This window comes from Streptococcus parasanguinis (genome assembly GCF_009717775.1).
Lineage (GTDB): Bacteria > Bacillota > Bacilli > Lactobacillales > Streptococcaceae > Streptococcus > Streptococcus parasanguinis_AG.
This window is the reverse complement of record NZ_WMZF01000003.1, coordinates 55,964-113,118: the sequence shown is the minus strand read 5'-3', so window position 1 is coordinate 113,118 and position 57,155 is coordinate 55,964. Positions and strand designations below refer to the sequence as shown.

General features: G+C 43.7%; 58 protein-coding genes and 1 pseudogene (2 of these 59 running past the window's edge). 51 read left to right on the top strand and 8 right to left on the bottom strand.

The features are described from left to right. A protein-coding gene (purH, locus tag GMC92_RS06625; protein ID WP_155200038.1) for a bifunctional phosphoribosylaminoimidazolecarboxamide formyltransferase/IMP cyclohydrolase crosses the window boundary here: on the top strand, positions 1 to 1,529 show its 3' portion. 19 nt of this gene lie to the left of the window's left edge; only the last 1,529 of its 1,548 coding nucleotides appear in the window; its start codon lies off the left edge, out of view; the stop codon is at positions 1,527 to 1,529. 182 nt (positions 1,530 to 1,711) lie between these two features. On the opposite strand, the gene GMC92_RS06620 is transcribed toward purH, so the two are convergent. After that, positions 1,712 to 2,254 carry a TetR/AcrR family transcriptional regulator gene (locus GMC92_RS06620; protein ID WP_024055466.1) on the bottom strand — a complete coding sequence of 181 codons (543 nt, stop codon included), beginning with the start codon at positions 2,252 to 2,254 and terminating at the stop codon, positions 1,712 to 1,714. Between the two features lie 167 nt (positions 2,255 to 2,421). On the opposite strand from GMC92_RS06620, the gene GMC92_RS06615 reads away from it, so the two are divergent. Further along, the gene (locus GMC92_RS06615) at positions 2,422 to 2,931 is read left to right on the top strand and encodes an HXXEE domain-containing protein (RefSeq protein WP_155200037.1); all 510 of its coding nucleotides are present in this window, start codon (positions 2,422 to 2,424) and stop codon (positions 2,929 to 2,931) included. A 59-nt stretch (positions 2,932 to 2,990) separates the two neighbouring features. Then, a pseudogene (locus tag GMC92_RS10930) lies at positions 2,991 to 3,065 on the top strand (IMP cyclohydrolase); the annotation flags it as partial. Between the two features lie 54 nt (positions 3,066 to 3,119). Here GMC92_RS10930 and GMC92_RS06610 read toward each other — a convergent pair. Further along, a complete protein-coding gene (locus tag GMC92_RS06610) occupies positions 3,120 to 4,139 on the bottom strand; it encodes a GBS Bsp-like repeat-containing protein (protein WP_155200036.1) in 1,020 nt (339 codons plus the stop codon). A 182-nt stretch (positions 4,140 to 4,321) separates the two neighbouring features. On the opposite strand from GMC92_RS06610, the gene purD reads away from it, so the two are divergent. The 6 genes from purD (at position 4,322) to purB (ending at position 9,878) form a co-directional block, all read left to right on the top strand. Then, positions 4,322 to 5,584: a phosphoribosylamine--glycine ligase gene (gene purD, locus GMC92_RS06605; RefSeq protein ID WP_155200035.1), complete on the top strand. Its 1,263-nt coding sequence runs from the start codon at positions 4,322 to 4,324 to the stop codon at positions 5,582 to 5,584. A gap of 183 nt (positions 5,585 to 5,767) precedes the next feature. Beyond that, the gene (purE, locus tag GMC92_RS06600) at positions 5,768 to 6,259 is read left to right on the top strand and encodes a 5-(carboxyamino)imidazole ribonucleotide mutase (RefSeq protein WP_013904394.1); all 492 of its coding nucleotides are present in this window, start codon (positions 5,768 to 5,770) and stop codon (positions 6,257 to 6,259) included. After that, positions 6,246 to 7,337: a 5-(carboxyamino)imidazole ribonucleotide synthase gene (gene purK / locus GMC92_RS06595; RefSeq protein ID WP_155200034.1), complete on the top strand. Its 1,092-nt coding sequence runs from the start codon at positions 6,246 to 6,248 to the stop codon at positions 7,335 to 7,337. Before purE ends, purK begins: the two co-directional genes overlap by 14 nt. Further along, positions 7,338 to 8,288 (top strand): ketopantoate reductase family protein, encoded by a 951-nt coding sequence (locus GMC92_RS06590; protein WP_129824724.1) that lies wholly within the window; start codon positions 7,338 to 7,340, stop codon positions 8,286 to 8,288. Between the two features lie 8 nt (positions 8,289 to 8,296). Further along, positions 8,297 to 8,524 (top strand): hypothetical protein, encoded by a 228-nt coding sequence (locus GMC92_RS06585; protein ID WP_049483973.1) that lies wholly within the window; start codon positions 8,297 to 8,299, stop codon positions 8,522 to 8,524. Positions 8,525 to 8,579: 55 nt separating this feature from the next. Beyond that, entirely contained in the window at positions 8,580 to 9,878 is a 1,299-nt protein-coding gene (gene purB, locus GMC92_RS06580; protein WP_003009314.1) for an adenylosuccinate lyase, read from the top strand. A gap of 338 nt (positions 9,879 to 10,216) precedes the next feature. Here the strand turns inward: purB and GMC92_RS06570 are convergent, their stop codons facing one another. Continuing rightward, on the bottom strand, positions 10,217 to 10,933 hold the full coding sequence (locus GMC92_RS06570; RefSeq protein WP_031572835.1) for a GntR family transcriptional regulator: 717 nt from the start codon (positions 10,931 to 10,933) through the stop codon (positions 10,217 to 10,219). 132 nt (positions 10,934 to 11,065) lie between these two features. Between GMC92_RS06570 and GMC92_RS06565 the strand changes: the two genes are divergently transcribed. The 7 genes from GMC92_RS06565 to GMC92_RS06535 all read left to right on the top strand — a co-directional run bounded on the left by GMC92_RS06565 (position 11,066) and on the right by GMC92_RS06535 (position 17,862). Further along, positions 11,066 to 12,853 carry a glycoside hydrolase family 35 protein gene (locus GMC92_RS06565; protein WP_155200033.1) on the top strand — a complete coding sequence of 596 codons (1,788 nt, stop codon included), beginning with the start codon at positions 11,066 to 11,068 and terminating at the stop codon, positions 12,851 to 12,853. Then, the gene (locus tag GMC92_RS06560) at positions 12,850 to 13,326 is read left to right on the top strand and encodes a PTS sugar transporter subunit IIB (RefSeq protein ID WP_003009322.1); all 477 of its coding nucleotides are present in this window, start codon (positions 12,850 to 12,852) and stop codon (positions 13,324 to 13,326) included. Before GMC92_RS06565 ends, GMC92_RS06560 begins: the two co-directional genes overlap by 4 nt. Before the next feature lie 26 nt (positions 13,327 to 13,352). After that, positions 13,353 to 14,267 carry a PTS mannose/fructose/sorbose/N-acetylgalactosamine transporter subunit IIC gene (locus tag GMC92_RS06555; RefSeq protein ID WP_155200032.1) on the top strand — a complete coding sequence of 305 codons (915 nt, stop codon included), beginning with the start codon at positions 13,353 to 13,355 and terminating at the stop codon, positions 14,265 to 14,267. After that, entirely contained in the window at positions 14,254 to 15,072 is an 819-nt protein-coding gene (locus GMC92_RS06550; protein ID WP_045760097.1) for a PTS system mannose/fructose/sorbose family transporter subunit IID, read from the top strand. Before GMC92_RS06555 ends, GMC92_RS06550 begins: the two co-directional genes overlap by 14 nt. An 11-nt stretch (positions 15,073 to 15,083) precedes the next feature. Next, a complete protein-coding gene (locus GMC92_RS06545) occupies positions 15,084 to 15,488 on the top strand; it encodes a PTS sugar transporter subunit IIA (protein ID WP_049515293.1) in 405 nt (134 codons plus the stop codon). An 82-nt stretch (positions 15,489 to 15,570) separates the two neighbouring features. Beyond that, positions 15,571 to 16,740: an SIS domain-containing protein gene (locus tag GMC92_RS06540; RefSeq protein WP_155200031.1), complete on the top strand. Its 1,170-nt coding sequence runs from the start codon at positions 15,571 to 15,573 to the stop codon at positions 16,738 to 16,740. An 81-nt stretch (positions 16,741 to 16,821) separates the two neighbouring features. Beyond that, entirely contained in the window at positions 16,822 to 17,862 is a 1,041-nt protein-coding gene (locus GMC92_RS06535; protein ID WP_338324044.1) for an aldose epimerase family protein, read from the top strand. A gap of 658 nt (positions 17,863 to 18,520) precedes the next feature. Here the strand turns inward: GMC92_RS06535 and GMC92_RS06525 are convergent. The 3 genes from GMC92_RS06525 to GMC92_RS06515 all read right to left on the bottom strand — a co-directional run bounded on the left by GMC92_RS06525 (position 18,521) and on the right by GMC92_RS06515 (position 21,686). Further along, entirely contained in the window at positions 18,521 to 19,828 is a 1,308-nt protein-coding gene (locus GMC92_RS06525) for a hypothetical protein (RefSeq protein ID WP_155200029.1), read from the bottom strand. 391 nt (positions 19,829 to 20,219) lie between these two features. Further along, positions 20,220 to 20,948 (bottom strand): hypothetical protein, encoded by a 729-nt coding sequence (locus tag GMC92_RS06520; protein ID WP_155200028.1) that lies wholly within the window; start codon positions 20,946 to 20,948, stop codon positions 20,220 to 20,222. A gap of 15 nt (positions 20,949 to 20,963) precedes the next feature. Then, complete coding sequence (locus GMC92_RS06515; RefSeq protein WP_241672892.1) at positions 20,964 to 21,686, bottom strand: hypothetical protein; 723 nt, start codon at positions 21,684 to 21,686, stop codon at positions 20,964 to 20,966. Between the two features lie 227 nt (positions 21,687 to 21,913). Here GMC92_RS06515 and ruvB point away from each other — a divergent pair, with 227 nt between their 5' ends. From ruvB to GMC92_RS06415, 20 genes are all read left to right on the top strand, one after another. After that, positions 21,914 to 22,912: a Holliday junction branch migration DNA helicase RuvB gene (gene ruvB / locus GMC92_RS06510; protein WP_021154208.1), complete on the top strand. Its 999-nt coding sequence runs from the start codon at positions 21,914 to 21,916 to the stop codon at positions 22,910 to 22,912. A 6-nt stretch (positions 22,913 to 22,918) separates the two neighbouring features. Next, positions 22,919 to 23,485, top strand: a complete 567-nt coding sequence (locus tag GMC92_RS06505; RefSeq protein WP_155200026.1) for a nucleotidyltransferase family protein — start codon at positions 22,919 to 22,921, stop codon at positions 23,483 to 23,485. Positions 23,486 to 23,658: 173 nt separating this feature from the next. After that, on the top strand, positions 23,659 to 24,084 hold the full coding sequence (locus GMC92_RS06500) for a low molecular weight protein-tyrosine-phosphatase (RefSeq protein WP_155200025.1): 426 nt from the start codon (positions 23,659 to 23,661) through the stop codon (positions 24,082 to 24,084). A 28-nt stretch (positions 24,085 to 24,112) separates the two neighbouring features. Beyond that, on the top strand, positions 24,113 to 24,517 hold the full coding sequence (locus GMC92_RS06495) for an MORN repeat-containing protein (protein WP_070586627.1): 405 nt from the start codon (positions 24,113 to 24,115) through the stop codon (positions 24,515 to 24,517). Then, a complete protein-coding gene (locus GMC92_RS06490) occupies positions 24,507 to 26,309 on the top strand; it encodes an acyltransferase family protein (protein ID WP_155200024.1) in 1,803 nt (600 codons plus the stop codon). The genes GMC92_RS06495 and GMC92_RS06490 overlap by 11 nt, the downstream gene beginning before the upstream one ends. Positions 26,310 to 26,711: 402 nt before the next feature. After that, the gene (adhE, locus tag GMC92_RS06485) at positions 26,712 to 29,363 is read left to right on the top strand and encodes a bifunctional acetaldehyde-CoA/alcohol dehydrogenase (RefSeq protein WP_070666661.1); all 2,652 of its coding nucleotides are present in this window, start codon (positions 26,712 to 26,714) and stop codon (positions 29,361 to 29,363) included. A gap of 132 nt (positions 29,364 to 29,495) precedes the next feature. Beyond that, positions 29,496 to 30,113: a hypothetical protein gene (locus GMC92_RS06480; RefSeq protein WP_155200023.1), complete on the top strand. Its 618-nt coding sequence runs from the start codon at positions 29,496 to 29,498 to the stop codon at positions 30,111 to 30,113. A gap of 220 nt (positions 30,114 to 30,333) precedes the next feature. Beyond that, positions 30,334 to 30,891: a hypothetical protein gene (locus GMC92_RS06475; protein WP_155173128.1), complete on the top strand. Its 558-nt coding sequence runs from the start codon at positions 30,334 to 30,336 to the stop codon at positions 30,889 to 30,891. 13 nt (positions 30,892 to 30,904) lie between these two features. Beyond that, a complete protein-coding gene (locus tag GMC92_RS06470) occupies positions 30,905 to 31,210 on the top strand; it encodes a hypothetical protein (RefSeq protein ID WP_155200022.1) in 306 nt (101 codons plus the stop codon). After that, complete coding sequence (locus tag GMC92_RS06465; protein ID WP_003009394.1) at positions 31,210 to 31,533, top strand: hypothetical protein; 324 nt, start codon at positions 31,210 to 31,212, stop codon at positions 31,531 to 31,533. Before GMC92_RS06470 ends, GMC92_RS06465 begins: the two co-directional genes overlap by 1 nt. A gap of 163 nt (positions 31,534 to 31,696) precedes the next feature. Beyond that, positions 31,697 to 32,749: a zinc-dependent alcohol dehydrogenase family protein gene (locus GMC92_RS06460; protein ID WP_155200021.1), complete on the top strand. Its 1,053-nt coding sequence runs from the start codon at positions 31,697 to 31,699 to the stop codon at positions 32,747 to 32,749. Between the two features lie 157 nt (positions 32,750 to 32,906). Beyond that, complete coding sequence (locus tag GMC92_RS06455) at positions 32,907 to 33,293, top strand: ABC transporter permease (protein ID WP_155200020.1); 387 nt, start codon at positions 32,907 to 32,909, stop codon at positions 33,291 to 33,293. A gap of 170 nt (positions 33,294 to 33,463) precedes the next feature. Further along, positions 33,464 to 34,162: an N-acetylmannosamine-6-phosphate 2-epimerase gene (locus tag GMC92_RS06450; RefSeq protein ID WP_155200019.1), complete on the top strand. Its 699-nt coding sequence runs from the start codon at positions 33,464 to 33,466 to the stop codon at positions 34,160 to 34,162. A 139-nt stretch (positions 34,163 to 34,301) separates the two neighbouring features. Continuing rightward, on the top strand, positions 34,302 to 35,618 hold the full coding sequence (locus tag GMC92_RS06445) for an extracellular solute-binding protein (protein WP_003015411.1): 1,317 nt from the start codon (positions 34,302 to 34,304) through the stop codon (positions 35,616 to 35,618). A gap of 182 nt (positions 35,619 to 35,800) precedes the next feature. Next, on the top strand, positions 35,801 to 36,688 hold the full coding sequence (locus tag GMC92_RS06440) for a carbohydrate ABC transporter permease (RefSeq protein WP_003009412.1): 888 nt from the start codon (positions 35,801 to 35,803) through the stop codon (positions 36,686 to 36,688). Positions 36,689 to 36,703: 15 nt separating this feature from the next. Continuing rightward, positions 36,704 to 37,543, top strand: a complete 840-nt coding sequence (locus GMC92_RS06435; protein ID WP_003002334.1) for a carbohydrate ABC transporter permease — start codon at positions 36,704 to 36,706, stop codon at positions 37,541 to 37,543. Positions 37,544 to 37,617: 74 nt separating this feature from the next. Further along, positions 37,618 to 38,070 carry a NanQ anomerase/TabA/YiaL family protein gene (locus tag GMC92_RS06430; protein WP_003009416.1) on the top strand — a complete coding sequence of 151 codons (453 nt, stop codon included), beginning with the start codon at positions 37,618 to 37,620 and terminating at the stop codon, positions 38,068 to 38,070. Between the two features lie 21 nt (positions 38,071 to 38,091). After that, positions 38,092 to 38,739, top strand: a complete 648-nt coding sequence (locus GMC92_RS06425; RefSeq protein ID WP_155200018.1) for a DUF624 domain-containing protein — start codon at positions 38,092 to 38,094, stop codon at positions 38,737 to 38,739. A 31-nt stretch (positions 38,740 to 38,770) separates the two neighbouring features. Further along, a complete protein-coding gene (locus GMC92_RS06420; RefSeq protein WP_037608222.1) occupies positions 38,771 to 39,688 on the top strand; it encodes a dihydrodipicolinate synthase family protein in 918 nt (305 codons plus the stop codon). A gap of 15 nt (positions 39,689 to 39,703) precedes the next feature. Next, complete coding sequence (locus GMC92_RS06415) at positions 39,704 to 40,591, top strand: ROK family protein (protein WP_155200017.1); 888 nt, start codon at positions 39,704 to 39,706, stop codon at positions 40,589 to 40,591. Between the two features lie 97 nt (positions 40,592 to 40,688). On the opposite strand, the gene GMC92_RS06410 is transcribed toward GMC92_RS06415, so the two are convergent. Next, positions 40,689 to 41,528 carry a MurR/RpiR family transcriptional regulator gene (locus tag GMC92_RS06410; protein ID WP_338324043.1) on the bottom strand — a complete coding sequence of 280 codons (840 nt, stop codon included), beginning with the start codon at positions 41,526 to 41,528 and terminating at the stop codon, positions 40,689 to 40,691. A 294-nt stretch (positions 41,529 to 41,822) separates the two neighbouring features. Here GMC92_RS06410 and GMC92_RS06405 point away from each other — a divergent pair, with 294 nt between their 5' ends. The 11 genes from GMC92_RS06405 to GMC92_RS06355 all read left to right on the top strand — a co-directional run bounded on the left by GMC92_RS06405 (position 41,823) and on the right by GMC92_RS06355 (position 52,877). Continuing rightward, entirely contained in the window at positions 41,823 to 42,146 is a 324-nt protein-coding gene (locus GMC92_RS06405; protein ID WP_003009429.1) for a hypothetical protein, read from the top strand. Continuing rightward, a complete protein-coding gene (locus tag GMC92_RS06400) occupies positions 42,136 to 44,097 on the top strand; it encodes a V-type ATP synthase subunit I (protein WP_155200016.1) in 1,962 nt (653 codons plus the stop codon). Before GMC92_RS06405 ends, GMC92_RS06400 begins: the two co-directional genes overlap by 11 nt. Positions 44,098 to 44,127: 30 nt before the next feature. Then, on the top strand, positions 44,128 to 44,607 hold the full coding sequence (locus tag GMC92_RS06395) for a V-type ATP synthase subunit K (RefSeq protein WP_003009435.1): 480 nt from the start codon (positions 44,128 to 44,130) through the stop codon (positions 44,605 to 44,607). A gap of 70 nt (positions 44,608 to 44,677) precedes the next feature. Further along, positions 44,678 to 45,268 (top strand): V-type ATP synthase subunit E family protein, encoded by a 591-nt coding sequence (locus tag GMC92_RS06390; protein WP_155200015.1) that lies wholly within the window; start codon positions 44,678 to 44,680, stop codon positions 45,266 to 45,268. A 9-nt stretch (positions 45,269 to 45,277) separates the two neighbouring features. Continuing rightward, positions 45,278 to 46,297: a V-type ATPase subunit gene (locus tag GMC92_RS06385; protein WP_155200014.1), complete on the top strand. Its 1,020-nt coding sequence runs from the start codon at positions 45,278 to 45,280 to the stop codon at positions 46,295 to 46,297. Next, a complete protein-coding gene (locus GMC92_RS06380; RefSeq protein ID WP_003009443.1) occupies positions 46,278 to 46,598 on the top strand; it encodes a V-type ATP synthase subunit F in 321 nt (106 codons plus the stop codon). The genes GMC92_RS06385 and GMC92_RS06380 overlap by 20 nt, the downstream gene beginning before the upstream one ends. Then, positions 46,595 to 47,299, top strand: coding sequence for a GNAT family N-acetyltransferase (locus tag GMC92_RS06375; RefSeq protein ID WP_155200013.1), 705 nt, complete (start codon positions 46,595 to 46,597; stop codon positions 47,297 to 47,299). Before GMC92_RS06380 ends, GMC92_RS06375 begins: the two co-directional genes overlap by 4 nt. A 33-nt stretch (positions 47,300 to 47,332) precedes the next feature. Next, on the top strand, positions 47,333 to 49,123 hold the full coding sequence (locus GMC92_RS06370; RefSeq protein ID WP_155200012.1) for a V-type ATP synthase subunit A: 1,791 nt from the start codon (positions 47,333 to 47,335) through the stop codon (positions 49,121 to 49,123). Next, on the top strand, positions 49,110 to 50,495 hold the full coding sequence (locus GMC92_RS06365) for a V-type ATP synthase subunit B (RefSeq protein WP_003002370.1): 1,386 nt from the start codon (positions 49,110 to 49,112) through the stop codon (positions 50,493 to 50,495). Before GMC92_RS06370 ends, GMC92_RS06365 begins: the two co-directional genes overlap by 14 nt. 3 nt (positions 50,496 to 50,498) lie before the next feature. Then, complete coding sequence (locus GMC92_RS06360; RefSeq protein WP_045760123.1) at positions 50,499 to 51,122, top strand: V-type ATP synthase subunit D; 624 nt, start codon at positions 50,499 to 50,501, stop codon at positions 51,120 to 51,122. Between the two features lie 621 nt (positions 51,123 to 51,743). Then, positions 51,744 to 52,877, top strand: coding sequence for a LysM peptidoglycan-binding domain-containing protein (locus GMC92_RS06355; protein WP_118096294.1), 1,134 nt, complete (start codon positions 51,744 to 51,746; stop codon positions 52,875 to 52,877). 85 nt (positions 52,878 to 52,962) lie between these two features. Here the strand turns inward: GMC92_RS06355 and GMC92_RS06350 are convergent, their stop codons facing one another. Further along, positions 52,963 to 54,132, bottom strand: a complete 1,170-nt coding sequence (locus GMC92_RS06350) for a CynX/NimT family MFS transporter (protein WP_118096293.1) — start codon at positions 54,130 to 54,132, stop codon at positions 52,963 to 52,965. Between the two features lie 908 nt (positions 54,133 to 55,040). Here GMC92_RS06350 and GMC92_RS06345 point away from each other — a divergent pair. From GMC92_RS06345 to GMC92_RS06325, 4 genes are all read left to right on the top strand, one after another. After that, positions 55,041 to 55,322, top strand: a complete 282-nt coding sequence (locus tag GMC92_RS06345) for an autorepressor SdpR family transcription factor (protein ID WP_003009465.1) — start codon at positions 55,041 to 55,043, stop codon at positions 55,320 to 55,322. Further along, complete coding sequence (locus GMC92_RS06340; RefSeq protein WP_061455895.1) at positions 55,309 to 55,944, top strand: SdpI family protein; 636 nt, start codon at positions 55,309 to 55,311, stop codon at positions 55,942 to 55,944. The genes GMC92_RS06345 and GMC92_RS06340 overlap by 14 nt, the downstream gene beginning before the upstream one ends. An 880-nt stretch (positions 55,945 to 56,824) precedes the next feature. Beyond that, positions 56,825 to 57,028 (top strand): hypothetical protein, encoded by a 204-nt coding sequence (locus GMC92_RS06330; RefSeq protein WP_003010127.1) that lies wholly within the window; start codon positions 56,825 to 56,827, stop codon positions 57,026 to 57,028. Next, positions 57,021 to 57,155, top strand: the start of a protein-coding gene (locus tag GMC92_RS06325) for an ABC transporter ATP-binding protein (protein WP_003010129.1). It continues 852 nt past the right edge of the window; only the first 135 of its 987 coding nucleotides appear in the window; it begins with the start codon at positions 57,021 to 57,023; the stop codon falls past the right edge of the window. The genes GMC92_RS06330 and GMC92_RS06325 overlap by 8 nt, the downstream gene beginning before the upstream one ends.

Here is a 57,155-nt window from a genome sequence, read left to right as displayed (position 1 = left end):
TTTCAGTCTCAGATAAAGCGGGCATTGTTGAATTTGCCCAAGAACTAAAAAAACTTGGTTGGGATATCATCTCGACAGGTGGGACCAAGGTTGCCCTTGACAATGCTGGGGTGGATACCATTGCTATCGATGATGTGACTGGTTTTCCAGAAATGATGGACGGTCGTGTGAAGACCCTCCACCCAAATATCCATGGGGGTCTCCTCGCTCGTCGTGACCTCGATAGCCACCTAGAGGCTGCTAAGGATAATCAGATCGAACTGATCGACCTTGTTGTGGTCAATCTTTACCCATTCAAGGAAACCATCCTCAAATCAGACGTGACTTACGCTGACGCGGTGGAAAACATCGATATCGGTGGGCCATCTATGCTTCGTTCAGCAGCAAAAAACCACGCTAGCGTAACAGTTGTGGTAGACCCTGCTGACTATGCTGTTGTGCTTGACGAATTGGCAGCCAAAGGCGAAACAAGTTACGAAACTCGCCAACGCTTGGCAGCTAAGGTTTTCCGCCACACAGCTTCATACGACGCTTTGATTGCAGAGTACTTCACAGCTCAAGTGGGTGAAAGTAAACCTGAAAAACTCACTTTGACGTATGACCTTAAGCAACCAATGCGTTACGGTGAAAATCCTCAACAAGATGCAGACTTCTACCAAAAAGCTTTGCCAACGGATTATTCCATCGCTTCAGCGAAACAGCTCAACGGGAAAGAATTGTCCTTCAACAATATCCGTGACGCGGATGCCGCTATCCGTATCATCCGTGATTTCAAAGACCGTCCAACCGTTGTGGCTCTTAAACACATGAACCCATGTGGGATTGGTCAAGCTGACGACATCGAAACTGCTTGGGACTACGCTTATGAGTCTGACCCAGTATCCATCTTTGGTGGGATCGTCGTTCTCAACCGTGAGGTGGACGCTGCGACAGCTCAAAAAATGCATGGTGTTTTCCTTGAAATCATCATTGCACCAAGCTATACAGACGAAGCGCTTGAAATCTTGACAACTAAGAAGAAAAACTTGCGGATTCTTGAATTGCCTTTTGATGCTCAAGATGCTAGCGAAGTGGAAGCAGAATACACTGGTGTTGTTGGTGGTCTCCTCGTTCAAAACCAAGACGTCGTCAAAGAAAGCCCAGCTGACTGGCAAGTGGTGACGAAACGCCAACCAACTGAAACAGAAGCGACAGCTCTTGAGTTTGCTTGGAAAGCTATCAAGTACGTCAAATCAAATGGGATCATCGTGACTAATGACCACATGACACTTGGTGTTGGCCCAGGTCAAACTAACCGTGTGGCTTCCGTCCGTATCGCCATTGACCAAGCTAAAGACCGTCTTGACGGCGCTGTTCTTGCTTCAGATGCCTTCTTCCCATTTGCGGATAACGTGGAAGAAATTGCTAAAGCAGGTATCAAGGCCATCATCCAACCGGGTGGCTCCGTCCGTGACCAAGAGTCAATCGAAGCGGCTGATAAATATGGCTTGACCATGATATTTACAGGGGTAAGACATTTTAGACATTAATGGGTATTTAAAAATTAGCTCATTATCAATTATGATGACTGATTTATCGCTAACAAAAAGAGAAGACGTAAGTTGTCTTCTCTTTTTGTATGTCTAAAACAATAAGCATTTTAGTGTTAGAAATTATTAAAATGATTTGTTAGAGCTGTTCATGACTAATCTCGAAAAACTCAGTTTCTCACTTAGCTATTTTTTATACGTTTTATGGTGTTTAAGGTTGTTGTGACTAGCTCGTTAATAGGCATGGCTTTATAATCTCCTTTTAACCATTCATCAAAAATATTGTAGAGACCGCCGGTAATGAATCTAATATCATAGTTGATTTGTCTTTGATCACTATTTGTGATGTGCCAAGGTGCCATGACAGTGGTATAAGTAGCAGGAAGCTTATCGTAAGACCTTTGCAAGATAAGCACGAGTAAGTTTGCGTCTTGCAAAATTTTTAATGGCTCAGTGTACTGGCTCCAATACTGAAAGAAAAGGTTCACTAAATCTTCAAAATTAGTCAGTTTTGCTGTTTGAAGTTCGATAATATAGTATTGGATTAAGCGGTCTAAATAGTTCGTAAGAACTTCCTCTTTTGAATGGTAATAACGATAAAATGTTCGTCTGGCAATCTGAGCATGCTCGCTGAGTTCAGCAATGCTGATATTTTGGAGAGACTTCTTAGTTGCTAATAAATCGAACAAGGCTTCCTCCAGCCATTGTCGCGTTTGATATTCCATGGTATTTTTCCTTTCCTGTCACACTTTTGGTCAAACTGTGCCAATTTCTCTTAACCCCTTGTTTTTGTAACACTTTATCTTTATACTAAAAGTGTTGCGCGTGATATATGATTATCATTTATTCTTAACATTGTACAATTGTTAGTTGTTATTAAGGAGGTAAAGATATGAACATTCTTTTTAATGTTTGGATGCTGCCTATTTTATTTATTTTACATGATTTTGAAGAAATAATTTTTATGCCCTTGTGGAAAACACGACATCATCAAAAGTTAGAAACTTTTAAGAAGCCGTTCTTTGGTTCCGTTACGCAAGGTTCCGCTTTTACAGTAGGTGTGTTCGAAGAATTTATCATCCTGGTGTTTATTTCTGGATTCTGCCAAATAACTCACAACAGTTTACTCTATTTATCTTTTGTAATAGCTTATACAGCTCATTTTATAATCCATTATATCATGTGCCTGCAATTTAGGGGCTATGTTCCTGGAGTCGTCACGGGAACCCTAGAATTGCCAATGGTTCTAATGATTGTTTCCCACTATTGGCCTTCTGACAGTTCTTTGTTATCAGTCGTTGTCTATCTTTTATTGGCCATGGTAATAGCTTTTACAAATCTTAAAATCATGCATCTCATCATGCCAAAAATTCAAACACATCTAGAAAAATACGCGAAATGAAAAACGATTAAATGAGAGCTACTTTTTAACCTTTCTGATATAACTGGTTAATGAGCAGCCAAGAGTCAATCGAAGCTGCGAATAAATACGGCTTGACCATGATCTTTACAGGGGTTCGTCACTTCCGTCATTAATCAAAAACGGCACGCATCAATGGATGGGTGCCTTTTCTGCTGGTCATGAAGACCTTAATCGGGATAGATATAGGTGACTGTTCCCCAGACGGGATTGGTCGGGTCGAACCAACCGCGGAAGTTGTCGATATAGCGATGGCCGTTGTAATTGGCCTCTTGGATCTGAATTTTTTGGTCGTGTTCGACATCTGTTACAAGAGCGACGTGGCCATATCCTCCATTGTCCCAACAGGCGATGGCACCGACCTCTGGGCTGTTTCCAGTCCGGAATCCCGCAGCGCGTGCACTAACTGCCCACATGCCACCGTTTCCCCACCAGTTGTGGGCCCAAGGGGCTAATTCTTTGGCTCCCCAGGTACATTCACCGATCGGATAGGTGTTTCCCGGGTGTGTCGCGAGTGGCGTGAGCTTTGGTTTTGCCTTTTCTACTTGAAAGGTAGTGGGGAATAGCCCTTTTAATTGTCCCTGACTTTTCTGATAGACGTGTAGGTGAAATAGCCCGCTTCCCTTGTGTTTTTGAGCTTGAAAGCGCAGTTGGAAGTGTCCGGGTGCGACCTTCTTTGCTGGATACCAGACCAGATCATCCTGCCCATTTTCTTCAGACCAGATCGGGAAAACAATCTCCTCTACATCCTCGAATAACTTCAGGTCTATCTCGAATTCTTGTGAGGAGATGGGTGTGATCGTGATCTTGGGCTGGGAGGAAGCCAGGTCTTTTTGCTGGACGCTGGTCGTGAGAGGGTAGAGGCCGGTTAGTTGCTCATTTGCCTCCACCCCATAGACATGGACATGATAAAGTCCAGCTTGATCAGAATGGTTGGTCAATGGCACTTGTAGGTTAAATCCTTTGTCACTGCGTTCCACAGGATACCAAATCAGGTCATCTTGGCCATTTTGGTCAGACCAGACGGGAACTTGAATCTTTTGGTACCTATCTGGGACGTTTCCAAGATGAATTACCAGCTGCCCTTTTTCGGCATAGATAGCATTGGTCGCTTGATCTGCATGAGCAATAGAGGCTTGCATCCCCCATGTCGCACAAGTCAGTACGAGAAATTTTTTGATCGTTTGCATAATACTCCTTTTCGTCAATTAGTAGGTCTCACCTATACTATTCGGAAAAAAATGAGAAATAGGAGAAAATAGCAAAAAATGTTTGGATTCTACTGAAAATAGGAGACTTTTGCTGAAATCATTAGAATAAAACGAACGATTATGATATAATTTAATAAAATAATTCGCAAAAGAGGTTCAAGATGAAACTTTTGGTTGTTGGATCTGGCGGTCGTGAGCATGCGATTGCCAAGAAATTGTTGGAGTCTACAAACGTTGAGCAGGTTTTTGTGGCTCCTGGTAATGACGGGATGCGATTAGATGGTCTGGATTTGATCAATATTGGAATTTCCGAACATTCTAAGCTGATTGATTTCGCAAAAGTCAACGATATTGCTTGGACCTTTATTGGTCCAGATGATGCCCTTGCAGCTGGAATCGTGAATGATTTCAATGTAGCTGGTCTAAAGGCTTTTGGTCCGACCAAGGCTGCGGCTGAGCTGGAGTGGTCTAAGGATTTCGCTAAGGAAATCATGGTCAAATACGACGTTCCGACAGCAGCTTATGGCACCTTTTCAGATTTCGAGGAAGCCAAGGCCTACATCGAAGAAAAAGGCGCTCCAATAGTGGTCAAGGCAGACGGTTTGGCCCTTGGGAAAGGTGTCGTCATTGCGGAGACAGTGGAGCAAGCCGTCGAAGCTGCTCACGATATGCTTTTGGACAATAAATTCGGTGACTCAGGTGCGCGTGTGGTCATCGAGGAATTCCTTGACGGGGAAGAGTTCTCTCTCTTTGCCTTTGTCAATGGGGACAAGTTCTATATCATGCCAACGGCTCAGGACCACAAACGTGCCTACGATGGTGACAAGGGCCCTAACACTGGCGGAATGGGTGCCTATGCTCCGGTTCCTCACTTGCCACAGAGCGTGGTTGACACAGCGGTTGACACCATTGTCAAGCCGGTTCTTGAAGGTATGATTAAAGAAGGCCGTCCGTACCTTGGTATCCTTTACGCGGGACTTATCTTGACAGCTGACGGCCCTAAAGTCATCGAGTTTAACTCACGTTTTGGTGATCCTGAAACGCAAATCATCTTGCCTCGTTTGACATCTGACTTTGCGCAAAATATTACTGATATTTTGGATGGCAAAGAGCCAGCCATCACTTGGACGGACAAGGGTGTGACACTGGGCGTGGTTGTCGCATCAAACGGCTACCCGCTCGCTTATGAGAAAGGTGTCAAGCTTCCTACCAAGACAGAAGGCGACATCATCACTTACTATGCTGGAGCTAAATTTGCTGAAAATGGCCAAGACCTCCTCTCAAACGGCGGACGTGTCTACATGCTCGTCACAACAGCAGACACCGTCAAAGACGGCCAAAATATTATTTACAACGAACTCAACAAACAAAACACAGAAGGCCTGTTCTATCGAAATGACATTGGTAGTAAGGCGAATAAATAAATTTTAAAAGCGATGAAGTCGCTAAACCCGATAATGGTCACCGTGGTGAAAAGACCAGAACAGCATCTGTTCTGGTCGGGGGAAACTTTGAGACCTTAGGCTCAAAGTTTAGGAATGAAACCGAAGGTTTGCTTCCGTCCCCACCACCTAAGACAATTATCAAAAAAAGAAAAAGGAAAAATTATGACTAAACCAGTAATTTCCATTATCATGGGCTCAAAATCCGACTGGGCAACCATGCAAAAAGCAGCTGAAGTCCTCGACAACTTCGGTGTCGCTTACGAAAAGAAAGTTGTTTCCGCCCATCGGACGCCCGACCTCATGTTCAAACATGCCGAAGAAGCACGTAGCCGTGGCATCAAGGTCATCATCGCGGGTGCAGGTGGCGCAGCTCACTTGCCAGGGATGGTTGCTGCTAAAACAACTCTTCCAGTTATCGGCGTACCCGTCAAATCACGTGCTCTTAGCGGTGTAGATTCGCTCTATTCCATCGTTCAGATGCCAGGTGGGGTACCTGTCGCAACCATGGCAATCGGTGAAGCTGGTGCGACCAACGCGGCCCTCTTTGCCCTCCGTCTCCTTTCAGTAGAGGATCAGGCTATTGCGACAGCGTTAGCAGATTTCGCAGAAGAACAAGGAAAAATCGCAGAGGAGTCTACAAATGAGCTCAACTAAAACCATTGGCATCATCGGTGGTGGCCAGCTCGGTCAGATGATGGCGATATCAGCTATCTACATGGGGCACAAGGTTATCGCCTTGGATCCAGCAGCTGATTGCCCGGCCTCCCGTGTGGCGGAAATCATCGTGGCTCCTTACGACGACGTGGATGCCCTTCGTCAGTTGGCAGATCGCTGTGATGTTCTCACTTATGAATTTGAAAATGTGGATGCTGATGGTTTGGATGCCGTTATCAAAGATGGACAACTCCCACAAGGGACCGACCTGCTTCGCATTTCCCAAAACCGCATTTTTGAGAAGGACTTTCTTTCCAAGAAGGCACAAGTCACTGTGGCTCCTTACAAGGTCGTGACCTCAAGCAAAGACTTGTCAGATATCGACCTCTCGAAAAACTATGTTCTCAAGACGGCGACCGGTGGTTACGATGGCCATGGTCAGAAGGTCATTCGTTCAGAAGAAGATTTGGAAGAAGCCTATGCGCTAGCTGACTCGGCAGACTGTGTCTTGGAAGAATTTGTCAACTTTGATCTTGAAATTTCAGTCATTGTGTCTGGTAATGGCAAGGACGTGACAGTTTTCCCAGTTCAGGAAAATATCCACCGCAACAACATTCTTTCAAAAACCATTGTGCCTGCTCGCATTTCAGAAAGTCTAGCTGAAAAAGCCAAAGCCATGGCAGTGCGAATCGCAGAACAACTGAACCTTTCTGGAACTCTTTGCGTGGAAATGTTTGCGACAGCTGATGACATCATTGTCAACGAAATTGCGCCTCGCCCACACAATTCAGGACACTACTCAATCGAAGCCTGCGATTTCTCTCAGTTTGACACCCATATTTTGGGTGTTCTAGGAGCACCGCTTCCAGCAATCCACCTTCATGCCCCTGCTGTCATGCTCAATGTTCTCGGCCAACACGTCGAAGCTGCTGAAACATATGTGACAGAAAATCCAAGCGCCCACCTCCACATGTATGGTAAACTAGAAGCAAAGCACAATCGCAAGATGGGACATGTGACTTTGTTTAGTGATGTGCCAGACGAGGTTGAAGAGTTTGGGAAAGGGATTGATTTTTAAGTGAAAATAGCGATTTTAGGACTTGGAGTCATCGGGACCACTTATGCCTATGCCTTTCAAAAAGCAGGCCATCAAGTGGAACACGTACTGAGAGATAGTAAGAAAAGCACTGCTCCGAAGGAGTTGTCGGTTGATCTACTAGATGGTCGCTATCATTCCAAAGGTGAAAACAAACACGACACCTATGAGGTTCATGTGGCGGAAGCTGATTCGGAATATGATTTTATTTTTCTCAGTGTGCGTCATGGGTTTGTCAAAGAAGCTGTGGAAACCTTACGAAAAAATCATATCAAAGGCACTCTTGTTTTCTTCTGTAATTTCTGGGATACTCGAAAAGAGGTCCAAGAGTGGGCAGGAGATTACGACTATATTCTGGCCTTTCCGACAGCGGGCGGTCACATGCAAGAGGATCATTTGGATGGTGTCTTGTTTGACCATTTAATGTTAGAAGGTGAACACAAAGCACACATTTCTAACTATGCTGATCTGACAACTTTGCTGACTTCTGCAGATTTGAAGTGGGAAGTGCCTCATGATATGGTTGAGTGGATTTGGATTCACATGGCGATTAATGCGGGTGTCACTTCGACGGCTGCGCGTTCGGGAAATCTGGAAAACCCAGAAGAACTGGCTTTGAACTTGATGAATAGTTCTTCGGAATTGTCATTGGCTATCAAGGCCATTCGAGAAGCCTTGAAAGTCGTAGAAGCGCGTGGCGTGAATTTGAAGCTTTATAAGGCAGAACTCTTACCCTACAAAATTCCGGCTTGGATAGCAGGCAAAGCCATGAAAGTCATGTTTGCGAAAAATGAGCTGACTCGAAAAATTATGACTTTGCACAATGATAAACAGGACATCTTCTATTGTTGTCAAAGTGTTTATCATACTGGTCAAGAGTTAGGTGTCAAGATGCCTATTCTGGAAGCAAATATGAAGGGCATTTCGCTTTAGGAGGTTTTATGATTCAACTCATTGTCAATGCTTTTGTTGAAAAAGAGAAAACTGGAGCAGTCGTCGAAGTCTTATATGCTAGTAGCGATCACGAAAAAGTGAAAGCTAAGTATGAAGAGCTGACTTCTCAATACCCTGAAAACTATTTAGCCATCTATGATCTGCCTCTAGATACGGATTTGAATACACTCGATCACTATCCGTCAGTGTGGATCGGGAAAGAAGAATTTGAATAAAATGACTATTGGTTGCTAACTGATGTGAAACATCAAAAGAAAGGAAAATAAAAACATGATCGAACGATACTCTCGCCCAGAAATGGCGAACATTTGGACTGAAGAAAATAAATACCGTGCTTGGCTTGAGGTGGAAATCTTGGCTGACGAGGCATGGGCTGAATTGGGAGAAATCCCTAAGGAAGATGTGGCTTTGATTCGTGAAAAAGCAGACTTTGACATCGACCGTATTCTTGAAATCGAGCAACAGACTCGTCACGATGTGGTTGCCTTCACACGTGCGGTTTCTGAAACGCTTGGTGAAGAACGTAAGTGGGTTCACTATGGGTTGACATCTACTGACGTGGTCGATACGGCCTATGGTTACCTCTACAAACAAGCCAACGACATCATCCGCAAGGATCTTGAAAACTTCCTCAACATCATCGCTGACAAAGCGAAAGAACACAAGTTCACTATCATGATGGGTCGTACCCACGGTGTGCACGCTGAGCCTACAACTTTTGGTCTGAAATTGGCGACTTGGTACAGCGAAATGAAGCGCAACATCGAGCGTTTCGAGCATGCGGCTGCTGGTGTGGAAGCTGGTAAGATTTCTGGTGCGGTTGGTAACTTTGCCAACATTCCACCATTCGTTGAAAAATACGTCTGCGACAAATTGGGTATCCGTGCTCAAGAAATCTCTACACAGGTCCTTCCTCGTGACCTTCACGCTGAGTACTTTGCAGTTCTTGCTAGCATCGCAACTTCTATCGAGCGGATGGCGACTGAAATCCGTGGTCTTCAAAAATCTGAACAACGTGAAGTGGAAGAATTCTTTGCCAAAGGTCAAAAAGGATCTTCAGCAATGCCTCACAAGCGCAACCCGATCGGTTCTGAAAACATGACAGGTCTTGCGCGTGTGATCCGTGGCCACATGGTCACAGCTTATGAAAATGTGTCACTCTGGCATGAGCGTGATATCTCTCACTCATCAGCTGAGCGGATCATCGCACCAGACACAACCATCTTGATTGACTACATGCTCAACCGTTTCGGAAACATCGTTAAGAACTTGACTGTCTTCCCAGAAAACATGATCCGCAACATGAACTCTACATTTGGTTTGATCTTCAGCCAACGTGCCATGTTGACTTTGATTGAAAAAGGCATGACACGTGAGCAAGCTTACGACCTTGTTCAACCGAAGACTGCCCAATCATGGGATAACCAAGTCGACTTCAAACCACTTCTCGAAGCAGATCCAGAAGTGACTTCACGCCTCACTCAAGAAGAGATCGACGAAATCTTCAACCCAACTTACTACACCAAACGGGTGGATGAAATCTTCGAACGCATCGGTTTGGGTGACTAATCGCAACGAAAAAGGGAATTTGAAAAATAGACGAAAGAGGCTGGGACAAAAGTCCTAGCCTCTCAATTATTTTTGGATTGTCGAGCAAGACGCAGTGGTTGAGCGGGCTCTACTACGCTGATTTCATCAGCTTTTACAGCCCTACTCAACTGTGCGGAGGTTGGACGACGAAATCGAATTCTAACGAATTACCGATTTCTGTCCCACTCTCTTTTTAAACTTTTTATAGCTAAACTATCACTAATTATATATATTTTTAAAGTGGTCTTTAGAAATCGTTTTCAACATGCTATACTGGAGCTATAAAAAAGACCGAGATGTCTCAGTCTTTTTGGTTCTTAGTGATCGCGGTCACAGGAGATGAACTTGATCTTGTAGTAGTCACCGCGTTTATAGGTTTCCGTGTATTCAAGGATTTGGCCAGTCGCTTCTAGCTTGGTCGTCTTCACTTGTTTGACTGTTGGGAAATTTTCATCGATCTTCAATACTTTAGCAACCTTGCTTGGTGTAGGAAAGACGATTTCGTTGACTTCTTCGAAGTGCTCGTCATTCATATGAATGTGGTAGTCTTCTTTGAAGCGATCATAGATAGAGCTGTAGTATTCCAAATTTGGATAGTTTGGATTGATATATTGTTCAGGAATATAGGTTTGGTGGAAGATATAAGTATCATCCCCTGTCTGGCGAGTCCGTTCGATCTTATAGTAGAATTGCGTTGGGTTGAGGCCTAGTTTGTCTAGGATGCTTAAGGTATTTCCACGTTTAATAGAGAGAACTTTGACTTTGGCCTTTTGGATTGGGAAGGTCTCAACATCTGAAAATTCAACCAGTTTGTGTTTTCGAGCACGAGAAACAAAGGTTCCTTTTCCTTGCTGACGGACAATGTAGCCATCAGCAGCGAGGTCGTTCAAAGCACGGACAACGGTGATAGAGCTGACATCATAAATTTTAATGAGTTCAGCTTCAGTATAAAATTTATCTCCATTTTCAAATTTTCCGGAGATAATTTGCTGCTTCAATTCATCTTTGATGTGTTGGTACTTTGGAATTGCCATAGTGCTACCTCTCTTTAGATTTCTCTTATTTAACCCTATTTTAACATATTTTTTATAAAAGTGTTGACATTTTTTAAATAATTTATTATATTAATAAATGAAAAGGGTTACATATAAGAAAGGGGGGCGTTTATGGGAGTTTTTGAGATTCGCGATGCTTTCTATTTAAAAGATCAACCCTTCAAGATTTTATCCGGAGCGATCCATTATTTCCGAATTGACCCAGCAGACTGGTATCATTCCTTGTATAATCTAAAGGCATTGGGGTTCAACACGGTTGAGACCTATGTTCCTTGGAATGCGCATGAACCCCGCAAAGGGCAGTTTGACTTTAGTGGCCGATTGGATCTAGAGCGTTTCATTCAAACAGCCCAGTCCCTAGGACTTTACATGATTGTAAGGCCGTCGCCCTTTATCTGTGCAGAGTGGGAATTTGGTGGATTGCCAGCCTGGCTCTTAGAAGAAGACCTGCGAATCCGCTCATCAGACCCAGCCTTTATCGAAGCGGTGGATCGTTATTATGATCGCTTGCTTGGGTTGTTGACACCCTACCAAGTGGATCGGGGTGGTCCAATCCTTATGATGCAGGTGGAAAATGAGTACGGCTCTTATGGAGAAGATAAGGATTATCTTCGTGCCATTCGGGATTTGATGAAGGGAAAAGGCGTGACCTGTCCTCTCTTTACATCAGATGGTCCATGGCGAGCAACGCTAAGAGCAGGAACCTTGATCGAAGAAGACCTCTTCGTGACAGGAAACTTCGGTTCCAAAGCAGCCTATAACTTTGGTCAGATGAAAGAATTCTTTGACGAATACGGCAAGAAATGGCCCTTGATGTGTATGGAATTCTGGGATGGCTGGTTTACCCGCTGGAAGGAACCCGTGATTCAAAGGGACCCAGAGGAGTTGGCAGAAGCTGTCCATGAGGTCTTGGAGCTCGGCTCCATCAATCTCTATATGTTTCATGGCGGAACCAATTTCGGCTTCATGAATGGTTGCTCAGCTCGGGGAACGCTCGATTTGCCACAGGTGACATCCTATGACTATGGGGCTTTGCTCAATGAGCAGGGCAATCCGACAGAGAAGTATTATGCTATTCAAAAAATGATGGCGACCTATTATCCGGAATACCCACAGCAGGAACCGCTCATCAAAGAGTGTTTGCCAGAGCAAACCTTGCAATTGGTAGCCAAGACTAGTCTTTTTGGGAATCTGGACAATCTGGCTCAGGTCAAAACCAGTCTCTATCCGGAAAAGATGGAAGGGTTGGGGCAAACCACAGGTTATCTCCTATATGAGACAGACCTTGAGTTGGATGCGGAAGAAGAAAAATTGCGCATCATTGATGGTCGGGATCGGGTACAGATTTACCTGGATGATCAACATGTAGCAACACAATACCAAACAGAGATCGGTGAAGATCTTTTTATCAAAGGAAAAAAGAAAGCGGTTACGAATTTAAAAATCTTGCTTGAGAATATGGGACGTGTCAACTACGGGCACAAGCTCTTAGCTGATAGCCAGCACAAGGGCATTCGCACAGGTGTCTGTGTGGATTTGCATTTCCACCTTCATTGGAAGCAGTACCCACTGGATTTACAAGATCTCAGTCAGCTCGATTTTTCAAAGGAATGGCAGGCAGGTGCTCCAGCCTTTTACCGATATGATTTTCAGCTGGATCACACCCTTGACACTTATCTGGATATGACAGGATTTGGGAAAGGGGTCGTCTTTGTCAACGGCCACAACCTTGGCCGCTTCTGGGAGGTCGGACCGACCACTTCACTTTACGTGCCTCATGGTTTCCTCAAAGAAGGAGCCAATAGCCTGATCGTCTTTGAGACAGAAGGGCGTTACCAAGAGACACTTGAACTTGTTCAACAACCTACATTCAAAGAAGTAAAGGGGGAAAATTTATGACTATTGTAGGATGCCGTATCGATGGACGTTTGATCCACGGGCAGGTAGCCAATCTTTGGACTACCAAACTAAATGTTTCACGTATCATGGTGATCGATGATGAAGTCGCTCAAAATGATATCGAAAAAAGTGGCTTGAAACTAGCGACACCACCTGGTGTTAAGCTCAGTATCTTGCCAGTCGCAAAGGCTGCGGAAAATATCTTGGCTGGAAAATATGATAGTCAACGACTCTTTATCGTAGCTCGCAAACCTGATCGTTTCCTTCGTTTGATCGAAGCAGGCGTTCAGCTTGAAACGCTGAATGTCGGCAATATGTCTCAATCTGATGAGACACGTGCGATTACCCGCTCGATCAATGTGGTGGACGCGGATGTGGAAGACTTCAACAAGATCCACGAAAAAGGTGTAAAGATTACGTCTCAGATGGTGCCAAACGACACTGCAGAAGACTTTATGAAGTTATTAAAGTAAAAGAAAATTTTTAGGAGGAAATTGTCATGATACAATGGTGGCAAATTTTACTACTTACTTTGTACTCAGCTTATCAAATCTGTGATGAGTTGACGATTGTTTCATCAGCAGGATCACCAGTCTTTGCTGGTTTCATTACAGGACTTGTCATGGGGGATTTAAAGACAGGTCTCTTTATCGGAGCTTCTCTTCAATTGACAGTGCTCGGTGTAGGTACTTTCGGTGGAGCTTCTCGTATTGACGCAACATCTGGTGCCGTTCTTGCGACTGCCTTCTCAGTAGCAAAAGGGATTGATCCAGAGATTGCTATTGCTACAATCGCTGTGCCGGTAGCAACTTTGTTGACCTACTTTGATATTCTTGGTCGTATGACTACAACTTACTTCGCTCACCGTGTAGATGCTGCAATCGACCGCTTTGACTACAAAGGTATCGAACGCAACTACCTTCTTGGAGCGATTCCTTGGGCTCTTTCTCGTGCCCTTCCGGTCTTCTTTGCTCTTGCTTTTGGTGGAGCTTTCGTAGAAACTGTTGTTACAGGTCTTGCTAATGTACAATGGTTGGCAAACGGTCTGAAACTTGCAGGTCAAATGCTTCCAGGTCTTGGATTTGCGATCTTGCTTCGTTACCTTCCTGTTCGTCGTAACCTTCACTACTTAGCACTTGGATTTGGCTTAACAGCAATGTTGACAGTGCTTTATAGCAATGTTCAAAGCCTTGGTGCTGCAGTGTCTAGCATTGTTGGTTCTGAAGTGTTCGCTAAACTTCCAAAAGAACAAGCTATTACTTTTGTTAACAACTTCAAGAGTGTATCTATGATTGGGGTTGCCATCATCGGTATCTTCCTTGCAGTACAACACTTCAAAAACAGTCAACGTACAGTCGTAGCTGCTCCAGTAACTGAATCAGAAAGCGGGGAAATTGAAGATGACGAATTCTAATTACAAACTAACAAAAGAAGATTTTAAACAAATCAACAAACGTAGCCTCTTCACCTTCCAATTGGGTTGGAACTACGAACGGATGCAGGCTTCTGGTTACCTTTATATGCTTTTACCTCAGTTGCGTAAAATGTACGGTGATGGCACTCCAGAATTGAAAGAAATGATGAAATTGCATACGCAATTCTTCAACACTTCACCATTCTTCCACACCATTATCACTGGTTTTGACCTTGCTTTGGAAGAAAAAGATGGTGTCAAATCAAAAGATGCAGTGAACGGGATCAAGACAGGTCTCATGGGACCATTCGCTCCTCTTGGAGACTCAATCTTTGGATCATTGGTACCAGCTATTATGGGTTCAATCGCAGCAACTTTGGCTGTTGCAGGAAACCCAGCCGGTATCTTCTTGTGGATCGCTGTGGCAGTTGCTTATGACATTTTCCGTTGGAAACAATTGGAATTTGCCTATAAAGAAGGGGTTAACCTCATCAACAACATGCAAAGTACCTTGACAGCTTTGATCGATGCAGCTGCCGTTCTGGGTATCTTCATGGTTGGTGCCTTGATTGCCAGCATGATTGGTGTTGAAGTTTCTTGGACTCCACACATTGGGGACAAAGCGATTGAAATTCAAGATATGCTCAACCTTATCTTCCCACGTTTGGTACCAGCTATCATCACAGGTGTAATCTACTGGTTGCTTGGACGTAAGGGTATGAACTCTACAAAAGCTATCTTGCTCATCATCCTTGCAGCAATCGCATTCTCAGCATTTGGCCACTTCTTCTTTGGAATGGCATAATGGAGTAAGGTATGGCAAAACAGTTAGTATTGGTCAGCCATGGTCACTTTTGTGAAGAGCTTAAAGCCAGCACAGAGATGATTATGGGACCACAAGAATCCATCCATACAGTTGCACTCTTACCAGAAGAAGGGCCAGAAGACTTTACTGCTAAATTTGAAGCAACAGTTCAAGGTCTAGAAGACTATATTGTATTTGCCGATCTCTTAGGAGGGACTCCTTGCAACACTGTGAGCCGCTTGATCCTTGAAGGACGTGCGATTGACTTATACGCAGGGATGAATCTTCCGATGGTTATCGAATTCATCAATAGCAGTCTGACTGGTAGCGAAGGGGACTACCCTGAACGTGCAAAAGAAAGTATTGTCAAGGTCAATGACCTCTTGTCAAACCTTGATGATGATGAAGATGAGTAGGTTGGTAGGGAGTCTGGGAGTATCATCTCAGGCTCCTTTCCCATTTATCAATGTTAGATTGTAGAAAGGAACAACAGTTTCTATGTTAGACTATACAAAAGAAGACTTGCAGGAGCTAGGAGCAGAGATCACAACACGTGAGATCTACCAACAACCAAGTGTTTGGAAAGAAACGGCTCGCTTGTACCAAGAAAGAAAAGCGGAAATAAAAGCTTTCTTAGAAAAAATTGGCCAAGAGCATGACTATATCAAGGTTATCTTGACAGGGGCTGGGACCTCTGCCTATGTGGGAGATACCTTGGTTCCTTACTTGCAGGAAGTGCACGATGAACGCCACTGGAATTTCCAATCCATTGCGACGACCGATATCGTGGCGCATCCACAAACCTATCTCAAAAAAGAAGTGCCGACGGTCTTAGTTTCCTTTGCACGAAGTGGCAACTCGCCTGAAAGTGTTGCGACAGTTGAGTTAGCTCAAGACTTAGTCGATGAACTCTATCAGATCACCATTACTTGTGCAGAAGAAGGGAAACTGGCCCAGCAGGCCCACGGAGATGAGCGCAACCTTTTGCTTCTCCAACCTAAAGAAACCAATGATGCTGGCTTTGCTATGACTTCGAGCTTTACCTCTATGCTCCTGACAGCTCTCTTGGTCTTTGATCCAAGTGAGGAAAAAACCAAAGAAAAACGGGTAGAAGAATTGATTCATCTGTCAGAGCAGATCTTGGAGAAAGATCATGAGGTCAAGGAAGTGGTCGATCTAGACTTCGAGCGCGTGATCTATCTAGGAGCGGGACCTTTCTTTGGGCTAGCCCATGAAGCCCAGCTCAAGATTTTGGAATTGACTGCAGGTAAAATCGCGACCATGTATGAGAGTCCTGTCGGCTTCCGTCATGGACCGAAATCCCTCATCAATGAGCAGACTCTGGTCTTGGTCTTTGGCTCCATTGATCCTTATACGCGCCAATACGATTTGGATTTGGTTGGAGAAGTGGCTGGGGATCAGATTGCCCGTCAGGTCGTTCTCTTGTCCGATCAAGCTGCAGGCATTGAGCATGTACGAGAAGTGTTGGTGGAAGCATCAGCAGACTCTCTAGATATCTACCGTGCCTTCCCATACATTATCTACGGTCAGTTGATTTCTCTCTTGACTTCGCTCAAGGTTCAAAATCGCCCAGACACACCTTCACCGACTGGTACCGTCAATCGGGTTGTACAAGGGGTGATCATTCATCCATTTGATAAAGAATAGCCACTAATTTTCTAAAAAAAGTGGAGTGTTTCTTCTTGTGAAACTGATACAATGGAGAAAAACAGTGAGAGGAGAAGATTTGTGAAACAGTATCAAGAAAGCGTGTTTGGGGAATGGCAGAATCAGGAAGTTCGGGCTTATCGCTTCGAAAATGACAAGGGCTACCAATTGTCTGTCATGACCTATGGTGCGACGATTTTAGAATATGTGACACCTGATAAAGAAGATCAGTTTGCTAATATTATCCTAGGATTTGATCGCTTTGAGGACTATGTGGGCAATAGCCCTAAATACGGTGCCAGTATTGGCCCAGTCGCTGGCCGGATTGCGGGGGCCAGTTTTGAACTCAATGGAGAGACCTATCACTTGGAAGTTAATAACGGTGCCAACTGCAACCACAGTGGGTCGACTGGTTGGGACAGCGCCTTGTTTAGCGTGGAGTCGGTAACGGACCAAGAAATCACTCTCTATACAGAACGGGCGGATGGGACCGGCGGTTTCCCTGGAAATCTCAAGATCTGGGTAACCTATGGTTTGACGGAAGATGGTGAACTCGAGATTGCTTATCGGGTAGAAACGGATCAAGATACCTTGGTCAACCCGACCAACCACAGCTATTTCAACCTATCTGGGAACTTCACCCAGCCGATCAATGACCATGTCTTTCAGATCAACCATCAAGGGCTTTACCCTATCCATCCAGACGGTGTTCCTCTTCAGACCGTGGATAGAGAAAGTCCGGTTGTCCAGCATCTCTACCAAGCTATGCTCTTGGAGGATCTTTTTAAGGACTCTGATCCGCAAATCCGTCTGGTAGAAGGATTAGACCATCCATTTGCTCTTCCAGAAGGGCATGAAAATGCCGGCTTTCTTTACCATCAGCCATCTGGACGTTTTTTGACCTTCAGGTCAGAAGCCCCAGCCTTGGTGGTATATTCAGCCAATTTCGTAGACGAAACTGTTCATCTGCAAGGCCAACCAATGGTTCAGCACAATGGCTTGGCTCTAGAATTCCAAACAGTGCCAGATGCCATTCACAGTGACCAGGCTGAAAAGGTCATCTTGAGAGCAGGTCAAGTCTTCACCAGCAAGACTAGCTACCATGCCATCGCTAAGAAATAAGGAGGAAAGGGGTGACCCAAACAAGGATGTGAAAATCTTGCTTGGGACATCCTCTTTTTCTAGAAAAAAATTTTTTAGAAAAACTATAAGGAAATTTTAAGCTTCCTATCGTATACTAATAGCATCATCAAAGACCTCCTAACTTTGAATGATAAAACTCCTAAAACTTTTTCATAATAATCTCCCTATAAGAGCCACCAAAACCGGTGGCTTTTTTCTGGGTGAGACAGAACAATTTTTTAAAATTGTTCGTTGTCTCACCCCCGCACAGTTGATTAGGTAATTTTTGGAGCTATAAGAGCGAACAAAGATACCAATCAACCACTGCGTTATGTAATTATTACTAAACCTATTTCATCTAACCAAGCCTGATAGGGACGTAGACGAGCTTAGGTACATTGATGCAGTTCGAACGCAAGTGAGAACTACGATCTTTAAAAAATTAATGAGGTGAACTCAGAGAGTTCAACCGAATTTAGAGATATTGATGCAGTTTGAGCGGAGCGAAAACTACGTTCCATAATAAAGATTAAGGTGGGGGACTATGTTTCTTCCTAACTGAACCAAAGGTACCGAAGTATTTTAATAGAGCGTAAGCTCTTTATTTTTTTGCACAGAAAAAAGCTCCTTGAGAAAATCTCAAGGAGCAGTGGAATGACTACTTGCCCGTTGCATCAGACACTTTTTTGAATTTTGCTGAAATAATCGTATTTAGATTATTCCGTCCATCGCGTTGCTCAATCGTCAACGTTAAAATATCTCCATCAATAGAGTATTTATACGTAGTTTCTTTAGCGACAGGTCCAATGGACATGGTTGCAAGTTGCACAATATTGATAGCTTCTGGGAAGATAATCGTTTGGTTTGCTGTATCTAATTTACCGTTCTTCAAGACAGAATGAATTTTAGCATTACCTTTATCAAATTCATAAGTTGTATTGGGCAAGTCCTTAGCGCCATCCTGTAGATTGACTGATAATTTGGTAAATTGATCTTTAATATATTCGTCTTTCGTTTGAGTCACTTTAGATGCATCTTTTTGTTTTAAGTAATCGTAGAACCTTCCAAAACCATCTGCTAGAGATACAGTATAGTCGAATTCAACAGATGTACCTGTAATGTTCAACGTTGGTTTTAAATCTTTCCATGCCTCAGGATAGATCAGCTTGATAGCCGAATCATCATTGTCAAAATCTTTAAAGGCTAAGCTACGTTCAAGAGCTGGTCGGAAGTCGATGGCTTGCCATTTTCCTTCAATTGGAACGGGGTCTTTTTGAGTAGTGCTTCCTTTACGTTTGAAGTGTAGTTCATAGTGAACTGGAAGATTATTTTTCTTCGCTTTTCCGTCAATCGTGACATAAAGCATGTCGTCTTTTAATTTGTAGTGATATGTGTTTGGCGAAACGCGATTTTCACCGAATGAGAAGAAGAATGAGTTTGCTACGGAAAGTCCTTCATCAAAGGTCATTGTTTTGGCACCTTGATCAATAGAACCCGTTGCTTCGTAGCTAAACACGCCAGTATCTTTATTCATGCTGACTTTGTATTTCTTAAAGTCGCTTGCAAATCCTTCATGAGAGTCATACATGATTTTTTTGAATTCTTCTTCAGTCTTGCCTCTAGCTTCTGTTGTGACAGTGGAGAAAGCTTTAATAAAGTTATCAATGTTATAGTCGTATTTAATGGTTGCCGTGTTGTTTTCAATCTTCATGTCCATTTTGAAGTCTTTAACAGATTCAAGCAAGTGTGCAAAGTGGATTCCATGGAGGGTATAGGCTCCGATGGATTCCGTTAAAGCATCGAGAGTATCGACTAATTCCCATTCGCCATCAATCGTTTCGATTTTTGGTGTTTCTGTTTTAGCGGCATTTTTAGAGCCGCTTTGTTCTTGAGAACAAGAAGCTAGTAGGAAGACTGAGAACAGAGCAACGAATGCTAAAAATAATTTTTTATAACGTCTAATCATCGCTAGACCTCCTTAAAATAGATGATTGTATTACGCTTATATTATACGTTCAACACAATTGTTTTGCAAGGGCTTTCAAACAAATCGCAATTTTGTTTTGTAACTTGACCGATTATTCAACATAAGAAACGGGAAAATTGTATGTAGCAGAGTACCCAATAGATGAGATTCTCAAGGCTTCCTAAATTATTTTTTTGCACAGAAAAGAGGCTGGGACAAAAGTCCTAGCCTCTCAATTATTTTTGGATTGTCGAGCAAGACGCAGTGGTTGAGTGGACTCTACTACGCTGATTTCATCAGCTTTTACAGCCCTACTCAACTGTGCGGAGGTGGGACGATGAAATCGAATTCTGACGAATTACCGATTTCTGTCCCACTCTCAGTGAGTTATTTAATTAGTTTTAGGATCTGAAACTTTCTTGAATTTCATCGGATAAACAAGATGTGCTCCTGTTTCATCGTACGTTTTCTCAGCATACATTGTAAGGATATCACCATTCAATTCGTAGTGATAAGTAATTGGTACGTCTGTAGAATTAATATAAAGAGGTAGAACTCCAAAGATGTTTGGAACTTCAGGGAATACGATCGTTTTTGCTTTCTCGTTTAAAACCCCATCATTTAACGTTGCAGTTAACACTTTTGTATTGTTATCAAACGTTCCAGTTTGATGTTTAAAACTTCCAAATTTCTTTTCTCTTACGCCTAGAAGGATGGCAGTAGCTTCTTCTTTTGTAGGATATTCATCTTTATTCTGTTCAGCATAAAAATCAATATACTTATTCATATCGGCACTATAAGAATAAGTTACATCTGTTCCTGTGATTTTTAGAGTCGGAACGATATCTTGGAAGGCTTCAGTAACCTTTAATCGACTATTAGCATCATCATAATAAATTAAGAAAGTACGTTCCACTGTATCTCTAAAATCTACAGCTTTCCAGTCTCCTTCGAGTGAGACTGGGGTAGGTACTACTGTGGTAGTTTCTGCAACTGTTGTAGTCTCAGCGGTTGTTTGTTGTTTCTGTTGCTGTTGTTTCTGTTGTTGCCCACATCCTGATACAAATAGAAGAGCAAGAAGGGAAAACATCCATAGGGAACTTTTTTTCATATTGTTCATGATTGATCACTCCTTCTAATGATTGTCTCCTACGTAATTGAAACGAAGACGTATTACTCTAAAATGACTTTGTTCATCTTGACCTTCAGCATAAAGTGTTAGTTGGTTACCTTCAACGGTGTAAGTATAAGTAATTGGTACAAGTGAGTTATACGTGGTTCCCATAACAATTCTACTTAAAAATGTAGGTGTTTCAGGGAACGTAATAGTATGTTTCTGCGTATCGATTTCTCCAGTTAGAGAATAATCATAGGCATCATTAGGTTCGTCAAGAGTAATCTTTGTATGTTTCAAATTTGGAATATAATTCTTAAATTCAGCAGTTTTATTTTTTAAATACGATTCATAATTCGCTTTGTTCTCTCCTGTTGCAAATGCTTGATCCTCATACAGTTCTCTGTAATCAAAATGGTACTTCAATTCAACGGTTTTATCTTTAATGGTCATCGTCATCTTAACCTTATCGAAGTCATCAAGCATTAGAACAGCGGCAAGTTTTTTGATATTAGAAGCTAGGAATACTTTTTGAATGGTCATTTGTTGGTCAGTCCATTTCCAAGTTCCTTGTTGATCCTTTGTAAGATCTTGTGGTGCTTTTATTGTTTGAGGAGATTTATTTGTTTGAGAAGACTTATTTGTTTTAGAAGACTGCGATGGAGAAGACTGACATCCCGCAATAAGGAGCACTGCAAAGAATGCTAAGAAACCGAAAAGGATCTTCTTTGTTTTAGTAAACATAAATTTACCTCCTAAACGTTGTTGCTTTAATTTTATCATTAAAGGAAATAATTATAAAGTGAAATGGTGAGCGATAGATGAAGAAGGGACCGTATAATAAAAAGAAAGGTTGACGATGAGGGCAACTGTTCAACTTTTTCTAACGAACGACGGCGAGAACCAGGATCTTTAAAAAACACATTCTATTTATGGTACCGAAGGTATCATTTTTTGCTATAATAGACTGTATGAGTAGAATTTTAGACAATGAAATCATGGGCGATGAAGAGGCCGTTGAACGGACGCTGCGCCCGCAATATTTACATGAATATATTGGTCAAGATAAGGTCAAGGACCAGCTGAAAATCTTTATTGAGGCGGCTAAGCTTCGGGATGAAGCGCTGGATCATGTCCTTCTTTTTGGCCCTCCGGGGCTTGGGAAAACCACCATGGCCTTTGTCATTGCCAATGAACTGGGCGTCAATCTCAAGCAGACTTCTGGTCCTGTCATTGAAAAGGCAGGTGACTTGGTAGCTATCCTCAATGATCTAGAGCCGGGGGATGTCCTCTTTATCGATGAGATCCACCGTCTGCCTATGTCAGTCGAAGAAGTGCTTTACAGCGCCATGGAAGATTTTTACATCGACATTATGATTGGCGCTGGGGAGAGCAGCCGGAGTGTCCATCTGGACCTTCCTCCTTTCACTTTGATTGGGGCGACGACTCGAGCTGGTATGCTGTCCAATCCCTTGCGCGCTCGCTTTGGGATTACCGGACACATGGAATACTATGAGCAAGATGATTTGACAGAGATTGTCGAGCGGACCGCCGAAATCTTTGAGATGGAGATTACCCACGAAGCTGCCGAAGAGCTTTCTCTTCGTAGTCGTGGGACTCCTCGGATTGCCAACCGCTTGCTCAAACGGGTGCGCGATTTTGCTCAGATAATGGGCGATGGCTTAATTGACGACACCATTACAGACAAGGCCCTCTCTATGCTGGATGTGGACCATGAAGGACTGGACTATGTCGATCAAAAGATCCTGCGCACCATGATTGAAATGTACGGTGGTGGCCCGGTCGGGCTTGGGACTCTATCGGTCAATATTGCCGAAGAGCGAGAGACCGTTGAGGACATGTATGAGCCTTACTTGATTCAAAAAGGCTTTATCATGCGGACCCGAACAGGGCGCGTGGCGACTCGCAAGGCTTATGAACACCTGGGTTATCCCTACAATGGAGACTAGAAGAAGATGCTGACGGAAGAAGCAATAGTGGAACAAATCCAAGCGGATCCGGAGATGATGACTGTTTTGGCTATCATTCGGGATCTCAACTTGGCAGATGCCTGGTTAGCAGCGGGAGCGGTGCGAAATTTCATCTGGAACCAGCTCTCTGGAAGACCAGGGTTTGATGCGACGACCGATATGGATCTAGTTTTTTATGACCCTACGATCAGTTATGAGGAGACTCTGCAGATCGAGCAAGAATTAAAGAAGACCTATCCCCAGTACGCTTGGGAAGTGAAAAATCAAGTCTATATGCACCAGCATAGTCCGGGGACGGCTCCTTATCTCAGTGCCTGTGATGCGATTTCTAAATACCCCGAGCAGTGTACGGCTCTTGCGGTTCGCTTAAGGAAAGATGGTCAGCTAGAGCTCTTTCTCCCTTATGGGACAAAGGATATCGAAGACTTCATCGTTCAGCCGACTCCGCATTTTTTAGCCAGCCCCGAGCGTTTAGCGGTTTATACAGAGCGGATGAAAAAGAAAAATTGGCAGAGTAAATGGCCTCCATTAGAGGTTCGTTTTCCAAAATAGAGAAACAGATCAGATTTGAAAAAGGAATCTGATTTTTCTTTAAAATGATGGAGTCCCTTTGTCATCTTTCTGTCACATTTTTGTTATAATAGTAATAGTATGCTGGTTTTCCATAGTGGAAAGCCAAGAGCTCAGCTAGGTTGGGCAGTCCGAACAAGGAGTTAGGTGGAATCATGAAAAAAATCGTCTTTGTCTGCTTAGGAAATATTTGTCGGAGCCCCATGGCGGAGTTTGTCATGAAGGACTTGACGGATCAGTATGAGATTGAAAGTCGGGCAACCTCTAGCTGGGAACATGGCAATCCCATCCATCGGGGAACCCAGAAAATCTTTCAACAACACCAGGTCCCGTATGATCCAGCTAAGACTTCCTTACAGATCAAGGAAGAGGATTTTTACAACTTTGATTTGATCCTAGGGATGGACGAAAACAATGTAGCAGATCTGAAGCGAATAGCTCCTGCAGGGACAGAGCACAAGATTCATCTTTTTGCTGCTGAAAGTGTGCCAGATCCGTGGTATACCGGTGATTTTGAGGAGACCTATTCCAGAGTCCTGAGCGGCTGTAAGGCTTGGTTAGGTCAGTTAGCAACTTCTTAAGAGTTTGATATGTGAGAGAATACAGAATATGAAAGAATTTTATGAGACTTATAAGGTCTATCTGACGCGAAAAAATTTAGAAATAGCAGCATTAGTCGTGATTATTCTATCTGCTTTGCTGGTTTTCCTTTCAGCCATTCCAGGTCAGGGTGTCTTGACCTTGGATAAGGGGGCGATCCGTTACGACGGAAGTTTGGTCCGTGGCAAGATGAATGGCAAAGGAACCGTCACCTTTAAAAATGGGGATACCTATACAGGTAACCTCGTCAACGGCTCTTTTAGTGGCTATGGAAAGTTTAAGTCCAAGGATGGTTGGACCTATGAAGGGCAGTTTGTTAACGGCCAGCCGGAGGGCAAAGGCACCTTAACCACAGAAGCCAACGTCGTATACAAAGGAACATTCAAGCAGGGGATTTATCAAAATGCGCATTAAATGGTTTTCACTAGTCCGTGTTACAGGACTCTTATTGGTATTGCTTTACCATTTCTTCCAAAAAGCCTTTCCTGGAGGCTTCATTGGGGTAGATATTTTCTTCACCTTCTCAGGATTTTTGATTACAGCGCTCTTGATCGATGAATTTGCGCGCAAGCAAGGAATCGACTACCTGGCATTCTTGAAACGGCGCTTTTACCGGATCGTACCACCCCTTGTCTTTATGGTCTTGGTCGTGATGCCCTTTACCTTTTTGGTCCAACGGGACTACGTGGCTGGTATTGGGACTCAGATTGCGGCGGTCTTCGGTTTTGTGACCAATTTCTTTGAGATGGCAACGGGTGGTAGTTACGAAAGTAACTTCATTCCCCATCTCTTCCTTCATACCTGGAGTTTGGCCCTAGAAGTGCATTACTATGTGCTCTGGGCACTTTTGGCATGGTTCTTGGCTAAGCGTGCTAAGACGGTTGGGAAATACCGAGGTATGCTCTTCCTGGCGTCCAGCGGACTCTTTCTCTTCACCTTCTTGTCCATGTTCATCCGCGCCTTTCTGACAGCTAATTTCTCCACCATCTATTTTTCTAGCTTCACTCACATCTTCCCCTTCTTTGCGGGATCATGCCTAGCAACGGTGACAGGGATTGCCAATGTCAGCCCGAACTTTACAAAGCTGGTGCAGTCTTGGAGCATGAAAAAGACCTTATCGGTCTTGGGTGGAAGCTTTGCCTTCTTGTTTGTGCTCAGTCTTTTCTTGCCATTTGATAGCTTGTGGACCTATCTATTTGGCTTTTTAGCAGCGACAATCGCAGCCTGTGCCATGATTCTGTCGGCCCGCATTTTCCATGAGAAGACGCCAAATAAAAAAGAGCCGGCAATCCTTAATTTTCTTGCGGATACCAGTTATGGCGTTTATCTTTTCCACTGGCCTTTCTTTATCATCTTCTCTCAACATTTGGGAAATATGATGGCAGCCCTTGTGACGACGATCGTTTCCTTGATTCTAACGGCTCTGTCCTTCTATATTTTGGAGCCAACCATTGCAGGCAAGGAGCCTCGTGTCTTTGGTATGAAGATGGATCTTAGCTTTTTGACCAAGCCGATCTTTTACCTCATGATTCCATTAGCTCTCTTGATGATCGGGATCTCTGCCTTTGCACCAACAGTCGGAGCTTTTGATGAGAGTTTGGTGGTGAGTGGTCTAAATCAAGCAGATAGCAAAATGCAGGTCACACGGACGCAGGTGGACAATGCGACGGCAACAGACTATAACGTCTCAAATGGTGTGACCATGATCGGTGATTCCGTTAACTTGCGAGCGCAGGACTACCTGACTAAAGCGATCCCGGGTATCCAGATCGATGCAGTGGTGAGCCGTCAGTTGGAAAATGGAATGAAGGTCTTTGAAACCGATATCTCCAACAAAGTTCTCCTAAAAAATGTGGTCATTGCCCTAGGAACCAATACGGTAAGCAACTACAAAGAATTGCTGGATCAGTATGTTGAGAAACTTCCAAAAGGCCGTCGCTTGATCCTTGTGACACCATATGATGGTCGCTATGCCAACGATCAGTCCAGTGAATCGGTTCAAACGCGTCTTTATGAGTTGGAACTAGCCAAGAAATACGACTTTATCACGATTGCGGACTGGTACCAAGTGGCAATTGAAAATCCAAACATTTGGGTGGGAACAGACTCTGTTCACTTCAATATGGAAACCAATGGTGGGGAACTCTATGCTCAAACAGTCAAAGAAGCCCTTGATAAGGCCGAAAAAGGTCCGGTCAAGAAGTAAAAATGCTTCTCTGAAACTGAAACAAAACAAATCCTAACAAAATAAAACAAAAAGCAACTTTTTACTTGTAAAAAGCTGCTTATTTTAGTAAGATTAAGAAAACGCTTACAAAAATCAATTGAAAACATCTCTTTGTGAAGAAAAAATTTTTTTAATTATTTTTTCACAATTTTGCTAGATAATTGCTTTCACAGCAATAAGATTGATAAAAATTTCACAAACTTCAAAAAAATCTTTGTGAAAGTTGCTTGGAAGTGTTTACAAAAATCTCAAAATAGAGTACAATTATATTGTGAAATAATTAACAAATCGAAATTTCTTACACTATTCTTGAAAATTTCCGAAAACATGAAAAAGTTCTAGAAAAGGATAAGGGTTTCAAACATTGGAGGAAAGCATCAAATGGCTGATAAAAAAACTCTCTCACCTGAAGAAAAGAAACTCGCTGCTGAAAAACACGTAGACGAGTTGGTGCAAAAAGCGCTAGTGGCGCTTGAAGAGATGCGCAAATTGAACCAGGAGCAAGTGGACTACATTGTGGCGAAAGCATCTGTAGCGGCTCTTGACGCTCACGGTGAGCTCGCTCTTCATGCTTATGAAGAAACTGGTCGTGGAGTCTTTGAAGACAAGGCGACGAAGAACTTGTTCGCTTGTGAACACGTAGTAAATAACATGCGTCACACCAAGACAGTTGGGGTCATTTCAGAAGATGACGTCACTGGTTTGACCCTTATTGCTGAGCCAGTCGGTGTTGTCTGCGGGATCACACCTACAACCAACCCTACTTCAACAGCAATCTTTAAAGCATTGATTTCCTTGAAGACACGAAACCCTATCGTATTTGCCTTCCACCCATCTGCTCAAGAATCATCTGCTCATGCGGCACAAATCGTCCGCGATGCAGCGATTAAAGCAGGAGCTCCTGAAAACTGTGTGCAATGGATCACGCAACCTTCTATGGAAGCAACCAGTGCCCTTATGAACCATGAAGGAGTTGCTACGATCCTTGCGACCGGTGGTAACGCCATGGTGAAAGCTGCTTATTCTTGTGGAAAACCAGCTCTTGGGGTTGGTGCCGGAAACGTGCCTGCTTACGTTGAAAAATCAGCCAACATCCGCCAAGCAGCACACGATATCGTCATGTCTAAATCATTTGACAACGGTATGGTCTGTGCGTCTGAACAAGCGGTCATCATCGATAAAGAAATCTACGATGAGTTTGTTGAAGAATTCAAATCTTACCACACTTACTTTGTTAACAAAAAAGAAAAAGCCCTTCTTGAAGAGTTCTGCTTCGGCGTAAAAGCCAACAGCAAGAACTGCGCGGGTGCGAAATTGAATGCGGACATCGTTGGGAAACCAGCAGCATGGATCGCTGAACAAGCTGGCTTCACTGTACCAGAAGGAACCAATATCCTTGCGGCAGAATGTAAAGAAGTTGGTGAAAAAGAACCGTTGACTCGTGAAAAATTGTCACCAGTCATCGCTGTTTTGAAATCTGAAAGCCGTGAAGACGGAATTAACAAAGCTCGCCAAATGGTTGAATTCAACGGTCTTGGTCACTCAGCAGCCATCCATACTGCTGATGAAGAATTGACCAAAGAATTTGGTAAAGCGGTCAAAGCTATTCGTGTGATCTGCAACTCTCCTTCGACTTTCGGTGGTATCGGGGATGTTTACAATGCCTTCTTGCCATCATTGACACTTGGATGTGGTTCTTACGGACGCAACTCTGTTGGGGACAACGTTAGTGCCATCAACCTCTTGAATATCAAAAAAGTCGGACGCCGGAGAAATAACATGCAATGGATGAAACTTCCTTCAAAAACATACTTTGAACGTGATTCAATTGAATACCTACAAAAATGTCGTGACGTTGAACGTGTCATGATCGTTACAGACCACGCTATGGTAGAGCTTGGTTTCCTTGATCGTATCATCGAACAGCTTGACCTTCGTCGCAATAAGGTAGTTTACCAAATCTTTGCAGACGTAGAACCAGATCCAGATATCACAACTGTTGAACGTGGTACAGAGATCATGCGTGCCTTCAAACCAGATACGATCATTGCTCTTGGTGGTGGATCACCAATGGATGCGGCCAAAGTTATGTGGCTCTTCTACGAACAACCAGAAGTGGACTTCCGTGACTTGGTTCAAAAATTCATGGATATCCGTAAACGTGCCTTCAAGTTCCCATTGCTTGGTAAGAAGACCAAATTTATTGCGATCCCAACAACATCTGGTACAGGATCTGAAGTAACTCCATTTGCCGTTATCTCTGATAAAGCCAACAACCGTAAATACCCAATCGCAGACTACTCATTGACTCCGACAGTTGCCATCGTAGACCCTGCCTTGGTATTGACAGTTCCTGGATCTGTTGCAGCAGACACTGGTATGGACGTCTTGACGCACGCGACAGAAGCATACGTATCACAAATGGCTAGCGACTTCACAGATGGTCTTGCTCTTCAAGCTATTAAACTTGTCTTTGAAAACTTGGAAAGCTCAGTCAAGAATGCGGACTTCCATTCACGCGAAAAGATGCACAATGCGTCAACCATCGCAGGTATGGCCTTCGCCAATGCCTTCCTCGGTATTTCTCACTCCATGGCCCACAAGATCGGTGCGCAATTCCACACCATCCACGGACGGACCAATGCCATCTTGCTTCCATACGTTATCCGCTACAACGGTACACGCCCTGCTAAGACAGCTACATGGCCTAAGTACAACTACTACCGTGCAGATGAAAAATACCAAGATATCGCTCGTATGCTAGGACTTCCATGCTCTACTCCAGAAGAAGCCGTTGAAGCTTACGCAAAAGCTGTATACGAACTCGGTGAACGCTGTGGTATCGAAATGAACTTCAAAGCACAAGGAATCGATGAAAAAGAATGGAAGAAACATTCTCGTGAATTGGCCTTCCTTGCATACGAAGATCAATGTTCACCAGCTAACCCACGTCTTCCAATGGTAGACCATATGCAAGAAATCATCGAAGATGCTTACTATGGTTACAAGGAACGTCCAGGACGTCGTAAATAAGACGCCAAAGAACAACTGATGTTTATCAGCTATCCCTCGCTCGTAAGAGTGGGGGATTTTTTGCTTTGAGTTAGCAATTCCCTTGATTTTATGATAGGGTATAAGAAAAGAACTAGAACAAAGAAGGTAAAGATGAGAAAAAAGATTATAGGAATCCTTTTAGTGGTCGTCGTCATTCTGGGTGTAGGAATGGTCTGGCTGAAGACACCCCATCGAACAGCCCAAGGCTTGACCCATGAAGAAGAGAGCATTTTTAAACATTCTTTCCATCTATTGGAAGAACAAACGGCATTGTACGTAAAGGAAAATTTCACAGGTATAAGTAAAATTGAATTTTCTCCGATTATCTTTGACGGAGGTTTGAAGTTTGGGGATCCTTTACAAGTGAATGTGGTTCCAGTTGTCTATGACCAGCATGGAAACAAAGCTTATCTAGGGCGGGATGTTGGGAAGAAGCCTTTTTTGAGCTATGGATTGCACAGCGGAGTTGAGTTCGACTTTGGTCCCAACAATCAAGAGATTATTTATTTGGAAAATTCCAAAGCAGGCGGACCGATTGATGTTTCTGGTAAGGCAACTCTACCGAAGGAGGCTAAGATTTCTAATGGAAATGATATAGATGATAATATACAGGCCTTGGTTGAAGACGGACAATTAAGAAATATAGAGAAAGGCAGGAAAGGCAGCCCAGAAGCAAAGGTTGTTTATAACTTAGAGATCCAAAAAGGGGATTATAGTAAATGGCGCTGAAAAGAAGCTGCGCATTCCCCTTTGTTAAGGTGTAGAGGACTCAAACTCGTTTTTTTCATAAAAAATTAGACTTTTTTTCAGAAATTGTGTTATTTTTATAGCATTCCGAGCTATTTTATGTTACCCTATAGTGTGTGAATCTGCCTGTAGCTGAAGGGTTATGATCCTTTTTCAGTTATAGGAAATGAAAAAACAAATCCAAGAAAGGAGGCCATCTCAAATGGAGTTAGAAGGTGACGTGCAAGGAAGACAAGATCAGGCACAGAAAATTATTGAAATGCCCCAACGAGATCGGGAAGCTTCCACTTCAGAAAATCAGCCATCATCTGCTTCGGTGGTCTCCATGTATGGGCAGGAAAGACCAAGCATTTCTAGCCTCCATCAGCAACTAGCGAGCGCGTCTGGGACCCAGACCATTCAATTGCGGGAGGAATTGGTGCTGGCGGTAGCACAGAATGCTTCAGCGCAGGCAACTACCTTTGAGGCAGAAGTCAAGGATAAGTTGGAAGAGGCTAAGGAGACGGTTTCCCATAAGGTCGCTGAGGTGTCACAAATGGCCCACAGCATGGCCCAATTTTTAACAGATGCAGAAGTGGAGCAACTATTAGGAGAGTTCTCCATGGATACTTGTTGGGACCAAACGGTAGAGGCGGAGAACCTCGCCCAAGCAAAGGCCTATTCCACTCGCTTGTCAGATTTGGCAGGTCAGCTGGAGGCTGCATCAGCTCAATTGGTGGACTTGGACAAGGGACAAGCGACGGCCTTTGATTTTTCATAAGTAGGAGAAAAAGATGTTAGAGATCCTGGGAGAGGACAGAGAACGAATTGAGGAGCTCCATCGAGAGATTAAAAAGGAGCAAGAGCGGATTGCGATCAGAAGTTTGATTGCAACGCAAAAAGCCTTGATGATGTTGGAAGGGATGAGTTTGCAGGTAACCTTGGGCGGCCAATCCGAAAAGATGCGCTCTTTTGCTACAACGACCCTAGTTAGTGATTTGAAAGACGGATTTACAGGAGGAGCAGCGGACGCGGTAGAAACAACACTGAAATCAGTGAAGAAGCCGATTTTATTGAGTCCGATTAAAGGAGGTATGTGATGTACCATTCAGGAAATAGTGAATTAGAACAACTAGAAGATCGACATTACCGCTTCAATCAAAAGCTTAGTGAGTTGGAGTGGGATTATGCGGATATGCGTATGGATGTCCGCCAACATACAGAAAATTTAGTGGACTGGTTGAGTGCCCTTCATTTTCAAGCGCCAAGTGCGGAGGCCCAAAGTGGCTTGGAGCGTTTATTTGCCTTGCAAGAAGAGTTTGAGGCAGAACTCAAGCGCTATGAAGAGCGTTTAGAAGAAGAACGTGAGCGCGAGCAGCAAGAGTACTATAAGCAGCGTCAACAATTAGAACAAGGTGATTGAAACATTCCTCTGGTAGAGATAAGGGGAATGTTTTTGTTTGCTCAAAAAACTTTTAAAAATGTGCTCATAAATTCTTGCAAGCGCTTACTTAGTATGTTATAATATTCACAAAGAAACGAAAATAAAATGGTTTTATCAAACCAACAAAGAAAAGGAGTCGCTTATGAAAGCTGCAACTTATGTATCTGCAGGCAATCTGCAACTGCTTGATCAACCAAAACCAGTGATCAAAAATCCAACGGATGCCATTGTGCGTGTCTTGAAGACAACCATCTGTGGGACAGACCTTCACATCCTAGGAGGAGATGTGCCAGCTTGTAAAGAAGGCACGATTTTAGGTCACGAAGGAATCGGGATCGTAGAAGAAGTCGGCGATGCGGTTACTAACTTCAAGGTGGGCGACAAGGTCATTATCTCTTGTGTCACAGCTTGTAATACCTGCTACTACTGTAAACGTAGTCTGCCTTCTCACTGTGAAGATGGTGGTTGGATTTTGGGTCACTTAATCAATGGGACCCAAGCAGAATATGTGCATATTCCACATGCGGATGGCAGTCTTTATCATGCGCCTGAAACTGTGGATGACGAAGCCTTGGTCATGCTCTCAGACATTCTCCCAACATCTTATGAAATCGGGGTGCTTCCATCTCATGTGAAACCAGGGGACAATGTCTGTATCGTTGGAGCTGGTCCGATTGGCCTTGCGGCTCTTTTGACCGTTCAATTCTTCTCACCAGCTACGATTATCATGGTGGACTTATCTGAATCTCGTCTTGAAGCAGCTAAGAAATTTGGGGCAACTCACACCATCTGCTCAAGTGATATCGCTGAAATTAAGGCCTTTATCAATGATGTGACGGATGGTCGTGGTGTCGATATTTCAATGGAATGTGTGGGTTATCCTGCTACCTTTGATGTCTGCCAAAACGTCATCTCTGTCGGCGGTCACATCGCCAATGTCGGTGTCCATGGAAAACCAGTTAGCTTCAATTTGGACGATTTGTGGATCAAGAACATTACCCTCAACACCGGTCTTGTCAATGCTAATACCACTGAAATGTTGCTGAATGTCTTAAAATCTGGCAAGATCGATGCAACTAAGCTCATTACCCACCACTTCAAACTTTCAGAAGTCGAAAAGGCCTATGATGTCTTTAAACATGCGGGTGAAAACCATGCACTCAAGGTCATTATCGAAAATGATATCAGTGAATGAAGTGGCAACTAATATTTGTTCATAGTTTTTTTAGATGGACCAGAGAAATTCTGGTCCTATTTTCAACCCCAAAAGCCAATGATTCCTTGCAAAATAAATTTGATGTCTTATAATATAAGTGCAGAAAATGATTACATAAAGAGAAAGGTGTGATCTTATGAAAGGCTTTCATTATCATCATGAATTCTGGATGGACTTCCATTTCTGGATCTTGGTCTTGCTTTTAGCAGCTGTAGCTTTGATGATGCGGGCTCCGCTTTCGGTAGTTAGCCTGGCTTATCTTGCTTTTGTTGGGATTTTGATTCTGTTGCAGGTCTTTCAACCGCCTGTATCGACACGGCAGTACCCAGAAGGTAGCTACCACTTCAATTGGACCTTCTATCGCGATACTAGACTGTATATCGATCTCTTTTTATTAGCAGGTCTCTTGGCAGGCCCGATTGCTTCATCGGATATGGTCTATTGGATCTTGCTTGGAGCCGTCGTCGGCTCTATTGGCTTTGTATTTGTCGTAAAGGAAAAAGCGACTCAAAAGATGGCTTAGGGAATCACCATGTCCTAGATCTCTGAAACTAGTTTCAGAGATCTTTTTATTTTCCCCTAAAATGTGAAACTATAATCCAATTGCACGATTAATATTGTAAGCGCTTTAAAAATAGATTATAATCAATTTACAAGTACTCGAGTTGCCTTATTATCAAAGGAGAAGGAGTTATGTCAAAGATTACAAAAGATGGACTGATTGAACAAATCAAAGACGGCATCATTGTTTCTTGTCAAGCTCTCCCTCATGAACCGCTCTATACAGAAGCAGGAGGAGTCATTCCTCTCTTGGTCAAAGCGGCTGAACAGGGTGGAGCTGTCGGAATCCGAGCCAATAGTGTCCGGGATATCAAGGAAATCAAGGAAGTGACCAAGTTACCAATTATTGGGATTATCAAACGTGATTACCCACCTGAAGAACCCTTTATCACGGCTACTATGAAAGAAGTCGATGAGCTGGCAGCTTTGGATATCGCAGTCATTGCTCTTGATTGTACCAAACGTCCCCGTCATGATGGTCTTTCGATTAGTGACTTTATCCATCAAGTCAAAGAGAAATATCCAGACCAACTCTTGATGGCTGATACCTCTACTCTGGAAGAAGGATTGACAGCTGTCGAAGCGGGAGTGGACTTTGTCGGAACGACCCTTTCGGGCTATACGGACTACAGCCCAAAGGTTGATGGCCCAGATTTTGAACTGATCCATAGTCTCTGCCAAGCAGGAGTAGATGTCATCGCAGAAGGCAAGATCCACTACCCTGATCAGGCCAAGAAAATCCATGATCTCGGTGTTCGTGGTATCGTCGTAGGTGGTGCCATTACCCGACCAAAAGAGATTACAGAGCGCTTCGTCGCAGCCTTAAAATGAGAAAACAAAACAGTAGATTGAAGGAGGAGGAGACCGAATAGAGAGTAGTCGAATCTGAAACATGAACAAGAATAGGCGTCCTCATTGAGGATAACCCCTTGTAAGAGTAATCTTACCGCAAATCGTGAGGAGAAATCACATGAAAATGAAAAAAGTATTGTGCTCGTTGGTAGCTGGTGCAGCTCTTCTAGCACTCGCAGCTTGTGGCTCTGGCGGAGGATCAAAATCAGAATCTTCTGGAGGAAATTCTGGTAAAACAGAAATTACCTGGTGGGCATTCCCAGTCTTTACTCAAGAAAAAGCAGATGATGGTGTCGGAACCTACGAAAAATCAATTATTGCAGCTTTTGAAAAAGCGAATCCAGATATCCACGTGAATTTGGAAACGATTGACTTCAAGTCAGGTCCTGAAAAGATCACAACGGCTATTGAAGCAGGAACTGCTCCGGATGTACTCTTTGATGCACCTGGACGGATCATTCAGTATGGTAAAAATGGAAAATTGGCTGATTTGAACGATCTCTTTACCGAAGATTTTGTCAAAGATGTCAATAATGAAAATATCATCCAAGCCAGCAAGGCAGGTGATACAGCTTACATGTATCCAATTAGTTCAGCACCATTCTACATGGCGATGAATAAGAAGATGCTCAAAGATGCAGGCGTGTTGGATCTTGTCAAAGAAGGCTGGACAACAGACGACTTTGAAAAAGTCTTGAAAGCCTTGAAAGACAAAGGTTATACACCAGGATCACTCTTCAGTAATGGTCAAGGTGGAGACCAAGGAACTCGTGCCTTCATTGCCAACCTTTATGGCGGTTCTGTTACTGATGAAAAAGTAACCAAGTATACAACAGATGATCCAAAATTTGTCAAAGGTTTGGAAAAAGCTTCTAAATGGATCGATGATGGCTTGATGATGAATGGTTCTCAATTCGATGGAGGAGCAGACATCCAAAACTTTGCGAATGGTCAAACTTCTTACACCATCTTGTGGGCGCCTTCACAAAACGGTATCCAAGCTAAATTGTTGGATGCAAGTAAGGTCGAAGTAGTAGAAGTGCCATTCCCATCTGACTCAGGCAAGCCAAAATTGGAATACCTTGTCAATGGATTTGCAGTCTTCAATAATAAAGATGAAAAGAAAATTGCTGCTGCTAAGAAATTTGTACAGTTCATCGCAGACGACAAAGAATGGGGTCCAAAAGATGTTGTGCGTACAGGAGCCTTCCCAGTTCGTAGTTCATTTGGTAAGTTGTACGATGACAAACGGATGGAAACCATCAGCACTTGGACAAAATACTACTCACCATACTACAACACAATCGACGGTTTTGCAGAAATGCGGACCCTATGGTTCCCAATGTTGCAATCTGTTTCAAACGGGGATGAAAAAGCAGAACCAGCTTTGAAGACCTTTACTGAAAAAGCAAACGAAACCATTACGAAAAAATAATCAGTCTATGAAGCAAATCTAAGTCTTTCATAGAAATGAGAATATGCAGGCCCTTTCGAATCCGTAGCTCTCTATTTGGAATGGAACGAAGGGGTCTTCATTCTTTCTGAATCTTCTTTTCTTAAATCGTAAGATATGTTTAGAAAAGAAAATAGAAAAAGAACACTAGGAGGTGCCTTACTGTGAAGGTAAACAAAATCCGAATGAGGGAGACACTCGTTTCCTACGCATTCCTAGCACCCATTTTAATCTTCTTTACGGTCTTTGTCCTAGCACCCATGATCATGGGCTTTGTGACAAGTTTCTTCAACTATTCTATGACATCCTTTAAGTTTGTCGGTTTAGAAAATTATTCCCGCATGTTTGCGGATAAGGTCTTTGTGAAGTCCTTGATCAATACCGTCATCATCGTTATCGGATCGGTTCCGATCGTCGTATTGTTCTCCTTGTTTGTGGCTTCTCAGACCTACCATCAAAATGCGATTGCGCGTTCCTTCTATCGTTTCGTCTTCTTCCTTCCAGTTGTTACAGGGAGTGTAGCGGTAACGGTTGTGTGGAAATGGATCTATGATCCACTATCAGGGATTTTGAACTTTGTATTGAAATCTGGACATGTCATCAACCAAAACATTTCTTGGTTGGGGGACAAACACTGGGCTTTGATGGCCATCATCATTATTTTGTTGACCACTTCAGTTGGTCAACCGATTATCCTCTACATCGCTGCTATGGGAAATATTGATAATTCCCTCGTAGAAGCCGCGCGTGTGGATGGTGCGACAGAATTTCAAGTTTTCTGGAAGATCAAATGGCCAAGCTTGTTGCCAACAACTTTGTACATTGCTATCATTACGACCATTAACTCTTTCCAATGTTTCGCCTTGATCCAATTGTTGACATCCGGTGGTCCGAACTACTCAACGAGTACCCTTATGTACTACCTCTATGAAAAAGCCTTTAAACTCTCTGAATACGGTTATGCCAACACCATGGGTGTCTTCCTTGCGGTGATGATTGCCATTATCAGTTTTGCGCAATTCAAGATCCTCGGAAACGACGTAGAATACTAAAGAAAGGAGCCTCAGATGAAACCAACACAAAAGAAACCCATCACTGCCTTTACAGTGATTTCAACGATCATTTTGCTCCTTTTGACAGTCTTGTTCATTTTCCCATTTTATTGGATTTTGACAGGGGCCTTTAAGTCTCAGCCAGATACCATTATGATCCCACCTCAGTGGTGGCCAAAGACACCAACCATGGAAAACTTCCAACAGTTGATGGTACAAAACCCAGCCCTACAATGGTTGTGGAATAGTGTCTTCATCTCCCTTGCAACCATGCTTTTGGTGTGTATGACCTCTTCCTTGGCAGGATATGTCTTGGCTAAGAAACGCTTCTATGGGCAACGAATTCTCTTTGCTATCTTTATCGCGGCCATGGCTCTTCCGAAACAAGTTGTCTTAGTTCCATTGGTACGGATTATTAACTTTATGGGGATCCATGATACCCTTGCAGCGGTTATTCTACCATTGGTTGGATGGCCATTCGGGGTCTTCTTGATGAAGCAATTTAGTGAAAACATCCCAACAGAACTCTTAGAATCTGCTAAGATCGATGGTTGTGGAGAGTTGCGGACTTTCTGGAGCGTTGCCTTCCCAATTGTCAAGCCGGGATTTGCAGCCCTTGCCATCTTTACCTTTATCAACACCTGGAACGACTACTTTATGCAATTGGTAATGCTGACCTCTCGGCAAAACTTGACCATTTCTTTAGGGGTAGCAACCATGCAGGCTGAAATGGCTACCAACTATGGCTTGATCATGGCTGGGGCAGCCCTAGCTGCAGTGCCAATCGTTACGGTCTTCCTCGTGTTCCAAAAATCCTTTACACAAGGGATTACCATGGGAGCGGTCAAAGGATAAGTCGTCTGCTTGGACAAACGATCGTTATGTACAGATCGGTTTTCAAGGCTGAGAAGTATCGAAAGGATGAGAATATGATATTTGATGATTTAAAAAACATCACCTTTTACAAAGGGATCCACCCCAATCTGGATCAGGCCATTGACTTTCTCTATGAGCATCGGAAGGATTCTTTTGAATTGGGGAGATACGATATTGATGGGGATAAGGTCTTTCTCGTCGTTCAAGAAAATACCCTCAACAAAGCAGAAAATGATCGCTTTGAACACCACAAAAGATATGCTGATTTGCATTTATTAGTAGAAGGGCATGAGTTTTCGAGTTATGGATCTCGTGTGACAGGTGAGGCGCTCGCATTTGATGAAGCATCGGACATCGGTTTTGTCCATTGCCAGGAGTCTTATCCGCTTCATCTAGGCTATCATAATTTTGCGATTTTCTTTCCAGGGGAGCCTCACCAGCCCAATGGCTATGCAGGGCAAGAAGATATTGTGAAAAAATATCTATTTAAAATTGCGATCGATTGATCACGTTAGAAAGGAGTGCCTATGTCATCTAAGGGGGCAGGATTGATCAAAACCGTTTTTAACACGGACAATGTAGTGATGCGTATCAGTGAGAAGGTCCTCGACTTGGTAACCGTTAATCTTTTATTTGTGCTAAGTTGTTTACCAGTTCTCACGATTGGAATTGCGAAAATTAGTTTGTATCAGACCTTATTTGCCATTAAGCACCAGCGTCGAGTTCCGGTGATTCGTAGTTATGCGAAGGCTTTTCGGGACAATTGGAAAATAGGCTTGCAACTAGGAAGTTTAGAACTGATTGTTGCAGGTATTTGTCTCTTTGATTTATTCTTATTTTGGGGGCAAACTTCCCTAGCTTTCCAAGCTTTGAAAACCATTTGTTTAGGCCTCTTTCTCTTTCTTGTGTTGATCTTATTGGCTGCTTATCCTATTGCGGCCCGCTACCAATTGGATTGGAAAGAGTGTTTGCAAAAAGCCATGATTGTGACAGGCTTGCATTTTCTTTGGTTCTTTGTCATGGGAAGTGCTCTCTTGCTTCTATGTATGGTTCTTGCAAGCTCGGTTTTAGCTTTCCTATTGGGGCTTATGATCTTTTTCTTGTTCGGCTTTTCAAGCTTGGCTTTTGCACAAGTTGGATTAATGGAAAAGATTTTTGCCCAGTACCAAGAATAAAATGAATTCATTAGTGACAAAAGGAGAAAAAATGTCAGATTTAAAAAAATATGAAGGAGTCATCCCCGCTTTTTACGCCTGCTATGATGACCAAGGAGAAATTAGCCCGGAGCGGGTACGTGCGCTGGTAGAATATTTTATCGCGAAAGGTGTGCAGGGCTTGTATGTCAACGGATCCTCTGGCGAATGTATCTACCAGAGCGTGGCCGATCGCAAGCTGATTCTAGAAGAAGTGATGGCAGTAGCTAAAGGGAAATTGACCATCATTGCTCACGTAGCCTGCAACAACACCAAGGATAGCGTGGAATTGGCACGACATGCAGAAGAACTAGGAGTGGATGCCATTGCGGCCATTCCACCGATCTATTTCCGCTTGCCAGAATACAGTGTGGCCCACTACTGGAATGAAATCAGTGCAGCCGCACCCAATACAGACTTTGTCATCTACAATATCCCGCAATTGGCTGGGGTTGCTTTGACACCGAGCCTTTACAAGGAAATGTTGAAAAACCCACGGGTGATTGGGGTCAAGAATTCTTCGATGCCTGTTCAGGACATTCAAACCTTTGCTTCTTTAGGAGGCGACGACCACATCGTCTTTAATGGTCCGGATGAACAATTCTTAGGTGGCCGTCTCATGGGAGCGCATGCTGGGATCGGTGGCACCTATGGTGCGATGCCAGAACTTTTCTTGAAGCTCAATCAGCTGATTGCTGAGAAAGACTTGGAGACTGCGCGTGCCTTGCAGTTTGCTATCAATGACATTATCGGAGTCTTGACGTCTGCTCATGGCAATATGTATGCGGTCATCAAAGCGGTTTTGCGCATCAATGAAGGTTTGGACTTGGGATCTGTTCGCTCCCCTTTGACGCCAGTAGTAGAAGCGGATCAAGAAGTGATTCAACGTGCTGCTCAACTCATTCAGGACACAAAAGCCAGATTCCTTTAATCAAAGGAGGTCTAGATGAATCCATATGTTGTAATTGATATCGGAGGGACCAGTATCAAGTATGGTCTAGCCGATGCAAAAGGGCAACTCCTAGAGACCCATGAAATGCCAACGGAGGCCCAAAAAGGAGGATCTCACATTCTTAACACAACAAAGGAAATCGTAGCCCGTTATTTGAAGAAGCATCCCTTGGCAGGGGTTGCGATTTCTTCGGCCGGGATGGTGGATCCTGATAAGGGAGAAATCTTTTATGCTGGTCCACAAATTCCCAACTATGCTGGAACTCAGTTCAAAAAGGAAATCGAAGAGACTTTTCAGATCCCTTGCGAGATTGAAAATGATGTTAACTGTGCCGGTCTTGCAGAAGTCACTACAGGTCATGCAAAAGGCTCGAACAATGCTGTTTGCTTGACGATTGGAACAGGGATCGGCGGTTGTCTCTTGCTTGATGGTCAGGTCTTTCATGGCTTTAGCTATTCAGCCTGTGAGGTTGGCTATCTTCATTTGCCAGACGGTGCCTTTCAGGATCTAGCTTCAACGACGGCTTTAGTCGAGTATGTGGCAGAACATCATGGCGATCCCGTGGAGCAGTGGAATGGTCGCCGGATCTTCAAGCAGGCAACTGAAGGGGATAAAATCTGTATGGCTGGAATTGATCGAATGGTGACCTATCTTGGAAAAGGATTGGCTAATATCGTTTATGTGGTCAATCCAGAAGTCATCGTTCTTGGAGGGGGTATTATGGCTCAGGAAGCCATCCTCAAACCTAAAATCTATCAAGCTCTGTGTGCAGAGCTGGTTCCTAGCCTAGCAGATAAGATTCGTTTGGAATTTGCCCACCATCAAAACGCCGCGGGTATGTTGGGGGCTTACTACCACTTTAGACAAAAACATGCAACATAAAACAAGTCGCGCTGGCGACTTGTTTTTGATTCATCAAAAAAAGCATGAAAGACGAAGAAAACCTGATCTTTCATGCTTTTTAAATAGGGAGACCATATTAAGATTTTCGAGAACGTTGACCAGAAAGCTTTTTATTTTCCCAGTAGCTATTAAAGACGATTTCCTTTTGTTCTCGGTTTTTATTAAGGAAATGAGCATAGATCAAATCGACCACGATGAGGAGTGGTAAAATCGCAGAGATACGATCGATATAGGTACTACTAGGAAGGGGTGCGGCTGGTAACACTTCTGTGAATCCTTGGTGGATAGCAGCCGCGTTAGCAGTCAAAAGAACCGTTTTAGCCCCTTTTTCTTTCGCATTCAGCAGACTGTCTGTAATGGAGTTGGTGCCTCCTGACAATGAGAAACCAATGACTAAACAAGAGGAATCGAGAATACTGGTCGTCCAAGCAAAGCCATCTTGATCAGTCAGGGCTTCACAAACGACGCCTAGTCGCATAAAGCGCAATTTCATTTCTCGAGCGACTAAACCGGAACTACCAATCCCGAAGAAATAGACTCGGTCCGCTTGATCGATTAGTTCAGCTACCCGATCCAATTGGGAATCTTTTATCAGACTTTCAGTGACGTTACTGATATGGTGGTAGCGTTGCAAGACGCTGAGAGTGAGTTCATCATGCTCTTGCACTTGTTTTTGATTCTTTGTTTCCTCATTAAAATGATAGACAAACTCCCGATAGCCGGAAAAGCCACATTTTTGAGAGAAACGCGTTAAAGCTGCCTTTGAGACGTGGAGTAACTCCGTTACACGAGAAGAGGACAGGGAGTGCTGTCGTGCTTCCGACGATAAAAAATATTGGGCAATGTCGCGTTCCATATCTGTTAACTCAGCTTCATGGCTGGCGATAATAGTGCGTAAATCTTGATCTTGTTTCACAGCAATCCTCCTTTCTCACGAGATGAAATAACAGGATGATCCTATAATATATTACACATTATAACATGGAGACACCCTTTTATTCAAGTAAAAGTAAGCAAAAAATATTGAAACTAGTAACAGGATATGAGAAAAGAAGAGAACGCTACCAATCTTGAAACGAAGCTCTTATTGGTTGTCCGCAATTTTCTGAAAATTTCCGGTTGGGCCTGAACAAACGATATGAATTGTGGTATAATTTAAGATAATTGTACTGTTGTTGGAAGAACAATGGTTGAATAAGGAGGTGTGACGATGTCGAATGCAACACTCGAGATGATGCAAGAGATCGAGCAAGCTGCTCAGGGCGTGATCGTAGGCTATGAAGCTCAAGTTGAACAAATCCGAACGGATTCGCGCGATCGCCTTGCAACAGTGGCACAGCATTACGATGAGGAAACCAAGCAATTGGTCACAGAGGCAGAAAAAAACGCCCAGGAAAGACTCGTCCGTTTAACGAAAGATCTGGAAGAAACGGTTGCGCGCAATGATGCCAAGGTACAACAGGCGATGACCGATAAGCGAGCTGGGTTAGTTGAAGCCATTGTAGAAAAGGTGGTAGCAAGCTATGGCCGTTAGTCAGATGCAAAAACTGTCCCTCATCTTACCCAAAGATGACTTGGACAGTCTCCTACTAGCGCTACAGTCTGAGGCGAAAATCCAGATTTATGACCTCAGTGAGCATGAAGAATGGCAGGCTGCCTTTGAGGCAAATACCTTGTCTCAACCCTTGACAGAGGACAATCGTCAAGACTTGGTAGAGCTACAAAAACGTCAAGAACAAGTTGAAAAAATGATTCAGACTCTGGAGCCCTATATGCCGGAGAAGAAGGCCTTGCAAGCTCTGAAGGAAGAACCTTTAAGTTTGTCTTTTGATGATCTGCAGGCCCACGGGATGATTCGAGATGAGGATCTTCTATTGACCAAGTTGAAACGCCAATTGCGCGTGTTAGACAAGGCTCGCCAGAAGATTGCAGATGCAAAGGGAGAGATCGAGCGCTTAGAAAAATGGCGCCCGTTAGAGGTGACACCAGCTGCCCTTGCTACCTTTCACTATGTGCATGGCCTGATCGGGACCATCCCCAATAGCGATACAGACGCTGTTCGTTCTTCCTTAAAAGCTCATCCTGAACTGGAGTTAGAAGAAGTTTTTACGTCTGAGACTGAACACGGCTATGTCATCTTGTATCGTTCGGGAGACCGTGTAGCTGTTCAGGAGCTTCTGGAAGAACATGGGTTCAAAGAATTGGACTATGAAGAAGAGCAAGTCCCAGCCGCTTACTTGGATCGCCTTGAAAGAGAAATCAAAGAGCAAGAAGCTGTCGTTGCAGCAACCCTAGCAGAGTTACAAAACTCCCAGAAGGAGTTGGACCAGCTCAAGTACCAGATGGATTACTTGTTGAGCTTGGGAGCTCGTGAGGAGGCCAAATCGCTTCTTGCAAGCACGCAAAGCTTGGTAGCCCTAGAGGGTTGGATTGAAACATCCCAAGTGGCCTCGTTACGAGACTTCTTGCAACAAGGCTTTGGATCTCGGGTCTTACTTGAGACGCGCGATGTGACAGAAAAAGATTGGGATGACGTGCCGATCCAGTTGCGAAATAGCGCCTTGGTAGAGCCTTTTGAATTAGTCACAGAGATGTATGCCTTGCCTAAGTATTACGAGAAAGATCCAACTCCGATCGTTTCGCTCTTCTACTTTGTTTTCTTTGGCATGATGGTCGCAGATATCGGTTATGGACTCTTGCTAACGGTAGCGACAGGGTTTGCCCTTAAAGCCTTTAAACTCAAGCCTGGGACAGCGAAAAACCTTCGTTTCTTCAGTCTCCTAGGAGTTTCAGTTGCCCTTTGGGGTGTGGTCTATGGCTCTTTCTTTGGATTTGAGATGCCTTTTGCCCTGATCAGTACGACCAGCAACGCTATGACCATCCTGATCCTCTCAGTGGTCTTTGGTTTTGTCACTGTCTTAGTGGGACTGTTCCTAGGGGGGATGAAAAATGTCCGCCTCAAAGACTACACCGAAGCCTATAATGCGGGCTTTGCTTGGGTTTTGATCCTCCTTGGCTTGATGCTGCTAGCAGTAGGCAATATCTTACCAGGGATGAGCGTCCTGGTTCCGATTGGCAAGTGGCTGGCTATTTTGAATGCCATTGGGATCTTGATTGTTTCCATTGTCAGTGCTAAGAAGCTGTCCGGTTTAGCATCTGGTCTCTTTAACCTCTACAATGTCAGTGGCTATGTCGGAGACTTGGTCAGCTTCACCCGTTTGATGGCCCTGGGCTTGTCTGGAGCTAGTATCGGTTCAGCCTTTAACTTGATTGTCAACCTCTTCCCACCGCTTGGACGGTTTACGGTAGGACTTGTGCTCTTTATCGTCCTTCATGCCATTAACATGTTCCTGTCCTTCTTGTCAGGGTATGTGCATGGAGCCCGTTTAATCTTTGTGGAGTTCTTCGGTAAGTTCTACGAAGGAGGAGGCAAGCCATTTCGTCCTCTTAAACCTTCAGAACGCTATATTAAAACAAAAAAATAAGTATTATCTTTTATAAATAGGAGTATATTCATGGAATCTTTAGCATCATATTTTTCAGCCCATGGGGGCGCCTTCTTTGCAGCATTTGGTGTGGCGATCGCAGTCGCACTTAGTGGGATGGGATCTGCCCTTGGGGTTGGTAAAACGGGTCAAGCAGCAGCAGCGCTCTTGAAAGAACAACCCGAAAAATTTGCCCAAGCCCTGATTTTGCAATTGTTGCCAGGTACACAAGGTTTGTACGGTTTCGTTATCGGGATCTTGATCTGGTTGCAAATTAAGCCAGATATGCCACTTGAAACAGGAGTTGCTTACTTCTTTACAGCTCTTCCAGTTGCGATCGTTGGTTATTTCTCAGCCAAACACCAAGGAAATGTTGCGACAGCAGGGATGCAAATCTTGGCCAAACGCCCTGAAGACATGATGAAAGGGGTTATCCTTGCGGCCATGGTTGAAACCTATGCCATCTTGGCCTTCGTTGTGTCCTTCCTATTGACTCTACGCGTCGGCTAAGAGCTAGCTTTGATGGATTCGCCTCGCGAGGCGAAAAACACAAGACGCATGCAATAGGAGAAAAAACGATATGGATGAACAAACCCAATTAAAGGATTCGATCTTGGCCCAAGCCCACGAAAAAGGGCGTAAACTCTTAGAAGAGGCCAAGGAAACCATCCTAAAAGAAGAGACTGCACAAGAAGAGCGGTTGATCCAAGAGAAACTCAATCAACGCTCTGAGCAGCTCAAGCGGATTCAACGTCAATTGCAACGTGAAACCCAACAAATCGAAAATAAAAAACGCCAATCAACCCTTGTCACCAAGCAACGAGTCTTAAAGGATCTCTTTGCAGATGCTTATGAAGCAATGGCGGCTTGGCCCCTTGAAAAGGAAATGCAGTTTGTAGATGTGATTTTAGACCGCTATCAAGGGCAAGTTGTGACTCTGGCCTTTGGGGCGGTGAGTGCTAGCAAATTTGATCCAGCAGCTCTCGAGAAATTAAAGCAAACTCATCAGAATGTGACAGTTGCGGATGCGACGATTCCAGCTCAGGCAGGCTTTGTCTTGTCGGTTGGGAAGATTGATGACAACTATCTCTACCGTGATTTGGTGGATTCCATTTGGGAGCAGGAAAGCTACCAGATGGCAGCCAGCATTTTCACAGATGAAGAGAACTAGGAGGTTGCAATGAGCGAACGGACCTATTCTCAAGTCAATACAGGAATCAGCGTACGTGAGGCTAGTTTTCTCAGTCCCAGTCAGTTCGAGCAGTTGCTTGCAAGTCCCTCCAGTGAGAGCCGAGAAGGCTTGTTGCAGGGGACGCCATACGCTTTAGACAGCCAGGAGATCAAGGATTTAGCAGCTCTTGAAGCCCGTCTGATGGCAGCCTTGTTGGCAGAATACCAATGGGCTTTTGAGGTAACCCCTCAGTCAGACCTGGTTAGCCTGTTCACCTTGAAATACACTTATCATAATCTCAAGGTTTATCTGAAACACAAGGCGACAGAGCGCAAGTTGGGGCATTTATTGATCCCCATCGGTCCTTATTCTCTTGATGTGCTTGAGCATTTGGTGGCGACCTTTTCTGCAGAGCATTGTCCGGCCTTTATGGCGGAAGAAGTGGCTGCAACTTGGCAAGAATTCCAAGACTATCAGGACTTGCGGGTTCTCGAAATCGGGATGGACTTAGCTTATTTTAAACACCTGAGATACTTAGGAGACAGTCTAGATCATCCGATTTTGAAGCAGTTGGTGGACGTGACCATTGACTTTTACAATGCGATTACAGTTAAGCGGGCCTTGGATCAGCAAAAACCGCATAGCTTTATGCACCAATTGCTCTCAGATGAAGGGAGCCTCAGTGCCCATCAGGTGATCGACCTGCTAGAATCCGGTCAGTGGTTGACCTGGTTTTATCAAGTCAATCCGCTGGAGTACGATCTTGCCTTAGAGACTTATGAAGAAAAGATGCGCACCGGTCAACTCAAGACAACAGAGTTGGAGTATCTAGAAAGCTTGGTGAAATTCAGTCTTTTAGACGCTGGCCGTTTTGAAGTCGATGGGCCACTCCCCCTTGTCCGTTATCTTTACGGAAAAGAGTTAGAGGTGACCAACCTTCGTTTGGTCCTCTCTGGTTTGGACAATGGTTTTCCGCTAGCAGACATCAAAGAAAGGATGAGACCGATTTATGGACAAACAGACCTATAAGATCGCCGTTGTGGGCAATCGGGATGCCATCCTTCCTTTTCGCCTGATTGGCTTTCAAACCTATCCGGTCACAGAGCCACAAGAAGCGATCAATACCCTGCGAAAACTCAGTCGGGAAAACTTCGGGATTATCTACCTGACAGAGGATATTGCTCAGGCTATTCCAGATACAGTGGCTTTTTACGACCAGCAGCTGACACCGGCTCTGATCCTTATCCCGACCCATAGAGGGACTACAGGACTCGGCCAACAGCGGATTCGTGATAATGTCGAAAAAGCAGTAGGACAGGATATTTTATGAGAACAAATGAATTTGGCCAAACGATTGGCGATGCACTGCCGGATTTTACTCCGGGGCGTCTGCCAGCTATTGAGCGGATCGAAGGTCGCTATACCGTGATCGAGCGCCTCTCAAAAGAAAAACATGGAGCAGATCTTTATCAGGTCTACGGGCCGGACTCTCCAGCAGCGATGTGGACCTTTCTGTTCAAAGGCCCTGCCCACAATGAAGAGGAGTGGGACCACTTATTAGATGATCTCATGACAGCCCAAGGTCGCTTTTACTATGCGATTGTAGACAAAGATTCAGGCAAGGCTTTGGGGACTTTCTCTCTCATGCGGATCGATCAAGCCAATCGGGTGATCGAAGTTGGAGCAGTGACCTACTCACCAGCGCTCCAAAAGACACGCATGGCTACGGAAGCCCAGTATCTGTTAGCGCGCTACGTGTTTGAAGATTTAGGCTACCGCCGTTATGAGTGGAAATGCGATGCCTTAAACCAAGCATCTCGCAAAGCAGCTGAGCGCTTAGGCTTCACCTATGAAGGCTGTTTCCGTCAGGCTGTTGTTTATAAAGGTCGTACCCGTGATACAGACTGGTTGTCCATCATTGACCAAGAATGGCCAGCTATCAAACAGCGCTTCGAAGCCTGGTTGGATCCAAGCAATTTCGATGCCAATGGCCAACAAAAGCAATCTCTAAGAGAGATAGCACAAAAGTAAAACAAAGAAACAAAGGATTCCCAGGAGGAATACATGACTCAAGGAAAAATTATCAAAGTTTCCGGTCCCTTGGTGGTCGCATCAGGGATGCAGGAGGCCAATATTCAAGACATTTGCCGGGTCGGCGATCTTGGTTTGATTGGCGAAATTATTGAGATGCGGCGGGATGAAGCCTCTATCCAAGTATATGAAGAAACATCTGGAGTCGGTCCAGGAGAACCAGTGGTCACAACCGGAGCTCCCCTTTCTGTTGAATTGGGACCAGGCTTGATCTCTCAGATGTTTGACGGGATCCAACGCCCCTTGGAACGCTTCCAAGAAGTGACTGCCAGTGACTTTTTGGTTCGTGGGGTGCAAGTTCCAAATCTAGATCGGGACACCAAATGGGCCTTCGAACCAAGTGTGACTGAAGGGACAGAAGTGATCGCTGGAGACATCGTCGGTACCGTTCAAGAGACCAATATGGTGGAACACCGCATCATGGTGCCTTTTGGTGTGAGTGGACGTGTGAGCAAGATCGCAGCAGGTTCTTACACAGTAGAAGAGCCGGTCTATGAGATCGAGCAGGCAGATGGCAGCCTCTTTACTGGTACTTTGATGCAAAAATGGCCGGTTCGTCGAGGCCGTCCCTTTGCACAAAAACTGATTCCAGTAGAGCCTTTGGTCACAGGTCAACGGGTCATCGATACCTTCTTCCCAGTGACTAAAGGTGGAGCTGCAGCTGTTCCTGGTCCTTTCGGAGCTGGAAAAACAGTTGTGCAACACCAGGTGGCCAAGTTTGCCAATGTAGATATCGTAATTTACGTTGGTTGTGGGGAACGTGGAAATGAAATGACGGACGTTCTGAATGAATTTCCAGAATTGATCGATCCAACGACTGGTCAATCCATCATGCAACGGACCGTTCTGATCGCCAACACTTCGAACATGCCAGTAGCGGCGCGGGAAGCTTCCATCTACACAGGGATTACTATTGCCGAATACTTCCGTGATATGGGCTATTCCGTTGCCATCATGGCGGATTCGACTTCGCGCTGGGCAGAAGCTCTCCGTGAAATGTCTGGTCGTCTAGAAGAAATGCCAGGGGATGAAGGTTACCCAGCCTATCTCGGTAGCCGGATCGCCGAATACTACGAGCGTGCCGGTCGGGTCAAGACACTCGGAAGCACTGCGCGTGAAGGTTCGATTACCGCTATCGGTGCCGTTTCCCCTCCAGGTGGAGATATTTCAGAGCCCGTAACGCAAAATACCTTGCGGATTGTCAAGGTCTTCTGGGGCTTAGATGCTCAATTGGCCCAACGTCGTCACTTCCCAGCCATCAACTGGTTGAGTTCTTATTCCCTTTACCAAGATGAAGTCGGTCGCTATATCGATCTACATGAACAAATCAGCTGGTCTGAAAAAGTGACCCGTGCCATGAACTTGCTTCAAAAGGAAAGTGAATTGCAAGAAATCGTTCGCCTGGTTGGTCTGGATTCCTTGTCTGAAAAAGACCGCTTGACCATGAATGCGGCTAAGATGATCCGTGAAGACTACCTGCAACAAAATGCCTTTGATGAGGTCGATACCTATACCTCTTTCAGCAAGCAGGTGGCCTTGTTGACCAACATTTTGACCTTTGATCAAGAAAGTCAAAAAGCACTAGAATTGGGAGCTTACTTCACAGAAATCATGGAAGGAACCGTAGCTCTTCGAGACCGTATTGCCCGGAGCAAGTTCATCCATGAGGATCAGTTGGCAACCATTCAAGCCCTGAAAGAAGAAATCGTAGAAACCCTACACCAAATCGTCGCAAAAGGAGGAGTAGACAATGAGCGTGATTAAAGAATACCGTACTGTCAGCGAAGTTGTTGGCCCCTTGATGATTGTCGATCAGGTCGAAGGGGTTCACTACAATGAACTAGTAGAAATCAAGCTTCATGATGGAACGACCCGTCAGGGACAAGTCCTCGAAGTCCAAGAAGATAAGGCCATGGTCCAGCTCTTTGAAGGATCTAGCGGGATCAATTTGGAAAAAGCCAAAGTCCGCTTTACCGGACGTCCCCTAGAACTTCCTGTGTCTGAAGACATGGTCGGACGCATCTTTAACGGAATGGGCAAACCCATCGATGGCGGTCCAGAGATTATCCCAGAGAAGTACTTGGACATTGATGGACAAGCCATCAATCCTGTTTCGCGGGACTATCCAGATGAATTTATCCAGACAGGGATCTCAGCCATTGACCATTTGAATACCTTGGTTCGGGGCCAAAAACTCCCAGTATTCTCAGGTTCTGGTCTTCCTCACAAGGAGTTGGCGGCTCAGATTGCTCGTCAAGCGACGGTTCTTAATTCGGAAGAAAACTTCGCCGTGGTCTTTGCGGCCATGGGAATCACCTTTGAAGAAGCCGAATTCTTTATGAACGACCTTCGGGAGACAGGTGCGATTGACCGCTCTGTCCTCTTCATCAACCTAGCCAATGACCCAGCTATCGAACGGATTGCCACCCCTCGGATCGCCTTGACAGCTGCCGAATATTTGGCCTATGAAAAAGATATGCACGTCTTGGTTATTATGACCGACATGACCAACTACTGTGAAGCCCTTCGGGAAGTATCTGCTGCCCGCCGGGAAGTTCCAGGTCGTCGGGGCTATCCAGGTTACCTCTATACCAACCTCTCAACCCTCTACGAACGTGCAGGACGCTTGGTTGGAAAGAAAGGATCTGTGACCCAAATCCCGATCCTCTCCATGCCAGAAGATGACATCACCCACCCTATCCCTGACTTGACAGGCTACATCACCGAAGGTCAGATTATTCTATCTCGCGATCTCTACAATAGTGGTTACCGCCCACCGATCAATGTTCTTCCATCCCTTTCCCGTTTGAAGGACAAGGGTTCTGGTGAAGGCAAGACTCGGGAAGACCATGCGGCGACCATGAACCAGCTCTTTGCAGCCTACGCCCAAGGAAAACAAGCCAAAGAACTGGCTGTAGTGCTTGGGGAATCTGCCTTGTCAGATACCGACAAGCTCTATGTTAAATTTACGGACCGCTTTGAGCAGGAATACATCAACCAAGGTTTCACTACCAATCGGACGATTGAGGAAAGTTTGGATCTCGGTTGGGAACTCTTATCCATCCTTCCAAGAACAGAGCTTAAACGGATCAAGGATGAGATGATTGACAAGTATCTGCCAAACAAAGAGGATTAGCCTATGGCACGATTAAATGTAAAACCAACTCGGATGGAGCTTAATATTCTCAAAGAGCGCCTCAAGACAGCAACCCGGGGGCACAAGTTGCTCAAGGATAAGCGGGATGAACTCATGCGCCGTTTTATTGAAGCAGTGCGTGAGAATAATCGTCTGCGCCAAAAGGTGGAGGCAGCGCTGGTGGGCAATATGCAAGATTTCGTGATGGCCAAGTCACTAGAGAGCGACCTCATGGTGGAAGAAATCTTTGCTGTTCCCACGCGAGAAGTGATGCTGCATATTGAGGAAGAAAATGTCATGAGTGTGCGCGTGCCCAAGCTCCATGCCCGTATCGAAAATCCATACGGAGATGATGAAGGGGACGTGGTTTATAGCTACCTCGCCTCCAACAGTCAAATGGATAGCACCATTCAAGAAATGGGGGACCTCCTCCCAGATTTGCTCAAGTTAGCGGAAATCGAAAAAAGCTGCCAACTCATGGCAGATGAAATCGAGAAAACCCGCCGTCGAGTGAACGGACTGGAGTATGCGACTATCCCAGACCTCAAAGAGACCATCTACTATATCGAAATGAAACTCGAAGAAGCCGAACGCGCCAACCTCGTCAGAATCATGAAGGTGAAGTAAGATACAAAGCCCGTAAAATGCAAAGTGAAAATAGGAAATTCTTGCAGTGAGCGATGCTCACAAGAGAATTTATCTTTTTCACCCAGCATTTAGGGCGTGTTCAATTCACAAGATACAAAGCCATTAAGCAACTCAAAGGAAAATAGGGAGCAGGACAGAAGCACTGTTGTATAGAATGCTTCGTTGTCCTGCCCCCACAAGGCTGATTAGGATTTTTCCGAGCTCTTAAAGCGAGAGAAAAATCCAATCAGCTACTGTGTCTTTGAAGTTAGTACTATTACAGTTTGCGTTTATCACACAGCATTTAGGGCGTGTTCAGTTATAAGATACAAAGCCGTAAAAAGCTATGTTCAATTACTTAAAAAATACAAGAACCTCATCGAGGAACCGCTCCTTGATGAGGCTTTTTTTGCGCCCTCGAACTCTTCTTCCAGGACCCTAATTTTATGTTACTAGTTTGTAACAATGTGACAAGAAAGACGAAATGTTACAAGAAAAATACAGTTTTGTTAAATAGCCAAAAAGGCCTTTTATTATTTTTAAATTGTGATAAGATAGTATGGTAGTTAATTTGTCCAAGAAAATCTTGAGCAAAAAAACAAAGAAAAAAGAGGATAAAAGATGAAATTAAAAGTTAATACGAAAGCCTTGATCGCTTCAACAGTAGCTCTTGCAGTGATTCCATTTACAAAAGCCACTGCAGAAACACTTGAAGATTGGGTAGCTCGCTCAGTAGATGAAATCAAACATGATATCCAACAAAGCGGTGACAACCAACAAACTTATACCATCAAATATGGTGATACATTGAGTTCGATCGCAGAAGCGCTTGGAATCGATGTTCATGTGTTGGCAAACTTGAACAACATCAGCAACATGGATTTGATCTACCCAGGTACTGTTTTGAAAACAACAGTAAATGATCAAAAAGAAGTAACTTCAGTTGAAATCCAAACTCCTCAAGCAGGTGCGACAGATGCAACCGTTGCAAGTGCTGACTTGACAACAAACCAAGTGACAGTTGATGACCAAACAGTCGCTGTCAACGATTTGTCTAAACCAGTAAACGAAGATAACAAAGCTGTTCCAGTAGCTCCAGCAGCGGAAACTCAAGAAGCCCCAGCGGAAGCTCCTGTAGTTGAAGTACCAGCAGCAGAAACACCAGCACAACCAGCTGTTCCAGAAACACCAAGCTACGGTGCTCCAGCTGCCAATGTTGCAACTCAAAACCCAGAAACAGCCTCAGCTTCTGCTCCTGAAGCTCCAGCAACTCAACCAGAAGCTCCTGCTGGAACACCAGCTCCTGCAGACGAAGCTCCGGCAGCACAACCAGCAGCAGTAGAAACTGCTGCAGCACCTGAAGTGCAACCAGTAGCATCAACTCCAACAACTGGTAATGCTATTCCAACTGATCCACACCTTCAACCACAAGCAGAAGCTTTCCGTCAAGAAATCGCTGCAAAATTTGGTATCACAAACATTGGTGGTTACCGCGAAGGGGATCCAGACGATCATGGTAAAGGACTTGCAGTAGACGTAATGGTTCCAACAAGTTCTGAACTTGGAGATCAAGTTGCTCAATATGCAATTGACAACATGGACCGTGCAGGCATCTCATACATCATCTGGAAACAACAATTCTACATGCCAGTAGACAACATTTACGGACCAGCTAATACATGGAACCAAATGCCAGACCGTGGTGGAGATACAGCAAACCACTACGATCACGTACATATCTCATTTAACGGATAATAAAACTTTGAACTAGGACAAGTGCCTAGTTCTTTTTTGTATGCACAAAAAAGGCCGGAAGACGAATCTTCCAGCCAGACGATGGTTATAAAATATGATCGACTTTTTCCACCTGATAAAGGGCAATCGCCATGATAATGGTTAAGACCAGTAGCATAAGAATGGCAGGTGTCCAAGAGTGGAAGAGAGATTTACTGTAGCCGAAGAGGATTGGACCAAAGGCTGCAAAGACGTAGCCTCCTGTTTGGGCAAGTCCAGAAAGTTGAGCTGTTTTTTCAGGTGTGCTGGATTTCATGGAGAAAGCGACCATGAGGTAAGGGAAGAGCGAACTAACGGAACTTCCAATTAGGGCATTTAATACCAACCAGTAGAAGAAGTTGCTAGTCGGGATTAAGAGCATGGCTACCCCCAGAATCCCTGCTCCGACAACAATCGTCAGCATCAAGTGTCGATTGCGATCGGATAACCGTGTGGTTAAACTTGGGATCGTCAAGGAGAATGGGAGACTGATCAGGGTGAACACGGAGGCCAGTAGTCCAGATTCAACCTTTGAAAGGCCAGCTTGAACAGCCATGGTCGGAAGCCAGGTCATACTTGTGTAGAAAAGCAGTGACTGCAAGCCTCCAAAAATCATGATAGCCCAGACATATTTATTGGTATACCATTTGCTACTAGATTCCGTAGTAGCCGTCTTTTTTAGATGGTGGTTGTAGCGAAGGTTAGGAATCCAGATGACCAAAGCAAGAGCACACAAGGCTGTCAAGATGTTGACCAAACCTTGCCAAGAAGTGGCTTTGGTGATCGGAACAGCCACAGAAGAGGCGATCGCTGTGGACATCCCCATAGAAGTGATGTACAAAGTAGTCAGAATGCCTAGTTGGCGGGGTCTATTCGCCTGAATCAGGCTTGGAAGCAGCACATTGAGAAAGGCAATGCCAGCTCCAATCAAGATAGTTCCCAGATAGAGGAAGGGGAGATTGATAATCCGAATGGCAGATCCGATCGTAATCGCGATCAAAACTAGGAAAAAGAGGCGCTCAATCCCCAACTTTTTAGCAAATTGAATCGCAAAAGGTGAGAAAAGGGCAAAGGTGAGAAGTGGCAAGCTAGTCAATAGTCCCAGAGAGCTCACATCTACCCCCAAACCAGCTGCGATGTCAGACAAGACCGTCGGAAGCGTAGTAAATGGTGTTCGTAAAACAATCCCAAGCATAATGATGCCTGGGATGAATAGCATAGAATGTGTTTTTTTCATAAATCCTCCTCAGACAAAAATTCTCTTCATTATAACATAGATGGAGCATAAATTGGAGTATTAGTACAAATGAAGGAGAAGGGACGTAGTTCTCACTATCGTTCGAACTGCGTCAATGTACCTAAGTTCGTCTACGCCCTTACTAGGTCTGGTTCACAAAAATAGATTAGTAACAATTGCATAACGCAGTGGTTGATTGGTATCTTTGTTCGCTCTTATAGCTCCAAAGAATACCTAATCAACTGTGCGGGGGTGAGACAACGAACAATTTTATAAAATTGTTCTGTCTCACTCCCATAGAAAAAGCCACCGGTTTTGGTGGCTCTTATAGGGAGATTATTATGAAAAAGTTTAGGATTTTCTATCAAACAAAGTTAGGAGGTCTTTATTTGATGGTTTTATTATAAGGCGGTTTGCTTAAAGAAAACTTAAGAAAAGGCGCTGATCGAAAGAATCGGTCTGAAGTCTGAGAAAATACATTAGCTAGCATCACAAATAAGCTGTGTTTTTATTTATAATAACTTTTTCTTTTTAAAGTATGTAGTTTCCGCTCTGCTTAAACTGCATCCATGTACCTAAGTTCGTACAAGCCCCTATTGGACTTAACTCACTAAGGTCCATAGAAAAAGCCACCGGTTTTGGTGGCTCTTATAGGGAGATTATTATGAAAAAGTTTAGGATTTTCTATCAAACAAAGTTAGGAGGTCTTCATTTGATGGTTTTATTATAAGGCTGATTTCTTAAAGAAAACTTAAGAAAAGACGCTGTTTATAAGAATCGGTCTTAGGTCTGATAATTTTTTACAACAGAAACTATTTAGATTTTTTTCTAAATAGAGTTGACAAACCCATCCGAAAGTACTAGAATCTATTTAGAAACATTTCTAAATAGAATAGAGGAGATAGAGAATGAATTTTGCGCAAACATTTAAAGCTTTATCGAATCCGATAAGAAGAAGTATCTTAGAACTGCTAAAGGCGGGGAAATTATCTGCTGGTGATATCGCTGGCCACTTTGATGTAGCAGGAGCGACGATTTCCCATCATTTAAGCCTCCTCAAGCAGGCAGATTTAATTCGAGAGGAAAAAGAGAAGAATTTTATCTACTATGAACTCAATACTTCTGTCTTGGAGGATTTAATGGTCTGGCTCGTTGATTTGAAAGGAGACTCTACTGATGAAAACGAATAAAAAACTATTGCTATTAACTTCTATGGTGATCCTTTTCCCCATGCTTTGGGGGCTGATGATTTGGTCGCAATTGCCTAACCAAATCCCGATTCACTTCAATTTTGCTGGCCAGGCCAATAACTTCCAATCGAAACCCCTGGTTGTGTTTGGTCTTCCTATTTTCGATCTCATGGTGCATCTGTTTATGATTTTCGTGATCGGACGTGATCCTAAGAATCGCACGATGAATGAGAAAATGATCAGAGCGATTTACTGGTTGACCCCAATCGTTTCCTTAAGTACCTCCTATCTCATCTATAGCAAGGCGCTAGGATCTACTACCAATCCATCAGTTTTTGTTTCGGTGTTGCTGGGTCTCATCTTTGTGATCATGGGCAATTACATGCCGAAGCTAAAAGTGAATCACACGGTTGGAATACGTCTGCCTTGGACTTTGCAGAGTGAAGATAACTGGCACAAAACCCATCGCTTGGCAGGGAAGTTGTGGGTCCTCGGAGGTTTGATCCTTCTACTTGAAGCAGGACTTCAATTCGCACTTTCTTATGTTTTGGTGCTGGTCATCCTCGCCATTGTGGTTATCCCTATGGTGTACTCTTATCAATTAAGTCGGAAAAATCGTTAGTATGAAAAACAACCAGAGAAGAAGCCAGTCGGGAACGGTTTCTTTTCCGGTTGTTTTTGTTTGTTCATCGTTTCAAATTCAAAACGTTCAGGAAAATACGAATTTTTCGGAAAGCTTATAGTATATTCTTTACACTTGGCTACTATATTCTATTTTCAGACAGAATAGTATCTTTCTGGATAGTTGACTCAGTTTTCTTCCATTATATACTATTATTGAAGGAAAACCATTGATAAATTATAATTGTAAATAAAATATTTAAAGTAATTTCCCTATTTCGCTTAAACTTATTCATATTTTATGAAATTAATCAGTAGATATCGTTCTGAAAATCCTTGGTATTACATTGTTTTTAGTCCAACTGAAACCCATGCTTTCCAAACCAGGTCTTAAGAAAGCTCGTAAAGCATCACAATTATCAAAACGTTAATCAACACGCTTATATCAACGTTTACAGACATTTAAGAAATTTCTCTTGGATGTCTTTTTTTGTCTAGCTAAATTTTACAAATTGGGCAATTTAGGTTACTCAATAATATAAAAAAGATAAAAATTTAAAGTTCGAATTTTAATTTTAAAAAAAGTAATTATTATTGAATATCTGTTCAAACATTTTTTTCTAAGGTTAATATAAGTATATATACTTTAAAAAAGGAAGTCAAACATCTTGCTCATAGATTTTTGCATTTTTAAAAAATACATTTTGTCATATAATAATGTGGAAAATTGACGGATTCCTTACATAATCATATAATATGAATATGTAAACCCTTACATACTATTCTACTTATACTTGATAAAATGCAAGTTCTTGAGGATCTATAAATATATAGACACTCTTCTATTTATAAAGTGAAATAAAGAATCACGGAGAAAGTTTATGGATATTAAAGAGACATTCAACCAGCTAGACAATACAAAATTTAATGATTTCAATAATCGCCTTGAAGGTTTTGAGAAACTTTTTAAAGACAAATATTATTTTACCCATCCCGAAGATTTTAGCTCAATCTTTAGCATTTTGGTAAAGTATGGAAAAAGTACAAGTAAATATATTTTATCGAAAGGAGAGATATATGAGTGAAATAGTTATTAATGCTCAGAATTTATCTAAAAATTTTTATAATTTTGATTCAAGACTCCCATTTATCAAGAGATTTTTGAAACGTAATCAAATAACGATTCGAGCTGTTCAAGATATTAGTTTTACG

Excerpts from the sequence above, each read along its gene's own strand:
- GMC92_RS06610 (WP_155200036.1), bottom strand. The coding sequence starts at position 4,139 with ATGCAAACGATCAAAAAATTTCTCGTACTGACTTGTGCGACATGGGGG.
- GMC92_RS06460 (WP_155200021.1), top strand. The coding sequence starts at position 31,697 with ATGAAAGCTGCAACTTATGTATCTGCAGGCAATCTGCAACTGCTTGAT.
- GMC92_RS06475 (WP_155173128.1), top strand. The coding sequence starts at position 30,334 with ATGGAGTTAGAAGGTGACGTGCAAGGAAGACAAGATCAGGCACAGAAA.
- GMC92_RS06620 (WP_024055466.1), bottom strand. The coding sequence starts at position 2,254 with ATGGAATATCAAACGCGACAATGGCTGGAGGAAGCCTTGTTCGATTTA.
- GMC92_RS06415 (WP_155200017.1), top strand. The coding sequence starts at position 39,704 with ATGAATCCATATGTTGTAATTGATATCGGAGGGACCAGTATCAAGTAT.
- GMC92_RS06520 (WP_155200028.1), bottom strand. The coding sequence starts at position 20,948 with ATGAACAATATGAAAAAAAGTTCCCTATGGATGTTTTCCCTTCTTGCT.
- GMC92_RS06500 (WP_155200025.1), top strand. The coding sequence starts at position 23,659 with ATGAAAAAAATCGTCTTTGTCTGCTTAGGAAATATTTGTCGGAGCCCC.
- GMC92_RS06395 (WP_003009435.1), top strand. The coding sequence starts at position 44,128 with ATGGAATCTTTAGCATCATATTTTTCAGCCCATGGGGGCGCCTTCTTT.
- GMC92_RS06465 (WP_003009394.1), top strand. The coding sequence starts at position 31,210 with ATGTACCATTCAGGAAATAGTGAATTAGAACAACTAGAAGATCGACAT.
- GMC92_RS06470 (WP_155200022.1), top strand. The coding sequence starts at position 30,905 with ATGTTAGAGATCCTGGGAGAGGACAGAGAACGAATTGAGGAGCTCCAT.
- GMC92_RS06545 (WP_049515293.1), top strand. The coding sequence starts at position 15,084 with ATGGCAAAACAGTTAGTATTGGTCAGCCATGGTCACTTTTGTGAAGAG.
- ruvB (WP_021154208.1), top strand. The coding sequence starts at position 21,914 with ATGAGTAGAATTTTAGACAATGAAATCATGGGCGATGAAGAGGCCGTT.
- GMC92_RS06350 (WP_118096293.1), bottom strand. The coding sequence starts at position 54,132 with ATGAAAAAAACACATTCTATGCTATTCATCCCAGGCATCATTATGCTT.
- GMC92_RS06405 (WP_003009429.1), top strand. The coding sequence starts at position 41,823 with ATGTCGAATGCAACACTCGAGATGATGCAAGAGATCGAGCAAGCTGCT.
- GMC92_RS06330 (WP_003010127.1), top strand. The coding sequence starts at position 56,825 with ATGGATATTAAAGAGACATTCAACCAGCTAGACAATACAAAATTTAAT.
- GMC92_RS06495 (WP_070586627.1), top strand. The coding sequence starts at position 24,113 with ATGAAAGAATTTTATGAGACTTATAAGGTCTATCTGACGCGAAAAAAT.
- GMC92_RS06525 (WP_155200029.1), bottom strand. The coding sequence starts at position 19,828 with ATGATTAGACGTTATAAAAAATTATTTTTAGCATTCGTTGCTCTGTTC.
- GMC92_RS06375 (WP_155200013.1), top strand. The coding sequence starts at position 46,595 with ATGAGAACAAATGAATTTGGCCAAACGATTGGCGATGCACTGCCGGAT.
- GMC92_RS06380 (WP_003009443.1), top strand. The coding sequence starts at position 46,278 with ATGGACAAACAGACCTATAAGATCGCCGTTGTGGGCAATCGGGATGCC.
- GMC92_RS06540 (WP_155200031.1), top strand. The coding sequence starts at position 15,571 with ATGTTAGACTATACAAAAGAAGACTTGCAGGAGCTAGGAGCAGAGATC.
- GMC92_RS06480 (WP_155200023.1), top strand. The coding sequence starts at position 29,496 with ATGAGAAAAAAGATTATAGGAATCCTTTTAGTGGTCGTCGTCATTCTG.
- GMC92_RS06340 (WP_061455895.1), top strand. The coding sequence starts at position 55,309 with ATGAAAACGAATAAAAAACTATTGCTATTAACTTCTATGGTGATCCTT.
- GMC92_RS06615 (WP_155200037.1), top strand. The coding sequence starts at position 2,422 with ATGAACATTCTTTTTAATGTTTGGATGCTGCCTATTTTATTTATTTTA.
- GMC92_RS06570 (WP_031572835.1), bottom strand. The coding sequence starts at position 10,933 with ATGGCAATTCCAAAGTACCAACACATCAAAGATGAATTGAAGCAGCAA.
- purK (WP_155200034.1), top strand. The coding sequence starts at position 6,246 with ATGAGCTCAACTAAAACCATTGGCATCATCGGTGGTGGCCAGCTCGGT.
- GMC92_RS06400 (WP_155200016.1), top strand. The coding sequence starts at position 42,136 with ATGGCCGTTAGTCAGATGCAAAAACTGTCCCTCATCTTACCCAAAGAT.
- GMC92_RS06450 (WP_155200019.1), top strand. The coding sequence starts at position 33,464 with ATGTCAAAGATTACAAAAGATGGACTGATTGAACAAATCAAAGACGGC.
- GMC92_RS06420 (WP_037608222.1), top strand. The coding sequence starts at position 38,771 with ATGTCAGATTTAAAAAAATATGAAGGAGTCATCCCCGCTTTTTACGCC.
- GMC92_RS06425 (WP_155200018.1), top strand. The coding sequence starts at position 38,092 with ATGTCATCTAAGGGGGCAGGATTGATCAAAACCGTTTTTAACACGGAC.
- GMC92_RS06515 (WP_241672892.1), bottom strand. The coding sequence starts at position 21,686 with ATGTTTACTAAAACAAAGAAGATCCTTTTCGGTTTCTTAGCATTCTTT.
- GMC92_RS06550 (WP_045760097.1), top strand. The coding sequence starts at position 14,254 with ATGACGAATTCTAATTACAAACTAACAAAAGAAGATTTTAAACAAATC.
- adhE (WP_070666661.1), top strand. The coding sequence starts at position 26,712 with ATGGCTGATAAAAAAACTCTCTCACCTGAAGAAAAGAAACTCGCTGCT.
- GMC92_RS06355 (WP_118096294.1), top strand. The coding sequence starts at position 51,744 with ATGAAATTAAAAGTTAATACGAAAGCCTTGATCGCTTCAACAGTAGCT.
- GMC92_RS06555 (WP_155200032.1), top strand. The coding sequence starts at position 13,353 with ATGATACAATGGTGGCAAATTTTACTACTTACTTTGTACTCAGCTTAT.
- GMC92_RS06505 (WP_155200026.1), top strand. The coding sequence starts at position 22,919 with ATGCTGACGGAAGAAGCAATAGTGGAACAAATCCAAGCGGATCCGGAG.
- GMC92_RS06345 (WP_003009465.1), top strand. The coding sequence starts at position 55,041 with ATGAATTTTGCGCAAACATTTAAAGCTTTATCGAATCCGATAAGAAGA.
- GMC92_RS06455 (WP_155200020.1), top strand. The coding sequence starts at position 32,907 with ATGAAAGGCTTTCATTATCATCATGAATTCTGGATGGACTTCCATTTC.
- GMC92_RS06560 (WP_003009322.1), top strand. The coding sequence starts at position 12,850 with ATGACTATTGTAGGATGCCGTATCGATGGACGTTTGATCCACGGGCAG.
- GMC92_RS06365 (WP_003002370.1), top strand. The coding sequence starts at position 49,110 with ATGAGCGTGATTAAAGAATACCGTACTGTCAGCGAAGTTGTTGGCCCC.
- GMC92_RS06490 (WP_155200024.1), top strand. The coding sequence starts at position 24,507 with ATGCGCATTAAATGGTTTTCACTAGTCCGTGTTACAGGACTCTTATTG.
- purD (WP_155200035.1), top strand. The coding sequence starts at position 4,322 with ATGAAACTTTTGGTTGTTGGATCTGGCGGTCGTGAGCATGCGATTGCC.
- GMC92_RS06385 (WP_155200014.1), top strand. The coding sequence starts at position 45,278 with ATGAGCGAACGGACCTATTCTCAAGTCAATACAGGAATCAGCGTACGT.
- purE (WP_013904394.1), top strand. The coding sequence starts at position 5,768 with ATGACTAAACCAGTAATTTCCATTATCATGGGCTCAAAATCCGACTGG.
- GMC92_RS06445 (WP_003015411.1), top strand. The coding sequence starts at position 34,302 with ATGAAAATGAAAAAAGTATTGTGCTCGTTGGTAGCTGGTGCAGCTCTT.
- GMC92_RS06585 (WP_049483973.1), top strand. The coding sequence starts at position 8,297 with ATGATTCAACTCATTGTCAATGCTTTTGTTGAAAAAGAGAAAACTGGA.
- GMC92_RS06360 (WP_045760123.1), top strand. The coding sequence starts at position 50,499 with ATGGCACGATTAAATGTAAAACCAACTCGGATGGAGCTTAATATTCTC.
- purB (WP_003009314.1), top strand. The coding sequence starts at position 8,580 with ATGATCGAACGATACTCTCGCCCAGAAATGGCGAACATTTGGACTGAA.
- GMC92_RS06390 (WP_155200015.1), top strand. The coding sequence starts at position 44,678 with ATGGATGAACAAACCCAATTAAAGGATTCGATCTTGGCCCAAGCCCAC.
- GMC92_RS06565 (WP_155200033.1), top strand. The coding sequence starts at position 11,066 with ATGGGAGTTTTTGAGATTCGCGATGCTTTCTATTTAAAAGATCAACCC.
- GMC92_RS06370 (WP_155200012.1), top strand. The coding sequence starts at position 47,333 with ATGACTCAAGGAAAAATTATCAAAGTTTCCGGTCCCTTGGTGGTCGCA.
- GMC92_RS06435 (WP_003002334.1), top strand. The coding sequence starts at position 36,704 with ATGAAACCAACACAAAAGAAACCCATCACTGCCTTTACAGTGATTTCA.
- GMC92_RS06430 (WP_003009416.1), top strand. The coding sequence starts at position 37,618 with ATGATATTTGATGATTTAAAAAACATCACCTTTTACAAAGGGATCCAC.